The organism is Mesorhizobium sp. WSM4810 (assembly GCF_055811235.1).
The window spans coordinates 169,329-225,724 of the sequence record NZ_JBVVQV010000009.1; the positions used below are offsets into that span (position 1 = coordinate 169,329).

The 56,396-nt window shown below is 63.3% G+C and carries 52 protein-coding genes, 1 pseudogene and 1 riboswitch (2 of these 54 cut by a window edge); of the genes and pseudogenes, 27 read left to right on the plus strand and 26 right to left on the minus strand.

The genetic code is table 11. The features are described 5' to 3' along the window. The 6 genes from rnr to rpmG all read left to right on the plus strand — a co-directional run. A protein-coding gene (gene rnr / locus AC0L3O_RS15915) for a ribonuclease R (protein ID WP_473616020.1) crosses the window boundary here: on the plus strand, positions 1-477 show its 3' portion. The gene continues 1,830 nt to the left of window position 1, outside the view; the window shows 477 of its 2,307 coding nt (coding positions 1,831-2,307); its start codon lies off the left edge, out of view; the stop codon is at positions 475-477. Beyond that, complete coding sequence (locus tag AC0L3O_RS15920) at positions 477-929, plus strand: DUF983 domain-containing protein (protein ID WP_128244821.1); 453 nt, start codon at positions 477-479, stop codon at positions 927-929. The genes rnr and AC0L3O_RS15920 overlap by 1 nt, the downstream gene beginning before the upstream one ends. A 73-nt stretch (positions 930-1,002) precedes the next feature. Beyond that, positions 1,003-1,737, plus strand: a complete 735-nt coding sequence (locus AC0L3O_RS15925) for an NUDIX hydrolase (RefSeq protein WP_473535324.1) — start codon at positions 1,003-1,005, stop codon at positions 1,735-1,737. Between the two features lie 21 nt (positions 1,738-1,758). Further along, on the plus strand, positions 1,759-2,934 hold the full coding sequence (locus AC0L3O_RS15930; RefSeq protein WP_023801086.1) for an MFS transporter: 1,176 nt from the start codon (positions 1,759-1,761) through the stop codon (positions 2,932-2,934). Between the two features lie 105 nt (positions 2,935-3,039). Further along, positions 3,040-3,495, plus strand: a complete 456-nt coding sequence (locus AC0L3O_RS15935; RefSeq protein ID WP_128244819.1) for a hypothetical protein — start codon at positions 3,040-3,042, stop codon at positions 3,493-3,495. A gap of 254 nt (positions 3,496-3,749) precedes the next feature. Further along, positions 3,750-3,917 carry a 50S ribosomal protein L33 gene (gene rpmG / locus AC0L3O_RS15940; RefSeq protein WP_006201775.1) on the plus strand — a complete coding sequence of 56 codons (168 nt, stop codon included), beginning with the start codon at positions 3,750-3,752 and terminating at the stop codon, positions 3,915-3,917. A gap of 389 nt (positions 3,918-4,306) precedes the next feature. On the opposite strand, the gene AC0L3O_RS15945 is transcribed toward rpmG, so the two are convergent. Together AC0L3O_RS15945 and AC0L3O_RS15950 are read right to left on the minus strand one after the other, a co-directional pair. Then, positions 4,307-5,680: a PleD family two-component system response regulator gene (locus AC0L3O_RS15945; protein ID WP_023801084.1), complete on the minus strand. Its 1,374-nt coding sequence runs from the start codon at positions 5,678-5,680 to the stop codon at positions 4,307-4,309. A 33-nt stretch (positions 5,681-5,713) separates the two neighbouring features. After that, positions 5,714-6,070: a response regulator gene (locus AC0L3O_RS15950; protein WP_287247952.1), complete on the minus strand. Its 357-nt coding sequence runs from the start codon at positions 6,068-6,070 to the stop codon at positions 5,714-5,716. Between the two features lie 249 nt (positions 6,071-6,319). Between AC0L3O_RS15950 and AC0L3O_RS15955 the strand changes: the two genes are divergently transcribed. Next, on the plus strand, positions 6,320-6,619 hold the full coding sequence (locus AC0L3O_RS15955; protein ID WP_128168995.1) for a DUF3572 domain-containing protein: 300 nt from the start codon (positions 6,320-6,322) through the stop codon (positions 6,617-6,619). Between the two features lie 24 nt (positions 6,620-6,643). Here the strand turns inward: AC0L3O_RS15955 and AC0L3O_RS15960 are convergent, their stop codons facing one another. After that, positions 6,644-8,137: a hypothetical protein gene (locus AC0L3O_RS15960; RefSeq protein WP_473535326.1), complete on the minus strand. Its 1,494-nt coding sequence runs from the start codon at positions 8,135-8,137 to the stop codon at positions 6,644-6,646. Between the two features lie 150 nt (positions 8,138-8,287). Next, positions 8,288-9,712, minus strand: coding sequence for a S8 family serine peptidase (locus tag AC0L3O_RS15965; RefSeq protein WP_473616021.1), 1,425 nt, complete (start codon positions 9,710-9,712; stop codon positions 8,288-8,290). Positions 9,713-9,837: 125 nt separating this feature from the next. Here AC0L3O_RS15965 and AC0L3O_RS15970 point away from each other — a divergent pair, with 125 nt between their 5' ends. Then, complete coding sequence (locus AC0L3O_RS15970) at positions 9,838-10,380, plus strand: RNA polymerase sigma factor (protein WP_023801080.1); 543 nt, start codon at positions 9,838-9,840, stop codon at positions 10,378-10,380. Further along, complete coding sequence (locus tag AC0L3O_RS15975; RefSeq protein ID WP_128168992.1) at positions 10,377-11,168, plus strand: anti-sigma factor family protein; 792 nt, start codon at positions 10,377-10,379, stop codon at positions 11,166-11,168. Before AC0L3O_RS15970 ends, AC0L3O_RS15975 begins: the two co-directional genes overlap by 4 nt. On the opposite strand, the gene AC0L3O_RS15980 is transcribed toward AC0L3O_RS15975, so the two are convergent. Further along, on the minus strand, positions 11,150-11,725 hold the full coding sequence (locus AC0L3O_RS15980; protein WP_287378086.1) for a hypothetical protein: 576 nt from the start codon (positions 11,723-11,725) through the stop codon (positions 11,150-11,152). The genes AC0L3O_RS15975 and AC0L3O_RS15980 overlap by 19 nt on opposite strands. Positions 11,726-11,993: 268 nt before the next feature. Between AC0L3O_RS15980 and AC0L3O_RS15985 the strand changes: the two genes are divergently transcribed. Next, positions 11,994-12,155: a hypothetical protein gene (locus AC0L3O_RS15985; RefSeq protein WP_287174010.1), complete on the plus strand. Its 162-nt coding sequence runs from the start codon at positions 11,994-11,996 to the stop codon at positions 12,153-12,155. Between the two features lie 329 nt (positions 12,156-12,484). On the opposite strand, the gene AC0L3O_RS15990 is transcribed toward AC0L3O_RS15985, so the two are convergent. Beyond that, positions 12,485-13,207 carry a DUF6065 family protein gene (locus tag AC0L3O_RS15990; RefSeq protein ID WP_473616022.1) on the minus strand — a complete coding sequence of 241 codons (723 nt, stop codon included), beginning with the start codon at positions 13,205-13,207 and terminating at the stop codon, positions 12,485-12,487. A 123-nt stretch (positions 13,208-13,330) separates the two neighbouring features. After that, positions 13,331-13,906, minus strand: coding sequence for a GNAT family N-acetyltransferase (locus AC0L3O_RS15995; protein ID WP_128244814.1), 576 nt, complete (start codon positions 13,904-13,906; stop codon positions 13,331-13,333). 68 nt (positions 13,907-13,974) lie between these two features. Here AC0L3O_RS15995 and AC0L3O_RS16000 point away from each other — a divergent pair, with 68 nt between their 5' ends. Then, on the plus strand, positions 13,975-15,303 hold the full coding sequence (locus tag AC0L3O_RS16000; RefSeq protein ID WP_473535329.1) for a DNA polymerase IV: 1,329 nt from the start codon (positions 13,975-13,977) through the stop codon (positions 15,301-15,303). 96 nt (positions 15,304-15,399) lie between these two features. Here the strand turns inward: AC0L3O_RS16000 and AC0L3O_RS16005 are convergent, their stop codons facing one another. Further along, positions 15,400-15,906, minus strand: coding sequence for a hypothetical protein (locus AC0L3O_RS16005; protein ID WP_473476899.1), 507 nt, complete (start codon positions 15,904-15,906; stop codon positions 15,400-15,402). Positions 15,907-16,060: 154 nt separating this feature from the next. On the opposite strand from AC0L3O_RS16005, the gene AC0L3O_RS16010 reads away from it, so the two are divergent. Then, positions 16,061-16,942 carry a DMT family transporter gene (locus tag AC0L3O_RS16010; protein ID WP_473531049.1) on the plus strand — a complete coding sequence of 294 codons (882 nt, stop codon included), beginning with the start codon at positions 16,061-16,063 and terminating at the stop codon, positions 16,940-16,942. A 103-nt stretch (positions 16,943-17,045) separates the two neighbouring features. On the opposite strand, the gene AC0L3O_RS16015 is transcribed toward AC0L3O_RS16010, so the two are convergent. From AC0L3O_RS16015 to AC0L3O_RS16030, 4 genes are all read right to left on the minus strand, one after another. Continuing rightward, positions 17,046-17,849: a potassium channel family protein gene (locus AC0L3O_RS16015; protein WP_128168985.1), complete on the minus strand. Its 804-nt coding sequence runs from the start codon at positions 17,847-17,849 to the stop codon at positions 17,046-17,048. A gap of 103 nt (positions 17,850-17,952) precedes the next feature. Further along, positions 17,953-18,963, minus strand: coding sequence for a methyltransferase (locus AC0L3O_RS16020; RefSeq protein WP_473616024.1), 1,011 nt, complete (start codon positions 18,961-18,963; stop codon positions 17,953-17,955). Positions 18,964-19,063: 100 nt separating this feature from the next. After that, on the minus strand, positions 19,064-22,543 hold the full coding sequence (dnaE, locus tag AC0L3O_RS16025) for a DNA polymerase III subunit alpha (RefSeq protein ID WP_473616039.1): 3,480 nt from the start codon (positions 22,541-22,543) through the stop codon (positions 19,064-19,066). 360 nt (positions 22,544-22,903) lie between these two features. Continuing rightward, a complete protein-coding gene (locus AC0L3O_RS16030) occupies positions 22,904-24,916 on the minus strand; it encodes an acetyl-CoA carboxylase biotin carboxylase subunit (RefSeq protein WP_473616025.1) in 2,013 nt (670 codons plus the stop codon). Positions 24,917-25,116: 200 nt separating this feature from the next. Here AC0L3O_RS16030 and AC0L3O_RS16035 point away from each other — a divergent pair, with 200 nt between their 5' ends. The 8 genes and pseudogenes from AC0L3O_RS16035 (at position 25,117) to gcvP (ending at position 34,295) form a co-directional block, all read left to right on the plus strand. Then, positions 25,117-26,244 carry an S-(hydroxymethyl)glutathione dehydrogenase/class III alcohol dehydrogenase gene (locus AC0L3O_RS16035; RefSeq protein WP_027156281.1) on the plus strand — a complete coding sequence of 376 codons (1,128 nt, stop codon included), beginning with the start codon at positions 25,117-25,119 and terminating at the stop codon, positions 26,242-26,244. Between the two features lie 346 nt (positions 26,245-26,590). After that, complete coding sequence (locus AC0L3O_RS16040; protein ID WP_091597173.1) at positions 26,591-27,058, plus strand: YaiI/YqxD family protein; 468 nt, start codon at positions 26,591-26,593, stop codon at positions 27,056-27,058. A gap of 130 nt (positions 27,059-27,188) precedes the next feature. Continuing rightward, positions 27,189-27,871, plus strand: a pseudogene (locus tag AC0L3O_RS16045) (DUF1345 domain-containing protein). Between the two features lie 114 nt (positions 27,872-27,985). Beyond that, the gene (locus AC0L3O_RS16050) at positions 27,986-28,867 is read left to right on the plus strand and encodes a cytochrome b/b6 domain-containing protein (protein ID WP_473535331.1); all 882 of its coding nucleotides are present in this window, start codon (positions 27,986-27,988) and stop codon (positions 28,865-28,867) included. Position 28,868: 1 nt separating this feature from the next. Beyond that, positions 28,869-29,657: a molybdopterin-binding protein gene (locus AC0L3O_RS16055; protein ID WP_287257975.1), complete on the plus strand. Its 789-nt coding sequence runs from the start codon at positions 28,869-28,871 to the stop codon at positions 29,655-29,657. 78 nt (positions 29,658-29,735) lie between these two features. Beyond that, positions 29,736-29,823: riboswitch (glycine riboswitch) on the plus strand. Positions 29,824-29,975: 152 nt separating this feature from the next. After that, complete coding sequence (gene gcvT, locus AC0L3O_RS16060) at positions 29,976-31,091, plus strand: glycine cleavage system aminomethyltransferase GcvT (protein ID WP_473531055.1); 1,116 nt, start codon at positions 29,976-29,978, stop codon at positions 31,089-31,091. Positions 31,092-31,096: 5 nt separating this feature from the next. After that, positions 31,097-31,465, plus strand: coding sequence for a glycine cleavage system protein GcvH (gcvH, locus tag AC0L3O_RS16065; protein ID WP_027156276.1), 369 nt, complete (start codon positions 31,097-31,099; stop codon positions 31,463-31,465). A gap of 19 nt (positions 31,466-31,484) precedes the next feature. Further along, a complete protein-coding gene (gcvP, locus tag AC0L3O_RS16070; RefSeq protein WP_473535332.1) occupies positions 31,485-34,295 on the plus strand; it encodes an aminomethyl-transferring glycine dehydrogenase in 2,811 nt (936 codons plus the stop codon). 71 nt (positions 34,296-34,366) lie between these two features. Here gcvP and AC0L3O_RS16075 read toward each other — a convergent pair whose 3' ends face one another. Next, positions 34,367-35,536, minus strand: coding sequence for a GGDEF domain-containing protein (locus AC0L3O_RS16075; RefSeq protein WP_027156274.1), 1,170 nt, complete (start codon positions 35,534-35,536; stop codon positions 34,367-34,369). Positions 35,537-35,803: 267 nt separating this feature from the next. On the opposite strand from AC0L3O_RS16075, the gene parE reads away from it, so the two are divergent. Continuing rightward, positions 35,804-37,855, plus strand: a complete 2,052-nt coding sequence (parE, locus tag AC0L3O_RS16080) for a DNA topoisomerase IV subunit B (RefSeq protein WP_023801056.1) — start codon at positions 35,804-35,806, stop codon at positions 37,853-37,855. Between the two features lie 56 nt (positions 37,856-37,911). Here parE and AC0L3O_RS16085 read toward each other — a convergent pair whose 3' ends face one another. After that, on the minus strand, positions 37,912-39,033 hold the full coding sequence (locus AC0L3O_RS16085) for a DUF2336 domain-containing protein (RefSeq protein ID WP_128172307.1): 1,122 nt from the start codon (positions 39,031-39,033) through the stop codon (positions 37,912-37,914). 244 nt (positions 39,034-39,277) lie between these two features. Here AC0L3O_RS16085 and AC0L3O_RS16090 point away from each other — a divergent pair, with 244 nt between their 5' ends. After that, complete coding sequence (locus AC0L3O_RS16090) at positions 39,278-39,754, plus strand: MaoC family dehydratase (protein WP_473531058.1); 477 nt, start codon at positions 39,278-39,280, stop codon at positions 39,752-39,754. Between the two features lie 3 nt (positions 39,755-39,757). Further along, on the plus strand, positions 39,758-40,639 hold the full coding sequence (locus tag AC0L3O_RS16095; protein WP_128172305.1) for an HpcH/HpaI aldolase/citrate lyase family protein: 882 nt from the start codon (positions 39,758-39,760) through the stop codon (positions 40,637-40,639). A gap of 12 nt (positions 40,640-40,651) precedes the next feature. On the opposite strand, the gene AC0L3O_RS16100 is transcribed toward AC0L3O_RS16095, so the two are convergent. Beyond that, positions 40,652-41,260 (minus strand): flavin reductase family protein, encoded by a 609-nt coding sequence (locus tag AC0L3O_RS16100; RefSeq protein ID WP_128172304.1) that lies wholly within the window; start codon positions 41,258-41,260, stop codon positions 40,652-40,654. Beyond that, positions 41,261-41,845: a nitroreductase family protein gene (locus AC0L3O_RS16105; RefSeq protein WP_128172303.1), complete on the minus strand. Its 585-nt coding sequence runs from the start codon at positions 41,843-41,845 to the stop codon at positions 41,261-41,263. It lies immediately after the preceding gene. 156 nt (positions 41,846-42,001) lie between these two features. On the opposite strand from AC0L3O_RS16105, the gene AC0L3O_RS16110 reads away from it, so the two are divergent. After that, entirely contained in the window at positions 42,002-42,967 is a 966-nt protein-coding gene (locus AC0L3O_RS16110) for a hypothetical protein (protein ID WP_128172302.1), read from the plus strand. 48 nt (positions 42,968-43,015) lie between these two features. On the opposite strand, the gene AC0L3O_RS16115 is transcribed toward AC0L3O_RS16110, so the two are convergent. The 5 genes from AC0L3O_RS16115 to AC0L3O_RS16135 all read right to left on the minus strand — a co-directional run bounded on the left by AC0L3O_RS16115 (position 43,016) and on the right by AC0L3O_RS16135 (position 47,993). Then, positions 43,016-43,954, minus strand: coding sequence for a lysophospholipid acyltransferase family protein (locus tag AC0L3O_RS16115; protein WP_128172301.1), 939 nt, complete (start codon positions 43,952-43,954; stop codon positions 43,016-43,018). Positions 43,955-44,069: 115 nt separating this feature from the next. Beyond that, positions 44,070-46,046, minus strand: a complete 1,977-nt coding sequence (gene thrS / locus AC0L3O_RS16120) for a threonine--tRNA ligase (protein ID WP_473535334.1) — start codon at positions 46,044-46,046, stop codon at positions 44,070-44,072. 166 nt (positions 46,047-46,212) lie between these two features. Then, positions 46,213-47,037, minus strand: a complete 825-nt coding sequence (gene blaOXA, locus AC0L3O_RS16125) for a class D beta-lactamase (protein WP_473616026.1) — start codon at positions 47,035-47,037, stop codon at positions 46,213-46,215. A 124-nt stretch (positions 47,038-47,161) separates the two neighbouring features. Continuing rightward, positions 47,162-47,539, minus strand: a complete 378-nt coding sequence (gene yidD / locus AC0L3O_RS16130) for a membrane protein insertion efficiency factor YidD (protein ID WP_023801045.1) — start codon at positions 47,537-47,539, stop codon at positions 47,162-47,164. Positions 47,540-47,546: 7 nt separating this feature from the next. After that, positions 47,547-47,993, minus strand: a complete 447-nt coding sequence (locus AC0L3O_RS16135) for an iron-sulfur cluster assembly scaffold protein (protein ID WP_128172297.1) — start codon at positions 47,991-47,993, stop codon at positions 47,547-47,549. A 240-nt stretch (positions 47,994-48,233) separates the two neighbouring features. Between AC0L3O_RS16135 and folE the strand changes: the two genes are divergently transcribed. The 3 genes from folE to AC0L3O_RS16150 all read left to right on the plus strand — a co-directional run bounded on the left by folE (position 48,234) and on the right by AC0L3O_RS16150 (position 50,531). Beyond that, positions 48,234-48,869 carry a GTP cyclohydrolase I FolE gene (gene folE, locus AC0L3O_RS16140; RefSeq protein WP_473535336.1) on the plus strand — a complete coding sequence of 212 codons (636 nt, stop codon included), beginning with the start codon at positions 48,234-48,236 and terminating at the stop codon, positions 48,867-48,869. A gap of 138 nt (positions 48,870-49,007) precedes the next feature. Beyond that, positions 49,008-49,478 carry a phosphoribosyl-AMP cyclohydrolase gene (gene hisI / locus AC0L3O_RS16145; protein ID WP_023801042.1) on the plus strand — a complete coding sequence of 157 codons (471 nt, stop codon included), beginning with the start codon at positions 49,008-49,010 and terminating at the stop codon, positions 49,476-49,478. An 84-nt stretch (positions 49,479-49,562) separates the two neighbouring features. Continuing rightward, entirely contained in the window at positions 49,563-50,531 is a 969-nt protein-coding gene (locus AC0L3O_RS16150) for a patatin family protein (RefSeq protein WP_473535337.1), read from the plus strand. Between the two features lie 45 nt (positions 50,532-50,576). Here the strand turns inward: AC0L3O_RS16150 and recJ are convergent, their stop codons facing one another. The 5 genes from recJ to AC0L3O_RS16175 all read right to left on the minus strand — a co-directional run. Next, entirely contained in the window at positions 50,577-52,361 is a 1,785-nt protein-coding gene (gene recJ / locus AC0L3O_RS16155; RefSeq protein WP_473535338.1) for a single-stranded-DNA-specific exonuclease RecJ, read from the minus strand. 61 nt (positions 52,362-52,422) lie between these two features. Further along, a complete protein-coding gene (gene glpX / locus AC0L3O_RS16160) occupies positions 52,423-53,406 on the minus strand; it encodes a class II fructose-bisphosphatase (RefSeq protein WP_473616027.1) in 984 nt (327 codons plus the stop codon). A 142-nt stretch (positions 53,407-53,548) separates the two neighbouring features. Then, entirely contained in the window at positions 53,549-54,862 is a 1,314-nt protein-coding gene (locus AC0L3O_RS16165) for a homoserine dehydrogenase (RefSeq protein ID WP_473535340.1), read from the minus strand. 47 nt (positions 54,863-54,909) lie between these two features. Beyond that, positions 54,910-56,127 carry an LL-diaminopimelate aminotransferase gene (locus AC0L3O_RS16170; RefSeq protein WP_077383891.1) on the minus strand — a complete coding sequence of 406 codons (1,218 nt, stop codon included), beginning with the start codon at positions 56,125-56,127 and terminating at the stop codon, positions 54,910-54,912. A gap of 79 nt (positions 56,128-56,206) precedes the next feature. Beyond that, positions 56,207-56,396, minus strand: the 3' portion of a protein-coding gene (locus AC0L3O_RS16175; RefSeq protein WP_473535341.1) for a hypothetical protein. It continues 128 nt past the right edge of the window; 190 of the gene's 318 nt are visible here — the last part of the coding sequence; its start codon lies beyond the right edge, outside the window — the gene reads right to left on this strand; the stop codon is at positions 56,207-56,209.

A 56,396-nucleotide genomic window follows, 5' to 3' on the forward strand; every position in this document is an offset into this window, starting at 1 on the left:
ACGCAGGATGAAGCGGAGCGGCTGGAAGAAGTTTCTGCGCTGATCTCAGCCACCGAGCGCCGCGCCATGGCCGCCGAGCGCGACACGGTCGACCGGCTGATCGCCGCCTATCTGGCAGAGCGTGTCGACGATCGCTTCGATGCACGCATTTCGGGCGTCACCAAATCGGGACTATTTGTCCAATTGCCGCAGTATGGCGCAGATGGTTTCATTCCGGTGTCAAGTCTGGGCGGCGATTACTATATATACGACGAAACTGCCCGATCGCTTTTCGGAGAACGCACCGGCAAGGGCTATCAGCTTGCCGACCGCGTCGAGGTTCGCCTGATCGAGGTGGCGCCTATGGCCGGCGCGATGCGTTTCGAGATGCTGACCGACCCAAAGCCGCTGCCCGGCTCCAAACGGTCGTTTCACAAGGCCAAGGGCCGCGCCCGTGCGTCGCAATCGCGTCCAGGCTCGCGCGGCAGGAGACGGTAATGCCAAGCGATCTGAAAAAGAACGAACAGGTTTTCGGCGGCCAACAGCACTCGGGCCGGATCGCCCGCCCGCTGTGGACGGCGATGAAGCGTGGCGCGCTTGGCCGTTGCCCGCATTGCGGCGAGGGAAAGCTGTTTCGCGCCTTCGTCAAGACCGTCGACAAATGCGATCATTGCGGCGAGGCGCTTCATCACCACCGCGCCGACGACCTGCCGGCCTACCTGGTGGTGGCCATCGTCGGCCACATCGTGCTCGGCGCCTTCATGGGTGTCGAAGCGGCCTCCACTCTGTCCACATGGCAGCACGTCGCCATCTGGGTGCCGCTGACCATCCTCATGGCGATCGTCTTGCTGCAGCCGGTCAAGGGCGCCGTCATCGGCCTGCAATGGGCGTTCTATATGCACGGCTTCGGCGGGGAAGAAGATCTGATCGAGTCGCATCCCGAGGCTTGAAACCGAGGCTGGCGCAAATCGGCATGGCTGGACGCCACTTTCGCATCGAAGAAGATTCCGCTAGGTCGTGCGCATGGACGTTATGACCAAGGCGGAAGTCGACAAGGTTGAGCCGATCGCGCTCGACGCCAGGCCTATACGCCCGCGTGACGCCGCGACGCTGATCCTGCTCGACCGCAAGGGCGCCGAGTTCCTGGTGCTGATGGGCAGGCGCCACGCCGGTCACGCCTTCATGCCGGGGAAATTCGTCTTTCCCGGTGGCCGCACCGATCCGGCCGACGGTCGAATTCCCGTTGCCACAGCGCTGCACCCTGAGGAACAGGCGAGGCTGACCGCCGGCGTCGGCCGCACCAGCCCGGCCCGCGCCCGCGCCATCGCCCTGTCGGCCATTCGCGAGACCTATGAAGAAGCCGGCCTGCTGATCGGCCAGAAGGGCGCCTTCGCCACGACCAGGCGCGATTGGCAGGGTTTTGCCGAGCACGGCGTGAGACCGTCGCTGGAAGCGCTGCGCTTCATCGCGCGCGCCATCACCCCGCCGAACCAGGTGCGGCGCTTCGACACGCGCTTCTTCAGCGCCTGGCGCGAAGACGTCGTCGTGGAGTTGCCCGACGGCGGTCCGACCAACGAGTTGGAGGAACTGGTCTGGCTGCCGCTCGCCAAGGCCAGAGAAGCTGATGTGCCCGACATCACCAGGGCTATCCTGGGGGAGCTGGACAAGCGGCTCCTCGACGATCCGCTGCTGCGCCCCGGTGGTTTCGTGCCGTTCTACCGGCTTGTCGGCAATCGCTTCGTTCGCGAAATTCTTTAGAGCATAGAGCATTCACATCCCATGACAGTCGATACCCAGCAAGAGGTCGAAGAACGCGTCCATTGGCTGCCGATGATCGCGGCGATCTCGTCGATCAGCGTCGTCGGCATCGCCATCGGCCTCGGCATGCCGCTGCTCAGCGTCATTCTCGAAACGCGTGGCCATTCGGCGTCGATGATCGGCTTCAACACCGCTGTCGCCGGCCTCGCCTCGATCGCCGGCGCACCGCTCGCCACCCCGCTGGCGATGCGGTTCGGCGTCGCCAGGACGATGCTCGCCATGATCGCGACCGGAGTGCTGGCCTTTGTCGGCTTCCATTTCGCACCGGACTTCTGGATGTGGTTTCCGCTGCGCGTCCTGCTGCACATCGCGCTGACGGTGCTTTTCATCCTATCGGAATTCTGGATCAGCACATCGGCGCCGCCGCACCGGCGCGGTCTCGTCCTCGGCATCTACGCCACCGTGCTGTCGCTCGGCTTTGCCGCCGGGCCGTGGCTGTTCGCCCAACTCGGCAGCGCCGGCTTCCTGCCCTTCGGCGTCATCATGGCGCTGGTGACGCTGGCCGCCATTCCAGTTCTGGCGGCACGCAACGAGAGCCCGACGATCGTCTCCAACGGCGAAACCAGCAACTTCCTGCGCTACATCTGGCTGGTGCCGACGGCGACCGCTGCGGTGCTGGTGTTCGGCGCGGTCGAGACCGGTGGCTTTGCGCTGTTTCCCGTCTATGGCAACCGCATCGGCTACTCCGAGGCCGATGCCGCCCTGCTGCTCACCATGATCGGCCTCGGCAACGTGCTGTTGCAGATCCCGCTCGGCATGATCAGCGACCGTGTCAGCGACCGCCGCTATCTGCTTCTGGCCTGTGCAACCATCGGGCTTGCCGGCACCATCTTCATGCCGCACTTCGCGCAGAACTGGCATCTGATGGCGGCGCTTCTGTTCGTCTGGGGCGGCGTCGTCGCCGCCATGTACACGATCGGCCTGGCCCATCTCGGCTCGCAGCTTTCCGGCCACGACCTGGCCTCGGCCAACGCTGCCTTCGTGCTCTGCTACGGTGTCGGCATGGTGCTCGGCCCGCAGGCGATCGGCATCGGCATGGACCTTTTCGGCCCCTCCGGTTTCGGCTGGGCGCTCGGCTTGTTCTTCGCCTTCTATATCGCGCTGGTCGGCGCCAGGCTTATCCGAAAAATCCTGTAGAAAGACCCGATCGATGCCTCAGGTGGCGCAAGGCTGCTGACATAACCGTGTCAGCAGCACCTGGGTAGATTGTCAGCAACACGCCACGAATTTGAGGATGCCGCCATGATCGACTCCGGGTTTGAAACGAAATCGCTGCGGATGGAATTGCTGCTGCTTGTGACCTTCCAGGCGCCGGCTTCCGATGTCGACCGTATCATGGAAGCGGTAGTCGCGATCGCCCCGCTCACCACGGGCAAATACGACAGCAATGCCTACCAGTCGGCGCACGGCATCGAGCGCTACCGGGCGCTCGAAGGTGCTGCCGCCGGTGCCGAGACCGAATTGCTCAGACGGCATGGCACGGTGGAAGTGTCGTTCGAGCTGCCCGACGACCAGGCGTTGGCCGCCCGCATCGTCGAGGCGATCTTCCAGGTCCACACCTATCAGGAGCCGGTGATCCGCATCCAGCCGATCCTCGCCAGCCGCTCCAAGGGATTGGACGACCGCTCGAACCCGAACCGCTGGTGGAACACCACGGGAGACTGGAAGAAGGCCGCTCCAGTTAAAGAAGATGCGTAGAATCGGAACGCGGCCGGATGAGGGGTGCTCCGGCTTGGCACCGACAGCACTCCGTCCAACACCCCTCTTCCGTCTCGGCGCTACGCGCCGATCCACCTTCTCTCACAAGGGGAGAAGGAAGAGGCCGGCTCACAGGGTGTCTCACAGGGTTGACTTTCCGGGCGCGTTGTTTATGTGTCGCGCCAAGTTCCCGCGTCCGGGTGTTTTCCCGTGCTCCAGCGGCCAAGACTCCACGAACATAATGGACTGATACAATGGCCAAAGCCGCAAACATCAAGATCAAGCTTCTGTCGACCGCCGACACCGGTTTCTTCTACGTCACCAGCAAGAACAGCCGCACCAAGACCGACAAGCTGTCGTTCCGCAAATACGATCCGGTCGCCAAGAAGCACGTCGAGTTCAAGGAAACCAAGATCAAGTAATCTGCTTTCCTGCTTGAGACAAAAACGCCGCCCCGTGGGCGGCTTTTTTGTTTTCAACGCTCGAAAAGTCCAGCATTTCCAATGCTTGGCGCAGTGACTTGATGTCATTTTGAGGTTTGGGGGCCGGCCGGCGTTTGGCAGCGGTACGAGGAGGCCACTATGTGCCAGCGCCGGCCGGCCGACCCCACGGACCCAGGAGATGCGGCGGACCTGAATCATGGGGTATTCTTCGGATCGATCCGGCGATCTAGCCTCGCGCCGGTCCCGTCATCGGCCTGCACATTTGCGCAACAGCCTGCGAAAATCAACAATTTCTTAACCAAGCCCGGCGAATCGCTTGCGTTAAGGTAAATTCGTAACCCTGTCACATTGACAGGATAATCGGACTTTTACGCCGCCTTGGCGACGACCCGGTTGCGGCCGGCGCTCTTGGCTTCGTAGAGCGCGAGGTCGGCCCGCTTCATCAGCCCTGCAACCGAGTCGACACCCTTCAGCACCGACGACACGCCGACGCTGACGGTAACCTCGATCGTCTTGCCGTCCTGACCGACGGCAAACGGCATCTGGGCGATCTCGGCGCGAATACGCTCCGCGACCTTTTCGGCGACCGCGCCGTCCGTGTCCGGCATCACCACGACGAACTCCTCGCCACCGAAGCGGCAGGCGAGATCGATGCCGCGCACATTCTTGCGCAGCCGCCGCGCGAATTCGCGCAGCACCTCGTCGCCGCCGTCATGGCCATGCGTGTCGTTGACGGTCTTGAAGCGGTCGAGATCGGTGATCATCACCGACAGCGGCCGCCGGCGCGCCACGGCGCGGTCGAACAGTGTCTGCAGATGGCTGTCGAGGTAACGGCGATTGTGCAATCCCGTCAGCGGGTCGGTCACCGCCATCTCGATGGTCTGGGTGACGCTGGCGCGCAACTGGTCGTTGTAGCGCTTGCGGCGCACCTGCGTGCGCAGCCGCGCGGTCAATTCATGCTGGTCGATCGGACGCATCAGATAATCGTTGATGCCAAGCTCGAGGCCGCGGACGATGCGTCCCTCCTCACCCTGCTCCGCCAGAAGGATGATCGGCACGAAACGGGTGCGATCGAGCGAACGCAGTTGCGAGCAGAGCCTGAGCGGATCGAAATCGGCAAAACCCGTCGAGATCATCACGCATTCATAGGGCGTCTCGGCGGCCTGGAAGAAGCCCGCATGCGGATCGGTGGCGATGTCGAGGTCGGCGCTGCTGCGCAGCATCTTCTGGACGCGCTCAATGGAGGATTTGCGCTCGTCGATCAGCAGAACCTTCGGCGTGGTGTCCGCGGACGCGAAGTTGCGGCTCAACAGCTCCTCGATGCCGATATTGCGCGTGGTCGAGGCGCGCAGGCGCAGCTCATCGGTCAAAGTCTTCAGCCGGACCAGGCTTTTGACGCGGGTCATCAATTGCAGATCGTTGACCGGCTTGGTCAGAAAATCGTCCGCACCGGCCTCGAGGCCGCGCACCCGGTCCGAAACCTGGTCGAGCGCGGTGATCATGACGACCGGGATGTGCGACGTCGCCGGATCGCTCTTCAGCCGGCGGCAGACTTCGAACCCGTCCATGTCAGGCATCATCACGTCGAGCAATACGACATCGACCTTGCCGTTTTCACAGGTCTCGATTGCGTCCGGCCCGTTGGTGGCGGTCAGCACCTCGAAATATTCGGCAAGCAGCCGGACCTCGAGCAGCCTGACATTGGCAGGGATGTCGTCGACGACGAGGATCCGTGCAGTCATCTCATAAAGCTCCGGCTGGGCTGGAAGGGCGCATCAGGCGTCGCCCAGGTAGGATTTGATGGTTTCGATGAAACGCGGCACCGAGATCGGCTTGGAAATATAGGCTTCGCAGCCACCCTGGCGGATACGCTCCTCATCGCCTTTCATCGCGAATGCGGTGACGGCAATGACCGGGATAACATGGAGGTCGTCGTCCTCCTTCAGCCATTTGGTCACTTCCAGCCCCGACACTTCGGGCAGCTGGATGTCCATCAAAATGAGGTCCGGCTTGTGCAGTCGCGCCAGATCCAGCGCTTCCAGACCGTTGCGCGTGCGTACCGTCTCGTAACCGCTCGCTTCAATGAGGTCACGAAAGAGCTTCATGTTGAGCTCGTTGTCCTCGACGATCATGACCTTCTTAGGCATCAAATTCCCGTCCCGGCCTGCCTTCCGCTCGAAGGATGCCGCCATGCGCCCTCGCCGGTACGCACCAAACCCTGCTCAACTCTACCGCGAGATAATTGACGAAACGGAAACCGGCTGCCGGAAAAGCTTCGGATTTCACCGCGAACTCCGCATTGCAGAGACAGATGGCTTGCCGCAGGCGACGCTTGCGATTACTGCCAAAAACAGACTCATTCAACCCACAAGAAGGTAGTGATGGCAAACCCAGGGTCAATGCGCGAGGAAGCGGAAACCATTGCCGTGAAGGCATTGGGCTTCGTCGCCGCCGATCCGGAACTTCTGCCCCGCTTCCTGGCGATCACCGGCATCGAGGCGCATTCGATCCGCCAGGCCGCCGGCGAGCCGGGATTCCTGGCCGGCGTGCTGCAGTTCATCCTCGCCCACGAGCCGACGCTCATGCGGTTCGCGGCGGAAACCGGCACGCCGCCGGCTTCCGTCGGCAGGGCGCTGCGGGCGCTGCCGCTTGGCGACGACGATCATGAGCATTCGATATAAGCGACGACCGGATCGCGAAAACGCCTACGGCGTCGTTTCTTCTTCGCCGTCGTCGCCGTCATCATCCGCAACCGGATCGGCCGGTTTCACCATGACACCATTGACGGTGACCGACCCGTCCGGCTTGCCGTTGACGACCCATTCGATGCGGCCGTCCGGCAGCGTCTTGCCGAATCCCTTGATCGCAAGCGCCACCGGCACATATTGCGCGGCTTCCGGCTCCGACTTCGCTGCCGCCTGCAGGCTTTCCACGATCCTGTCATAGCCTGCGACATCGATGGTCACATTGGCCTCCGGCTTCATGCCGGCGAAGGTCATCTCGCCTTCCATCGCGATTTCCATATCGCCGTTTTTCACCGTGCTGTGGCCGATGACAAATTTCGGCATCCTGGCCATGAAATCAGCGGTCAAGGTATCGCCGAAGTCGGCCGGCAGCGGTGGATTCTTGTTCAGATCAAAGGCTTCGATCGCCTTCTTCGCCATGCTGTCGAGATCGATATTGGCGCCGCCGAAACTCAGATTGACATCGGTCGGCAGCAGCGCCGTGCTCCAGGCGGGCGCGAGATTGTCAGGGATCTTCAGTCCCGCGGCCCTGATCGAGTAGTTGATTGCTCCGTTCTGGGCGATGCCGTCGGTCCCGAAGCCTGTGTCCAGCTCAGTCGCCCCGAAAAGCCCGACCGGGCTTTCGACGGTGAGATCCTTGAACCCGTAGGTTCCGTCGAGCCGCTCCCACAGCGGCAGCGCGGCGAGCAGGAGCGATTTGAGCTGCGCCTGGTTGGCCTTCAGTCTGGCCTCGTCTTCATTGGCGACGGCAAATGCCAGCAGATCGAGAAGCGGCCTGGTCCGCACGCCTTTGCCGGTCGCGTTCACCGACAGGTCTGGCGATTTGATCGTGAGCGGGAATTTCAGCCCGCTCTTGGGATCGTCAAAGTCGAGCGCCTCGGCGAAATCGGCGAGCGTCTGCGTCGCGGTGAAATCGACGCCGCCATTCGCAGCTTTGCTTGCGTTCATGGTGGCCGTACCGGCGCCGGTGCTCACCTTGGCGCGCTGCACGGCGTCCCGGGAATTCATCGTCATCCCGGCAATCGACTGTGTGGCGCTGGTGAAAGCCGCCAGTTCGGGATCGTAGACGCCGGAAAACTTGCCGTCTGTAATCGAGAACTGCATGCTCTGCGGGCCCTCTGGCCCCTTGAACTCGAAGGACCCGCTTTGCGACACGTCCGCCGAGACGCTCCATGTCCCGTTGCTGCCTGGCTTGACGAGCAATGCGTAGGGGCTGAAGTCGAACTTGAAGGAATTCTGCGCCGCCAGCAGGTCGACGACAGGTTTGAAGTCGACGGCGAGTTTATAGGCGTCGCCTTCCACCGAAACCTTCAGGAAGCCGCTGTCGATCGCCTTGCTGCCGAAATAGCGGGACAGATTTTCGGAGAGCTGCTTGGCACCCTCGCCGTCGACGGTCTGGCCGAAGGCAGGCGCGCTGAGCGCGAGGACAAAGACGGCCGGCAGAACACGATTCACGCAGAATCTCCGTTGCTGTTTCTGTGGTAAAAACTCCAGCCGCAACCGTAATCGGAAACCGTCGGGGTGCAATCCCCTCGTTGGGGCTGGAAGCCGGTCTATAACCAGCCTTCGCCCTCCGCGCTATCCTCCGGCATCGACAGTGGAGCTTCAGGTCGCCTTCTTCGACGTGACGAGGCAAGCGGCGCTGGCATTGAGCAGGCCCCAGCCGAAGACGTCGTCCTTGCCCGGCGCGCCGAGATCTTCCGCCGACTTGCCGAGCGCGTCTTGAATATCGGCTGCGGTGGCGTTGCCGTTTGCAGATTTCATCAAGGCAGCGGCTGCGGTGACGAAGGGCGCCGCGAAGGAGGTGCCGGTCTTCGGCCGTGCGCCGCTGACCGACGCGGCCGTCCATACTTGGACGCCGGGAGCGGCCAGGTCGATATGCTCGCCGCGGCCGGCGCGCCTGTAGGGGCGTTTCATGCGGTCGACCGCCGTCACCGCGATCACTTCAGCATAGGCCGCCGGATAGGCAGGCCCGGCTTTTGGGCCGCCATTGCCGGCGGCGGCGACGATCACCATGCCGCGTTCGGAGAGTCTTCGGACAACCTGCTCGAGAAGCGCATTCGCAGGACCCGACAGGCTCATATTCGTCACCTGCACGCCGCGCGCCGAAAGAAGGTCGAGCGCGCGAAGCAGATCGTAGGCGTCCGAGCGGTCATCCTGGCGATCGCCCCGATGAAACGCATCGACCGCGATGAGCCTGGCGTGCGGCAGCAGGCCGGGAGTACGGCTGTCGGCGCCGCCGACAAGCAGGGCCGCGACGGCGGTGCCGTGCTGGCGGCCGGACTCGGGAACGCCGTCGTCCGACAGGCGAAGAACTTCGACCCGGCCTTTCGAGAAGGCGTCATGCGCAGGATTGATCGCGGTGTCGATAAGGCCGATCGTGACATTGCCACCGCAGCCGGCTGGCAGTCCGCTACCGGCCGGCCAGCCGATCAGGCCCGCGGCGGCGCAGTGCGGCCCGGCACATTCAGCTTCCTGTCCGGGCCGGTAGTAATGCACGAAATCTGCCGTCGACTGCGGAGCGGCATCGATGACAAGATCGCGCGCAACCTCCAGCGGCATGTTGGGTGGAATGCGCAGCCGAATCAGCTCCGATCCAAGAAGCTGAATGTCGGCACGATCCAGTACGGTGAAGCCGGTTGCCTGAAGCCGACCGATCTCAGCCGAATTCAGCCCGGTCGCCACGATCTGGTCCGGTACCCGAGACGGCAAAGGGGCGGCTGGCCGTTGCGCGCGCCTGCCGCTGCGCCTTGGCGGGCGCGGAAGAAACCGATCCGTCAGCGCGCGAAATAGGTTCGGGCCGGTCGATCGGCTGGACGTCGTTCGCGACCCACCGGGCGAAGCGCCGGACCGACCGCCGTCATCACCACCGCCATCGTCACCGCTACCGTCGTCATCGGCCAACGCCGATCTTGGTCCGAACTCGCCGAGCGCCAGCTGGCCGCCCGGCGCCTGAGGATCGACGAGCAATGCGACGGCGACCCAGAAAAGCAGCAGGGCTTTTGGTCTCAACCAGGAGGTGGTGCGCATGGTCTCCCTCACATTTCCGGCCGTCGCCGATTTTCAACGTCGCGAGGCTAGCGGAGCTGTCCGGCAATAAGCTAGCCTTGCGAGGAACGGGCGCGGGGCCGCTTTATTCCAGAACCTGGAGCAACATGCCGGAACAAGCCGACCGCGTCCAAGATCAGCTTGTCGCTTTTCTGCCGAATCTGCGCCGGTTCGCGATTGCGCTGTGCCGGTCCCGCGACATCGCGGACGATCTTGTCCAGCGCGCCTGCGAACGGGCGCTCGCCAACGAGCAGCGTTTCGAGCCAGGGACGCGCTTCGACGCGTGGATGTTCAAGATTCTGAGAAATCTGTGGATCGACGACATCCGCAAGCGCAAGGTCGCCGGCCCGCAGGACGATATCGACGAGCGCCATGACATCGCCGGCGTTTCCGGTGAGCGCGAGATGGAGGCGCGGCTGGCGCTGAACAGCGTGGCGCAAGCCATAGGCGAGCTCGCCGCCGACCAGCGCGACGTGCTGCTTCTGGTCTGCGTCGAAGAGCTTTCCTACAAAGAGGCCGCGGAAGTCCTTGCCGTGCCGATCGGGACGGTGATGAGCAGGCTGGCCCGAGCGAGGAGGAATCTGGCGGAGGCGACTGGAATATCTTCGGCGCCCACCCGTTCTCCGGTCACAAAAGGGGCTGCAAAATGACCGAAGAGACTTTTTCGGACGAAATCCTGATGCGGTTCGCCGACGGTGAGCTTGATCCAGACATGGTCGCCAGGATCGAGCAGGCGATGGAAACGGACGACCGTCTAGTTGCCAGGATTGCTGTGTTCATCGAAACCAGAGCGCAGGCGCAGGCCGCGCTGAAGCCGCTGCTCGACGAGCCGGTTCCCGAAAAACTTGTCGCGGCCGTCGAGCAGATGATCGAGGCCAGGCGTGCCGGCGAGAAAGCGGCGACGGCATCGATATTGCCCTTCGGCAGCAGGCGCTTGGCAGGGCCTGCTTCGAGGTCTCGATGGATGCTGCCAATTGCCGCCTCTCTCGCGGCGGCAATTGGCGGCGGGCTCGCCGGCTATTGGGCAGCAGGCACCAACGAACGCACGCAGGGCGGCTTGTGGGTTGCCGGCGTCATCAGGCCGGGCTTGGCCCAAGCCCTTGAAACGGTCGAGTCCGGCAAGGAAATCAAGCTCGCCGGGATCAGCGACCGGTTCCGGGCCATCGCTACGTTCCGTAACGATTCGCAGGATTTGTGCCGCGAATTCGAGGTCGACTCGCAGGACCGCTCCACGGTGATGTCGGTCGCCTGCCGTTCCGGCGACGAATGGCGCGTCAGCTTCGCGGTCGTGGCGCCCGGCGACGCCGGAGGCTATGCCCCGGCCTCGTCGACCGAAGCCCTCGACGCCTATCTTTCGGCGATCGAAGCAGGCGCTCCGATGTCAGCCGAGGAGGAAGTCAAAGCGCTGGACGAGATCCGTCAAAAGGACCGGAAGTGAAACTGCGACGGCCCGGCCCGCTCTGACCCGGCTTGCTCTGGCCCGGCTTGCTCTGAAATGGAATCCAACTTTCTTTGAATGGAATAAAGCCGGCGATCGCCCGTTACTCCGCCGGGCCGCAACTGCCGGTCCGGTCTGAAACAAGGAGTAACTACCATGACAAGACACTGGAAGCTCAAGTCGACACTGGTCGCAGGAATGGCAGCGCTCGCGAGCACCACGGCGCAGGCGAAGGAGTCTCCCACGGGGGCGCCGGAAACCGAGCGTCCGCCGGCCGCAATGTCCAGCCAAAGCGACGGTTCCTTCATCCTCGCTGGCAACAGCTCTTCAAATTCGAGCTCCAATTCGTCGTCCAACGGTTCGTCGAATTCCAGCTCTAATTCGTCGAGCAATTCGAATTCGAACTCGTCTTCGAACTCCAGCTCCAATTCCTCGAGCAACTCGAATTCGAACTCATCGTCGAACAGTTCCTCCAACTCGAACGGTTCGGATCGCGGGTGGTCGCGCAACTGGCGGCGTTGACGCGGGCCGGGCGATAGAGCGGCGGCGCGCTTCAACTTGTGTCCGCCGCTTCAAAACAATCCACAGACAAACGGGGGCCAGCCGGCCCCCGTTTCGCATTCGCTGTTGGCCTCGCTCTCGCGCACAGAGGATTTGGTGTCGACGGTCGCTGTCGGCCGGCCCGCAACCATGGATCTCCAACGTTGGCGAGTAGCCACACGCTACTACACCTTCGTCATCCTAGGGCAAGCAAGGAGCGAAGCGACGCGGCGCAGACCCTGGGATCCATGCCGTTACGCCAGTCGAAAAATGCAGCGGAGCAGGATGGCGCCTTGTATCCGCAACGGAGCCAGCTACCCTTCTACCATGACCGGCTATGCCTACATGACCGCGAGCCAGAAGCGCGGCGCGATCTATATCGATCTCGGCCATCCAGCGCGAAAAGTCGCTGAAGCGCTCGCCGCACCAAATGGAAGATCGACCTGATGAGAAGACCAATCCGGAATGGTTCGAGCTTTTTCGCGGAACGGGGTGGTAGGCGTTCGGTTCTGGTCCGCTGCATTCTTCGGCTTGGGTAACGGCATGGATCCTAGGGTCTGCGCCGCGTCGCTTCGCTCCTTGCTTCGCCCTAGGATGACGAAGTGGAGGGTGTTTTCGGCCAATCTCAAAAGTCTGCGATTCCGCTGAAAGGGACCGTGGCGACCGGCCCCGATGCGTCAAGATAGAGCGGCGGTGCGCTTCGACTAAAAGTCGGCCGCGCTCCACAAGGAAACGGGACCTAGCGGCCCCGTTTCGCATTGTTCTCCAGAAAAAGCCTAGCGGGCCGCGCGGGCCCATTTGCGATACCAGCCTTCGCTGGCAATCGTGTTGCGGTAGACCGTTTCGCGCTCGGTCGCCTCGGCTCCGGTCTCCGCCTGGATCTCGGCCTTGAGCGCCGCATCTTCGCGGCGAAACGGAATGACCTGGACCAGCCGCGTTCCCTTTTCGATGACGTAGAGGCCATCCGGCGCCGTCGCAAAGAACGGAAAATGGATGTGGGCTGCGTAGGTGTCGGTATCGACGATGCCGGCGACGCATTCGAAAGGCTGAGCCGGCCGATTGAGCGGCGGCAGGAACAGACAACTCCAGCCCGGCGGGGTACGGATCGACCAGTAATTGTGAAATTTGCATGGCGGTGCCGGTTCCCTCGGATTGCCGGCGACCTGATGCGCGCCATGATTGCTGACCATCACCCTGTCGAACTCCCAGCCGGCATCAACGGCGCTGCCGCCATCCTTGACCTCAAGGCGGACGGTCGCCGCGAGCGGCAGGATCCAGCCGGTTGTCATCGCGTCGAGAAAAGGCATGCAGCGCTTGACGGTCAGGCCATTGTTGGTGGCCGAGGCTTGCTGCGCATCGACCGGCGGCAGTTTGCGGAACCAATCCGGCAGGACCGTCCTGGCCGCCACTGGCGGCGCGATGACCCCATGATCTTCCGGCCGACAGGAAAACCGGATCGAGCGAGAGGTCTTCTGAGAAGTCTGGGAAAAATGAAACATCGATGGCCTCCTTGGAAAAATCCGAGGAGGAACGGGCCGCAGCCGGATTTATTCCCGGGTGGGCGTCTGATATGCAGGCCGACGACGATAGTTCGGTCGCCGCGGCGCGCACAGCAGCATTGTCTAAAGCACCAATCGCATCAGCGGCCGGCCTGCCTTGCGCTCGACCAGCCTCTCGAAGCCGGCTTTCTCGAAGACCCGCGACGAGCCGACGAACAGCCCGATCGAACGCGAATCTTTCGACAGGTCGATCGGACATGCCTCGACCAGCCGCGCGCCATTCTGGCGAGCAAATTCGATGCCGCCTTCGACCAGCCGGTGCGTCACGCCCCGGCCGCGCGCCTTGACGCGGATGAAGAAGCAGGAAATCGCCCAGACGCCCGGATCGGTGGCGTCGGCGGGATCGACCGGCGCCGACCCCCTGCCCTTGTTGTTCCATTCGGGCACGTCGGCGCGCGGGCCGATCTGCATCCAGCCGACCGCCTTGCCATCCTCGAACGCCAGCACGCCCGGTGGCGGCCCGGCCTCGATCCGCGCCTTGATGTGGTCCTTGTTGCGTTCCCGATTGCCGGCGCGCCGCGCTGCCGGCGACAGCCGGAAATGTGTGCACCAACAGCCGTAGCAGGCACCCTGCTTACCGAAAAGATCTTCAAAATCCGCCCAAAGCTCGGGCACCAGCGGCGCTATGGTCGTATTCACGAACTCTCTCCCGGCCCACCGCCTTGTCGTGGCGTCCGTCCTGACGTACCATTGCTTTTGTTCTCTTTATGTTCGCAGCGATGGCGGTTCCTGTCAACAATCCCGATCACGGTTTTTGCCGCGACTGCCTGACCTTTCAGCGCGGTGAGGCACGGCGCTGTGAGCGCTGCGGCAGTCCACGGCTGGCCCGCCATCCGGAGCTCTATCGGCTGCATCTCGCCCATATCGATTGCGACGCGTTTTATGCGGCGGTCGAAAAGCGCGACAACCCGGCGCTGAAGGACCGGCCGTTGATCATCGGCGGCGGCAAGCGCGGCGTCGTCTCCACCGCTTGCTACATCGCCCGCGTCCACGGGGTGCGCTCGGCGATGCCGATGTTCAAGGCGCTCGAAGCCTGTCCGGAAGCGGTCGTCATCCCGCCGGACATGGAAAAATATGGTCGCGTCGGCCGCGAGGTGCGCGCCATGATGCAGGCGCTGACGCCGCTGGTCGAGCCGATCTCCATCGACGAAGCGTTTCTGGACCTTGCCGGCACCGAGCGCCTGCATGGCGTGCCGCCGGCGGTGGTGCTGGCGCGCTTCGCGTTGGGTGTGGAGAAAGAGATCGGCATCACCGTTTCATCAGGCCTTTCCTACTGCAAGTTCCTGGCCAAGGTGGCGTCGGACTTTCGCAAGCCGCGCGGCTATTCGGTGGTCGGCGAGGCCGAGGTGACCGGCTTTCTGGCCGAGCAGCCGGTGACGCTGATCTGGGGGGTGGGAAAAGCCTTCGCCGCCACGCTTGAGCGCGACGGCATCCGCACCATCGGCCAGTTGCAGCGCATGGAGCGCGGCGACCTGATGCGCCGCTACGGCGTGATGGGCGACCGGCTCTACCATCTTTCACGCGGCGAGGACGACCGCCGCGTGCACCCCGACCAGGATGCGAAAAGCGTCTCGGCGGAGACCACTTTCGACACCGACATCGCCTCCCCCGAGGAACTGGTTTCGGTGCTGAGAGCGCTGTCGGAAAAAGTCTCGGGGCGGCTGAAGAAATCCGGCATTGCCGGGCGCACCGTCGTGCTGAAGCTGAAGACGCAGGATTTCAAGACCCGCACGCGCAACCGGCAGCTCGGCGACCCGACACGGCTAGCCGACCGCATTTTCTCGACCGGGCTCGAGCTGCTGCGCAAGGAGGCGGACGGCACCAGATACCGGCTGCTCGGCATCGGCGTCAGCGACCTCTCGAAGGACGAAAAGGCCGATCCGCCCGACCTCGTCGATATCCAGTCGCGCAAGCGTGCCATGGCCGAAGGCGCGATCGACACGCTGCGCGACAAGTTCGGCCGCAAGGCGGTGGAGACCGGCTACACCTTCGGCAAGGGCCGCAATGCCCACCCGCCCGAGCCGATCGAGGATTAGTTTAAGCATGACCCCGAAACTAAGGTCCGCGCAAGCGAAAAGCGGATCCAGTTTCCGAAGGATCACGCCCAAGCAAGATGGGTAAAGCGGGCCTCTTCAGATGCGTCGCAAATCGATCCGGCTGGTCGTCACGCGCTCGCCGGTTTTTGGGTCGACGTCGATAACGGTCAGCCGCATGCCGTCCTCGCCGTTTTTCTCGACGGTCATTTGCGCGGTACGATCGCCGTTGACCTTCTTCGCCCAGCGGATGCCGAGATTGATCGCATTGCCCGAGCGCTTGCCGCTGAGCTGCGCCGGCCCGGTGCGGGATCCGACATAGGTGCCGGTGTACTTCGTCCCGCTGGACTTCAGGTCGGCACTGATGGCGCGCGTCACCACGACGAGACCGCGGCAGGTGCCGTCCAGCGACAGTGAACTCGATGTCGCGTCGGAATTGAAGCGGCAGGAGACGTTCACCGTCGGCGCCTCGGTGGTTACCTTGACGGTGCCCTTGCCGGCAAAATTCCCCTCGAACGAGCGAAGAAAATCGGCCTCGTCGGCATGAGCCGCGCCGGCGGCAGCCGTCAGGCAGCCGGCCAGTGCAAATCGTGCACATGATTTCATTGGATCTCTCCCCTTGAACTGGCTGTTGGACCAACGTTCGCCGTGACGGCAAGTTCCGCCCTCAACATGACCGTTTTGCAACGCGCCGCTCTGGCCCAGCCGAATGCGTCGACTAGCGGTTGCGGTGAAAGTCCCGACTTGCGACATAGCGCGCATGGCACCCTCGCCCTCGATCCCCAAGGCTGCGTTCTGGATGGCGCTGTCGATCGCATCGTTTCTGACGATGTCGGTCGCCGGCCGCGCCACGACGGCCGAGCTCAATGTATTCCAGGTGCTGGAGCTGCGATCGGTGATCGGCCTGTTCATCCTCCTGCCGCTGGTGATGATGTCAGGCGGTTTTGCGGCGATGCGCAGCAAACGCCCCACCGCCCATATCGCCCGCAACGTCGTCCATTTTGTCGGCCAGGCGGCATGGCTCTACGCCTTGACATTGATCCCGCTGGCCGTGCTGATCTCCATCGAATTCACGACGCCGATCTGGACGGCCATTCTGGCGGTCGGCTTTCTTGGTGAAAGACTAAGCCGGCCCAGACTTGCAGCGATCGTGCTCGGGCTGATCGGTGTGCTGGTCATCGTCCGTCCGGGCGTCGGCTCCGTCGATCCGGGACATGTTGTCGTGCTGGGTGCCGCGGTCTGCTTCGGCATATCCGTGGTCCTGGTCAAATCGCTGACGCGGACGGACAGCGTCGTGTCCATCATCTTCTGGATGCTGGTCATCCAGTCCGTGCTCGGCCTTGTCCCGGCGCTCTACGAATGGCGCAACCCGCCGCTCGAACTGTGGCCGTGGATCCTGCTGATCGCCTTCACCGGCATGTCGTCGCATTTCTGCATGGCGCGTGCACTCGCCTATGCCGACGCCACCGTCATCTCGCCGATGGACTTTTTGCGCGTTCCGCTGTCGGCGCTGATCGGCTGGCTGCTGTATCAGGAGCAGATCGACGCCTTCACCGCCGGGGGCGCCTTGCTGATCCTGCTGGGCAATCTGCTTAATCTGCAGAAAAAGGCGACCAAACCAGCGGAAGTGGCAGCGTCTTAGCATTTTGCAGCCAAACGGCTTCGTTTGGCGTCCGACAAAATGCGTCAAAGCAAAGAGCTACCGCGCGGTTTTGTTTCCACAAAACCGCGCTTAGCCTCGCATTTCAGTCGCCTTCGTCGGGTATGTTGAGGAGATGCCCGCAGGCCTTGCAGTGGACGGCGTCGGCTTCATGCCGCTGAAGGCCACATTGCGGGCACGGGAAGAAGACCTTGTTGGGACGGAAGAGCGCCTGTGCCAGCCTGACGAACAGCGATATGCCGATGATCATGGTAACGATCGCGGTGAGCTTGCCGGCTATCCCCGGCAGGACGATGTCGCCGAAGCCGGTCGTGGTCACCGTGGCGACGGTGAAATACAGCGCATCGACATAGCCTTCGAGACCGGCCCCGGTGCGGAAGAAGAAGGTGTAGACGAAACCGGTGACGACAAACAGGAATGTCAGGAGATTGATGACTGCATGGCTTGCCTCGCGCCATTTTTTGAGGCCGCGCATCTCGAAAAACCGCCACAGCGCGCCGCTGCGCGACAGCGACCACAGCCGCAATATGCGCAGGAATCCCAAATTGGCCAGCGCCGAAGGCATCAGCAGCGTCAGCAGGATGAAGCCGTCGACCCACGACGTCGGCTGCTTCATCAGGCGCAGCATGTCGTTTGACGCCAGCAGCCGGGCAATCATGTCGGCGGCGACAAGCGCTGCCACTGAATAATCGAGCCAGAGGAACGAGGACGATTCCTGGATCACCGGTGTGGCGATGAAGAAGGCGATGATGGCAAGGTCGATGATAATAGCCGCCAGCTGAAACCGGAAAGCCGCAGGCGTGCGCCCGTGATAGAGTTTGCGCAGCGTGTCGCGCAGCCGCGTCAAGGCTGAAAAATCCTGCACTCCGTCCCTTTTCGGCGTCTTCATGACGACTGCGATAACGCTCGCTGCGACAGCCGTCCAGTGGGCAGAGCAGAGGCAAGCCGCTGTGGCTTGAGAACATCCGGAGCGTTCCACACCCGGAAAGCAATCAGACCGGTTCCGCCTCGATGATGCTGATGCGAGGTCCGGCTTCAACGATATTGGCGACCCGAAAATCCGACGCCGCAAGCAGCAACCTGAATTCTTCCGCCGTGCGCTCCTGCCCGCCCGGCATGACCAGCATGTTCAGATCGCCGAATTTTGCGACGGCGCCTTCATTGGGCGGCGCCAGAATGCTCTCGAGCACCAGCAGTTTGCCTTCTGGGCGAATCGCCCGGCGGCAGCTTTTCAGGATCCGGATGTTTGTGTCGTCGTCCCAGTCATGCAGGATCCATTTAAGCACAATAGCATCGGCTCCTTCGGGCACCGAGACGAAGAAATCGCCGGCGACGATGTCGCAGCGATCGGCCACAGCCGCGGCGTCGAAGACCGGGCCGGCCTTCGCCACGACCTGCGGCTGATCGAATAGAATGCCGCGCTGGCCGGGATTGCGGCGGAGGATTTCGGCAAGCAGCGCGCCCTGCCCGCCGCCTACATCCATAACGACGGAGAACTGCCGGAAGTCATAGGCCGCGAGCACCGCAGCGGCGACGCCACGCGACATGGCCGTCATCGCCCGGTCGAAAACGACGGACTCTTCCGGATGCTCCGCCCGGTATTCCCAAACGCCCTTGCCATAAGCGTGGCGAAAGGCGTTTTCGCCGGTGCTGACACTGTGCAGCAGATCGCTCCATGCCTGACGGAAATACGGCCGTCCGGCCAGAATTGCCCACGACGCGACCGAATGCTGAACGTCGGATCGCAACGCGCCGCCAACCGGGGTCAGCGAGAAGGACCGGTCTTTCGCTTCATGGAACACGCCGACGGACGCAAGGGCGCGCAGCAGCCGGTAGAGCGCCTGCGGATGGGTATTGGTCCGAACGGCCAGTTCGCCGCTGCTGCGTTTTCCGTTCTTGAGATGGTCTGCAATGCCCAGCGTGGCGGCGACGCATATCGCCTGAGATACCTGGAAGCCATTGACCATTTTCTGGAGTTCGGCAGCGGCATCCCGCTCATCCATGACGCACTCCCCCGGCCGCCAAAAGACCCAGGCCGCCGAGCCCACAATACCAGCGGCATCGTCACCGAGCAATGCGACCTGGCGGAATACGGTCGTTAGCTCACACCAACTCCACCTCCACCACGCCCGGCACCGCCCGCATGGCCGAGGCGATCTGTGGCGAGACGCGGTAACGGTTGGGCAGTTCGATCTCGACCTCGCCCTGCGCCTCGTCCTTGATGACGATAATGCTCACCAGGCTGTCGCCGCGCTGGGTAAGCTGCGATTGAATCGCCGACGCCGGCCGATCATCCCTGACAAAGATACGCAAGGCTTTTTGGATGCGGCTTGCCTCGTCCTCCAGCGACTGCACCGTCTGGATGCGCAGATTGACGCCTTCGGGCCTGTCCTCGGCCGAAACTGTGACCACCACCGAACGGCCGGGCTCGAGCAGGTCGCGATATTGCGCCAGACCTTCGGAAAACAGCACTGCTTCATACTGGCCCGACGTGTCGGAGAACTGCACGACGCCCATCCTGTTGCCGGTGCGCGTCTTGCGCTCCTGCTTGGTGGTGACGGTGCCGGCAAGCCGCCCGGCGGCAGCGCCGCGTTTGACGGCGCCCGAGAACTCGGCCCAGGTCTGCACCCGCATCTTCTGCAGCGCCGCCTTGTATTCGTCCAGCGGGTGCGCCGAGAGATAGAAGCCGACCACCTGGAATTCACGGTGCAGGCGGTCGGCGGCAAGCCACGGGTCGGTCGCCGGCAGGTTGAGCGCCTGCGACTGCGCGCCGAGCGAGGCGCCGAAAATGTCGTGCTGGCCCGACATTGCATTCTGCTGCGCAAGCGACGCCAGCCCCATCATCCGCTCGACGCCCGCCATCATCGCGGCGCGGTCGTGACCGAAGCAGTCAAGCGCGCCGGCCATGATCAGGCTTTCGAAGACGCGCTTGCCGACGATCTTCGGGTCGACCCTTTCGCAAAAATCGGCGAGGTTCTTGAACGGTTTTTCGCCGCGCATGGCGACGATATGCTCGACCGCCGCGTCGCCGACGCCCTTGAGCGCGGCCAGCGAATAGAAGATCCGGTTCTCGGCGACTTCGAAGGCGCGGAAGCTTGATATCACCGACGGCGCCACGACATCGATACCGAGGCGCAGCGCATCCTGGCGGAAATCAGCGAGTTTATCGGTGTTGCCCATGTCGAGCGTCATCGACGCGGCCAGGAATTCGACCGGGTAGTGCGCCTTCAGATAGGCCGTCTGGTAGGAGACGACCGCATAGGCGGCGGCATGCGACTTATTGAAACCATAGTCGGCGAACTTTGCCAGCAGGTCGAAGATGAAGTCGGCTTGCGGCTTGCCGACGCCGCGCTCGATCGCCCCCGAGACGAAGCGCTCGCGCTGCTTGTCCATCTCGGCGCGGATCTTCTTGCCCATGGCGCGGCGCAGCAGGTCGGCTTCGCCCAGCGAATAGCCGGCAAGCTCCTGCGCGATCTGCATCACCTGCTCCTGGTAGACGATGACGCCTTGCGTCTCCTTCACCAGATGGTCGATCTTCGGATGGATCGAAGCCATCTCCTCCTCGCCATGCTTTCTGGCGTTGTAGGTCGGGATGTTCTCCATCGGGCCCGGCCGGTAAAGCGCGACCAACGCAATGATGTCCTCGATGCAGTCGGGCCGCATGCCGATCAGCGCCTTGCGCATGCCGGCACTTTCCACCTGGAACACGCCGACCACTTCGCCGCGTGACAGCATGGCATAGGTGTCGGGGTCGTCGAGCGGAATATGGGCAAGATCGATCTCGATGCCGCGGCGGCGGATCAGCTTGACCGCGGTCTCCAGCACCGTCAGCGTCTTCAGGCCGAGGAAGTCGAACTTCACCAGGCCGGCCTGCTCGACATACTTCATGTTGAACTGGGTGACCGGCATGTCGGAGCGCGGGTCGCGGTACATCGGCACCAGCTCCCACAGCGGCCGGTCGCCGATGACGATGCCGGCGGCGTGCGTCGAGGCGTGGCGGTAGAGGCCTTCCAGCTTCTGCGCCATGTCGAGCAGCGTCTGCACGATCGGCTCGCGCTCCGCCTCCTCGGCAAAGCGCGGCTCGTTGGCGATGGCGTCGGCGAGCTTGACCGGATTGGCCGGGTTCGACGGCACCATTTTGCTGAGCTTGTCGACTTGGCCATAGGGCATCTGCAGCACGCGGCCGACATCGCGCAGCACCGCGCGGGCCTGCAGCGTGCCGAAGGTGATGATCTGGCCGACCTGGTCGCGTCCGTATTTATGCTGGACGTAGCGGATGACCTCCTCGCGCCGGTCCTGGCAGAAATCGATGTCGAAGTCGGGCATCGACACGCGGTCGGGATTGAGGAAGCGCTCGAACAGCAGCGAGAAGCGCAGCGGATCGATGTCGGTGATCGTCGTCGAATAGGCGACCAGCGAGCCGGCGCCCGAACCGCGCCCCGGCCCGACCGGGATGCCTTGCGCCTTCGCCCATTTGATGAAGTCGGCGACGATCAGGAAATAGCCGGGGAACTTCATTTTCTCGATGATGCCGAGCTCGAATTCCAGCCTTTCGCGGTATTGCTCGACCGCGTAGCCAGGGGCTAGGCCGTGCGCGGCGAGCCGCGCCTCCAGCCCTTCATGCGCCTGTCTGGCAAGCTCCTGCGCCTCCGCCTTCACCGCCGCATCGGCGTCGGCGACATCGCCGCCGGCAAAGCGCGGCAGGATCGGGTTGCGGGTCTTGGGATAGTAGGAGCAGCGCAGCGCGATCTCGACGGTGTTGTCGATCGCCTCCGGCAGATCGGCGAACAGCCTCGCCATGTCGGCCTGGCTTCTCAGAAAATTGTCGGGCGACAGCCGCCGGCGGTTGTCGACGGCGACGACCGACCCTTCGGCGATGGCGATCAGCGCATCATGCGCCTCATAGTCGTCGCGCGAGGAGAAAAACGCCTCGTTGGTGGCGACCAGCGGCAAGTCGTTGATATAGGCGAGGTCGACTGACGATTTCTCGATGGCCCGGTCATAACCGGAAACCCGTTCCAGCTCGACATAGAGCCGGTCGCCGAACAGCGCCTTGAGCGCCAGAAGCCGCGTCTCGGCGAGGTCGCGGCGGTCCTCTTTCAGCGCGTTGCCGATCGGGCCGCGCGGCCCGCCGCTGAGACAGATCAGGCCGTCGCAATGGCCTTGCAGCATCTCGGTCGTCAGATGCACGGCCTCGCCGGGCGGCGTTTCCAGATAGACCCGGCTGACCAGCCTGACCAGATTGCTGTAGCCAGCCTCGGTCGCCGCGATCAAAACCACGGGCCGCATTTCCGGGCCCTGCCGCCTGCGGTCGCGCTGGCTGTCGCCGGCTTCACCGGAAAAAGCGAGAGCGGTCTGGCAGCCGATGATCGGCTGAATACCCTCCTTCACCGCCTTTTGCGCAAATTCGAGTGCGCCGAACAGATTGTTGGTGTCGGTGACGGCAATCGCCGGTGCGTCATCTTTGACCGCATGGCCGACAACCGTGCCGAGTTGCAAAGCGCCTTCGAGCAGCGAATAGGCCGAATGAACGCGCAGATGAATGAACGGCCGCGCCGGCGCTTCCGGCCGCGATGCCTTCATAAAAGCCTCGCGCCGCAACGGATCGCGGGGAAGTGTCTCATTCGCCATTTTTTTATCGCCGTTTGAGAGGACTCAGTCGATGAGGATGTATTGTCCGGCACTGGACGATGCGAGTCCAGCGACAGGCCAATTGTCGATGCTGGCGCTGCCCCTCATCCGCCTGCCGGCACCTTCTCCCCGTATAGTGACGGGGCGAAGGGGCTGGCCGCAACCTCGGCTCGCTTTCTGCAACGCCGGAGATTGGCGAAATCCTGTGCGAAGGCGTCTTTCTCCCCGTCACTATACGGGGAGAAATGCCCGGCAGGGCAATGAGGGGCAGCGCCAACCAATGCGATTGCCTTGTGCCAAGTGACGGCATCCTCACGCAAATTCCATGATCACCGCGTCGACGGCGAGACTGTCGCCCGGTTTTGCCTTGAGTTTCGACACGGTGAGATCGCGCTCGGCGCGCAGCACGTTTTCCATCTTCATCGCCTCGACGACCGCCAGCGTCTCGCCGGCCTTGACCTCCTGCCCTTCGGCAACGGCGATCGACACGACAAGGCCGGGCATCGGGCAGAGCAGCATCTTCGACGTATCCGGCGCCACTTTTTCCGGCATCAGCCTTTCGAGTTCGGCGGTGCGCGGCAGCATGGCGCGTGCGCTCACCGACATGCCTTTCCAGGCGACGCGAAGCCCGTTCAGCACGGGCCTGACCTGCGCAGCGATCCTTCGGTCGCCGACCGTGCCGCGCCAGACGAGATCGCCCGGACGCCAGTCGGAGGCTACCGTCAGCGCCTTGCCGCCGTCGATCGACAGACCGAGTTCCATCGGAATGGAGATCATGCCTTCGAGCACCGAGGCTGAAAGATAGTCCTTGCCGATCTTGACCACCCAATCGCGTTTCAGGACACCCGAATGCGGCGCCAGCCGCCCGCCGAGCCGGTCGAGCCGGTCGCGGCGCAGCAGTTCGACCGCGGCGGCGATCGCTGCGAGAACGGCCTTTTCCTCGCTGTCAGGCACGATCGGCGCGAAGCCGTCGGGATATTCCTCTGATATGAAGGCGGTCGATATCCGCCCTTCCCGCCAGCGCGGATGCTGCATAAGTGCTGCCAGGAACGGCATGTTGTGCTCGATGCCGTCGACGACAAAACTGTCGAGCGCTTCCGACATGGCGTCTATTGCCGCGAGCCGAGTCGGCGCCCAGGTGCACAGCTTGGCGACCATCGGGTCATAGAACATCGAGATTTCCGAACCCTCGGTAACCCCGGTATCGTTGCGGACGACGACGTCGCCGAACTGTCCCTCTTGCGGTGGCCGGTATCTCGTCAGCCGGCCGATCGACGGCAGGAAATTGCGATACGGGTCCTCGGCGTAGAGCCGGCTTTCCACCGCCCAGCCGTTCAGCTTGACGTCGCTTTGCTTGATGGCGAGCTTTTCGCCGGCTGCTATGCGGATCATCTGCTCGACCAGGTCAATGCCGGTGACGAGCTCGGTCACCGGGTGCTCGACCTGCAATCGTGTATTCATTTCAAGGAAATAGAAGTTCTTTTCACTATCTACGATGAACTCGACCGTGCCGGCGCTCTGGTAGTCGACCGCGCTGGCCAGCGCCACCGCCTGCTCGCCCATGGCTTTCCGGGTCCTGGCGTCGAGGAAAGGGGAAGGCGCCTCTTCGACGACCTTCTGGTTGCGGCGCTGGATCGAGCATTCGCGCTCGCCGAGATAAAGCGCATTGCCATGCGCGTCGGCCAGCACCTGGATTTCGATGTGGCGCGGATCGACCACGAACTTTTCGATGAAGACGCGGTCGTCACCGAACGAGCTTTTGGCCTCCGACCGCGCCCGGTCGAACCCATCGCGCACCTCGGCCTTGCTCCAGGCGATGCGCATGCCCTTGCCGCCGCCGCCGGCCGAGGCCTTGATCATCACGGGATAGCCGATCTCGCCGGCTATTTTCTCGGCATGACCGGCATTCTCGATGACGCCGAGCCAGCCGGGCACCGTGCTGACCCTGGCTGCATTGGCGAATTTCTTCGATTCGATCTTGTCGCCCATCGCCCTGATCGCTCCGGGTTTCGGGCCGATGAAGACGATGCCTTCGTTCTCCAGCGCTTCACAGAAGGAGGCGCGTTCGGATAAAAACCCGTAGCCGGGATGCACGGCTTCAGCACCCGTCGCCTTGCAGGCGGCAATGATCTTCTCCGGCACCAGATAGCTCTCAGACGCCGGCGAAGGCCCGATATGGACAGCCTCGTCGGCCATCTCGACATGCACGGCGTCACGATCGGCGTCCGAATAGACCGCGACGGTGGCGATGCCCATCTTGCGCGCCGTCTTGATGACGCGGCAGGCGATCTCGCCACGATTGGCGATCAGGATTTTTGTGAACATACGGGTTTTGTTCCCTCGGCTGCCTTTCTTTTATGGGCTTGGCCCGGCCGGTCAAGGCACGTAAGCGCATATCCGGGGTGCCGAGTCGCCTGGTGACGACCAAACCCGGGCTCCGAACTGTCAATTCGTCCCATAGTCCAGAACCTGCAGATACGCTAAAGCTCGCCTCGATTGCCGATTTGGCTGAGAGGAGAGCCCCGATGAAAACCCGTGCCGCTGTCGCTGTCGCCGCCGGAAAACCGCTGGAGATCCTGGAGGTCGACCTCGACGGCCCGCGAGCCGGCGAGGTGCTGGTCGAGATCAAAGCGACCGGCATCTGCCACACCGACGAGTTCACGCTGTCGGGCGCCGATCCCGAAGGGATTTTTCCGGCGATCCTCGGCCATGAGGGCGCCGGCATCGTCGTCGATGTCGGCAAGGGCGTCACCTCGGTCAAGAAGGGTGACCACGTCATCCCGCTCTACACGCCGGAATGCCGGCAATGCCCGTCCTGCCTGTCCAGAAAGACCAATCTGTGCACCGCGATCCGCGCGACGCAGGGGCAAGGCCTGATGCCGGACGGCTCGTCGCGCTTCTCGATCGGCAAGGACAAGATCTTCCACTATATGGGCTGCTCGACCTTCTCCAACTTCACCGTGCTGCCCGAGATTGCGCTGGCCAAGGTCAATCCCGACGCGCCCTTCGACAAGATCTGCTACATCGGCTGCGGCGTCACCACCGGCATCGGCGCGGTGATCAACACAGCCAAGGTCGAGATCGGCGCCACGGCCGCCGTCTTCGGCCTCGGCGGCATCGGCCTCAACGTCATCCAGGGGCTGCGCCTTGCCGGCGCCGACATGATCATCGGCGTCGACCTGAACAACGACAAGAAGGAATGGGGCGAGAAATTCGGCATGACGCATTTCGTCAATCCGAAGGAGATCGACGGCGATATAGTGCCCTATCTCGTCAACATGACAAAACGCGGCGCCGACCAGATCGGCGGCGCCGACTATACGTTCGACTGCACCGGCAGCACCAAGGTGATGCGCCAGGCGCTGGAAGCATCGCACCGCGGCTGGGGCAAGTCGGTGGTCATCGGCGTTGCCGGCGCCGGCCAGGAGATCTCGACGCGGCCGTTCCAGTTGGTCACCGGCCGCACCTGGATGGGCACCGCGTTCGGCGGCGCGCGCGGTCGCACCGACGTGCCGAAGATCGTCGACTGGTACATGGACGGCAAGATCGAGATCGACCCGATGATCACCCACACGCTGAAGCTGGAGGACATCAACAAGGGTTTTGATCTGATGCATGAGGGCAAGAGCATCAGGAGCGTGGTGGTCTATTGAGAATTTGCGACGTGGCCGGGAGGAAGCAAGGCAATCGCTTCAGGTTTGGGCTGCCCCTCATCTGCCTGCCGGCATCTTCTCCCCGTATAGTGACGGGGAGAAGATGCTGATCGCAACGTCGGCACGCTTTCTGCCACGCTGAAGATTGGCGAAATCCTTTGCGAAGGCGTCTTTCTCCCCGTCACTATACGGGGAGAAATGCCCGGCAGGGCAATGAGGGGCAGCGCCGACCTTTGAAGCGATTGCGCTGCACCAACAGGTCCGGAGCGTTGCTGGGATGGCGACCGCTCGAATATCATCGACAGAGCCAGGCACAATCGCCAGCTCCATACGCGTTGGACGAACCATGCCCGCACCCGCCATTTACGTCGATGCCGATGCCTGTCCGGTGAAGGCCGAGGTCGAGAAGGTCGCCGAGCGCCATGGCGTCGTCGTCACCTTTGTCTCCAATGGCGGCCTGCGCCCGTCGCGCGATCCGATGATCCGCAACGTCGTCGTGTCCAAAGGCGCCGACGCGGCGGACGACTGGATCGTCGACAATGCCAAGCCCAACGACATCGTTGTGACATCAGACATCCCGCTTGCGGCCCGCACGGTGGCGCTCGGCGCCCATGTGCTTGGGCCGACCGGACGCCCGTTCACGCCGGAAACGATCGGCATGGCGGTGGCGATGCGCGACCTCAAGCAGCATCTGCGCGAGACCGGCGAAAGCAAGGGCTACAATGCCAGTTTCGCGCCGCAGGACCGCTCGCGGTTTCTTGGCGAGCTCGACCGCATCTTGCGGCGTGCGCTGAAATCCGCCGCGCTGGGCTAGCGCTTTCACCTCGGACCGGAGGTCAGCGCAGCAAACCAGAATAACATGTGCACAATCAAAAGTGCTATAATGTCCGAGTCTTAGAGGACGAGCGGCGGTGTAGAAGACGGACCGCATCAGAGGCCGGGCCATGACGACCGAGCTGCCCCTGAAGAAACCACTGCACCGCCACATCCAGTTCGCGGTGTCGGCCTGCATCGGCGTGGTGGCACTGGCGATCGCGCTGGCCTTGCGCACTCCGCTCGCCTTCTCCATCGGCGCCAATGCGTTTTTCGCCGCTACACCGCCATTGTCGTCGCCCAGATGCCGCTGCTCACCGGCCGCTATCTGAGCAAGCATGCCCGCGCCACCGACCAGCCGGTGCTGGTCATCTTTGCTGTGACTCTGATTGTCGTCGCCGTCGCCTTGATCTCGTTGTTCCAAGTGATCAATCGCGAGGGCAGCGCGCATCGTGTCGAACTCACCTTTGCGCTGCTGTCGATCCCGCTCGGCTGGTTCACCATCCACGCCATGACCGCGCTGCACTACGCACATGTTTACTGGGTCAACGACGAAGAGACCGATCCCGGCAGCAAATCGAAGCAGAAAAAGCCCGTCGGCGGCCTTTCGTTTCCCGGCAAGGAGGAGCCGGACGGCTGGGATTTTCTCTACGTCTCGGCCACCATCGGTATGACCTCACAGACCTCCGATACCGCGGTCTCGACCACGCAAATGCGTCGTATCGTGCTTTTGCATTCGATCGTGTCGTTCTTTATCAATACAGTGATCGTCGCTGCCGCGGTCAACCTCGCCGTCAGTTTCGGGAGCCGGTAGCACCGGGCAGGCTGTAATAATTCCGTGATCGGATGAAACATCGCTTTGGCCGGCGACGTATTGGGAGGAGAACGATCGGAAAGGCCGACTGAGCGGCCGGAAGGACGCGAAAAAATGCAATCGGTGGCCAGGAGCCAATCAACCGTCGGGCCAGATACTGCCGCGCCGAAGGATGCGACGCTGATCTACCGGCAGTCGCGCTGGACGCGGCTGACGCACTGGCTCTGGGCCATTTCGCTGTTCTTCATGCTGCTTTCCGGCCTGCAGATCTTCAACGCCCGCCCGCAGCTCTATATCGGCAAGGAATCGGGATTCGCCTATAACAACACCATCTTCGCCATCGGCGCCGAGAACACCGCAAACGGCCCGCGCGGCTACACCGAAATCTTCGGCAAGCGCTTCGACACAACCGGTGTGCTCGGCTGGTCGGGGCCGGCGGGTCGGGAGACGGCCCGCGCCTTCCCGTCCTGGGCGACGATCCCCTCCTACTACGACCTCGGCACGGCCCGCGTCGTCCATTTCTTCTTTGCCTGGATACTGACCACGACCCTGGTCGTGTGGCTGGTCGCCAGCCTGATCAACGGTCATCTGCGCCGCGATCTTGTCCCGCGCATCGCCGATCTCAGGCGCTTGCCGCGAGACATCGTCGATCATGCCAAATTCAAGTTTCACCAAACGCGCGAGTACAACACGCTGCAGAAGATGGCCTATGGCGGCGTGATGTTCGTGCTGCTGCCGTTGATGATCATCACCGGCCTTGCCATGTCGCCGAGCATGAACGCGGCGCTGCCGTTCCTCAACGATCTGCTTGGCGGCCGGCAGACGGCGCGGACCATTCATTTCATAGTAATGCTGCTGCTCGTCGCCTTCTTCATCATCCATATGCTGATGATCTTCGCCGCCGGCCCGATCAACGAGCTGCGTTCCATCATCACCGGTTGGTACCGAACCGATCCGCCGGAGCATGGCAGCAAGACGCCGCAGAGGAGTGCGTGAGATGGCAAAGTTTGTAATCAGCCGCAGAAAATTCCTGACCTCGGCAAGCCTCGGCGTCTCCGGCATCATGCTGTCGGGTTGCGATGCCTTCGACAGCCAGCTTCGTGTCGGCGAGGGCCTGCGCAGCTTCCTTGAAGGCGCCAACGGCCTGACCTGGCGCGCGCAACGCCTGCTCGCCGGCGATTCGCTTGCGCCGGAATTCACCGAAGCCGACATTCGCCAGCCGCAGCGGCCGAACGGCGTCACCGCGCCGGACGACGATGTCTACAAGGGCCTGCTCGCCAACAATTTCGCCGACTGGCGGCTCGAGGTTTCCGGCCTCGTCGAAAAGCCGCTGTCGCTGACCCGCGAGCAATTGATGAACATGCCGAGCCGCACCCAGATCACCCGCCACGACTGCGTCGAAGGCTGGAGTTGCATCGCCAAATGGACCGGCACGCCGCTGTCGCTGGTGCTGGACCAGGCGGTGGTCAAGCCGCAGGCACGCTATGTCATGTTCCATTGCCTCGACACGATCGACCGCAGCCTGTCCGGCGACATCAAATATTACGGCTCGATCGACCTGATCGATGCCCGTCACCCGCAGACGATCCTTGCCTATGGCCTGAACGGCAAGCCGCTGCCGGTCGAGAACGGTGCGCCGCTGCGCGTCCGCGTCGAGCGCCAGATCGGCTACAAGATGCCAAAGTATCTCCGCAAGATCGAACTGGTCGACAGTTTCGCCGCCATCGGCGGCGGCAGGGGCGGCTACTGGGAGGACAATGGCTACGACTGGTACGGCGGCATTTGATCGCAACGCTGTCGCTGGCAGGTGACAAGGTGTCGCCGACAGGCTATGGATGACGAGTCGAGGGCTCAAATTGAGTCCTACCTGTTTGCGGGAGAGAGCAGCGAGAGCTGCCGCCGAAGGGGAAATCGCCCGAAATCTCTCAGGCAAAAAGAACCGTAGACGGGAAAGACACTCTGGAAAGTCGGGGCTTTTTTCGCCCCGCGCCGAAGGTGTAAGCGCTGCCGACAGAGTTACGGGGCGCGAGTCTCTCAGGCTTCAGACAGAGGGGCACGGACTGGTCGCCATTCGCGGCCGATTGCGTGCGACTCTGGAGACGACATGACGGGCGACGACACCAAACACCTTCCCCTAGAAGACCTGCACGTGGCCGCCAGTGCGCGCTTTGGCGCGTTCGCCGGCTGGTCGATGCCGCTCACCTATCCGGCCGGCGTGATGAAGGAGCACCTTCATACCCGCGAACATGCCGGCCTGTTCGACATCTCACACATGAAGCTGTTCGAGATCAGTGGCTTGGGCGCTGAAGCACTGCTCAATCGTGCCTGCCCGTTCGACGCCGGCGCGCTTGAGATTTCCCAGTCCAAATACACGTTCTTTCTCAATGAAGCCGCCGGCATCATCGACGATCTGATCGTCACCAGGCTCGGCCGGCAACGCTTCATGGTCGTCGCCAATGCCGGCAATGCTGAGGCCGACGAAAAACACCTTCGTGAGCTTGCCGACTTTGATGCCAAGGCGGACTTTGACGCCAAGATTGAAGCACTCGACCGCGTCTTCCTGGCAATCCAGGGTCCCGAAGCCTGGGCCGCCCTGTCGCGCGCCGGCATCGAAACCGGATCGCTGCTGTTCATGCACGGCTTCGAGCCGCGCGAAAACTGGTTCATGAGCCGCTCGGGCTATACCGGCGAGGACGGCTTCGAGGTCGGCCTGCCGGAAGCGGATGCGCGAAATCTCGTCGCCAAACTGCTCGAGGACGAGCGAGTGATGTGGGTTGGGCTGGCCGCCCGCGACAGCCTGCGGCTCGAAGCAGGGCTGTGCCTGCACGGACTGGACATCACGCCTGAGATCGACCCGGCCAGCGCCGGGCTGATGTGGGCGATCCCGAAGGAGGTTCGCGCCTCCGGCGCTTTCATCGGCGCCGACGCATTGCGTGCAATCCTGGAGCGCGGCCCGGCGCAAAAACGCGTCGGCCTGAAGCCGGAGGGCCGCCAGCCGGTGCGCCCCGGTGCAACCCTTTTCGATGCCGACGGCAAACCCGCCGGCCACGTCACCTCCGGCGGCTTCGGCCCCTCGGCCGGCCATCCGGTCGCCATGGGCTACGTCCAGGCGTCGCTGGCCAAACCCGGCGCAAAACTCTTCGCCGACGTTCGCGGGACCAAAATCCCGATCGATATCAATCCCCTGCCCTTCACGCCGCATCGCTACCGCAAAGGATGAACTTCATGGCAAAGACCTATTTCACTGAAGATCACGAATGGCTCCGCGTCGAAGGCGGTATCGCCACCATCGGCATCACCGACTACGCGCAGGAACAGCTCGGCGATCTCGTCTTCGTCGAATTGCCGGAGCCTGGGAAAAAGCTGGCCAAGGGCGATACCGCCGTCGTGGTCGAATCGGTCAAGGCGGCATCGGACGTCTATGCGCCGGTCGACGGCGAGATCACCGAGGCCAACACCGCGCTTTCGTCTGATCCGTCCCTGGTCAATTCGGCGGCGGCCAGCGACGGCTGGCTGTGGAAGATGAAGCTGGCCGATGAAAGCCAACTCGAAGGTCTCCTGGATGAGGCCGCCTACAAAGCCCATATTGGTTGAGAGAGCAGGACCAGGAAAGATGACCGCAGCACCCTACTCCTTCTCGGCCCGCCATATCGGCCCCGGCCTCAATGATGTCAGAGCCATGCTGGCGACGATCGGCGTTCCGTCGGTCGAGACGCTGATCAGCCAGGCTGTGCCGAAATCGATCCGGCTCGACCGGCCGCTGGCCTTGCCGGCCCCGGCGAGCGAAGCCGAGGCGCTGGCCGAGCTGTCAGCGACAATGGCGAAAAATACAGTTTTGAAGAGCTTCATCGGCGCCGGCTATCACGGCGTCCACGTGCCGCCGGTCATCCAGCGCAACCTGTTCGAGAACCCGGCCTGGTATACGGCTTACACGCCCTACCAGGCCGAGATCAGCCAGGGCCGGCTCGAAATGCTGTTCAATTTCCAGACCTTGGTCACCGAACTGACCGGGCTGCCGGTCGCGTCGGCCTCGTTGCTCGACGAGGCGACGGCGGTGGCCGAAGCAGTCGGCATCGCGTTACGCCACCACCGCGATAAGCGGACCAAGGTGGCGCTGGCCGGCACGCCGCATCCGCAGACGCTTGACGTCGTGCGCACCCGCGCCGAGCCGCTCGGCATCGAGGTCGACGGTGACACGATCGACGACAACACAGCCGCTCTGCTGGTCTCCTGGCCCGATACGTTTGGCGTCTATGGCGACCACAGGGCGGCAATTGAGAAAGCTCGCGCCACCGGCGCGCTGGTCGTCTTCATTGCCGATCCGCTCGCCCTGACGCTGACCGACGCGCCGGCTGCGCTTGGCGCCGACATCGCCGTCGGCCCGATGCAGCGCTTCGGCGTGCCGATGGGCTTTGGCGGGCCGCATGCCGCTTATTGCGCCGTTTCCGACAGGCTGACGCGGCTGATGCCCGGCCGCCTGGTCGGCCAGTCCACCGACAGCAAGGGCCGGCCCGGCTATCGCCTCGCCTTGCAGACGCGTGAACAGCATATCCGCCGCGACAAGGCGACCTCCAACATCTGCACCGCGCAGGCGCTGCTCGCCAACATGGCGACCGCCTATGCGATCTGGCACGGCCCTGCCGGGCTGCAGGCGATTGCCGGCCGAATCCATGCATTGGCCAACCGGCTGGCTGACGGTCTCAAGGCAGCAGGAATCTCGGTGCTTGGCGCAAGCCGATTCGACACGGTGACGGTGGAAGTGAAAGGCAGAGCCGGGGCGATTGGCGCCGCAGCCGAAAAGACCGGCCGATTGCTGCGCGTCATCGACGCCGACCGCATCGGCATCAGCTTCGACGAGACCTCGACCGATGCCGATCTGGAGGCGATCGCGGCGCTGTTCGGCGCCAAGCCGGGCGCAGCCGTCGGCAGCACCATGCCCGGAAAACCGCGCGGCAAGGCGTTTCTCACGCAGCCTGTCTTCCGCGAAAACCACTCGGAAACCGACATGATGCGCTTCCTGCGCCGGCTGGCCGACAAGGACCTGGCGCTCGACCGCGCCATGATCCCGCTCGGCTCCTGCACGATGAAACTCAATGCCGCCGCCGAGATGATGCCGGTAAGCTGGCCTGATATCGCCAATTTGCATCCCTTCGCCCCGGCAAGCCATTCGGCCGGTTACCGCGCCATGATCGACGAACTGGAAGCCTGGCTGGCGGAGATCACCGGCTTCGACGCGGTGACCCTGCAGCCCAACGCCGGCAGCCAGGGCGAGTATGCCGGGCTGCTCGCCATTCGCGGCTATCACCGCTCACGCGGCGAAGCTCACCGCACGGTCTGCCTGATCCCGTCATCGGCGCATGGCACCAATCCGGCGAGTGCGGCGATGGCCGGCATGAACGTCGTCGTCGTGCGCTGCACCGAAGACGGCAACATCGACGTCGACGACCTGAAAGCCAAGGCGGACGAGCATGCGCAAGACCTTGCGGCGCTGATGTTCACCTATCCCTCGACGCACGGCGTTTTCGAGGAAGGCGCGCGCGACCTCTGCGCCCTTGTCCATGAGCATGGCGGCCAGGTCTATTTCGACGGCGCCAACCTCAACGCGCTGGTCGGTCTCGCCCGCCCCGGCGACATCGGCGCCGACGTCTGCCACATGAACCTGCACAAGACGTTCTGCATCCCGCATGGCGGCGGCGGTCCCGGCGTCGGCCCGATCGGCGTCAAGGCGCATTTGCAACCCTATCTGCCCGGCCACGTCGTCGAAGGCTCGGGCCATGCCGTGTCGGCTGCACCGTTCGGCAGCGCTTCGATCCTGCCGATCACCTGGATGTATATCCGGATGATGGGCGCTTCGGGCCTGAAGCAGGCGACCGAGACGGCGATCATTTCCGCCAATTATGTGGCGACGCGGCTCGGAGCGCATTTCCCGGTGCTCTACAAGGGCAGGCACGAGCGCGTCGCGCATGAATGCATCCTCGATACCCGCGTGCTCAAGGACAGTGCCGGCATCAGCGTCGACGACGTCGCCAAGCGGCTGATCGACTATGGTTTCCATGCGCCGACCATGTCGTTTCCGGTCGCCGGCACGCTGATGGTCGAGCCGACCGAGTCCGAGCCCAAGCGCGAGCTCGATCGCTTCTGCGAGGCGATGATCGCGATATCAGGCGAGGCAGCCAAGGTGGCGAAAGGCGAATGGCCCCTAGCCGACAATCCGCTGGTCAATGCGCCGCATACCGCCGCCGAGGCGCTGGCCGGCCAGTGGACCCATCCCTATTCGCGCCTGGAGGCGGCCTACCCCGCCGGCGATGCCGACACGTCAGCCAAATACTGGCCGCCGGTGTCGCGCATCGACAATGTCGCCGGCGACCGCAACCTCGTCTGCTCCTGCCCGCCGCTGTCGGAATATCTGGGGGCGGCGGAGTAGACCATGATCCCGAAAAGTGGAATCCGGTTTTCGGACAAGATCATGGTCTAACAAGAAGATAGAAGCCTCAATCAGGCAGAACGCAAGGCCGGCGCGTCGGCCTTGCTCGCCTTGTTCTGGGCGACGACGCGATTTCGCCCGGCGCGCTTTGCCGCATAGAGTGCGGCGTCGGCTTCGGCCAGCACATTGTCGAGACTGGTGCCATCCGTCCCGCCAAAGCCGATGCCGCCACTGACTGTGCTGCGCAACGGACCAAGCTGGGTGGCGACGACTTCCGTGCCGAAGGCGACGCTGATCTTGCTCGCAATGTCGTAAGCCTTCTCTTCAGTCATCCGCGACATGACGAGGACGAATTCCTCGCCGCCCAGCCGGAAGGCGTCGACGCCGGTCCTGGAGTATTTTCTGACGACAGCGGCGAAGCGGCGCAGAACCTGATCGCCAACCGGATGACCGAATACATCGTTCGTCTTCTTGAAATGGTCGAGGTCGAACATGGCGACGGACATGAACGGGCCGAAAATCCGCTCGCCGTAGAATGCCGTCAACGCCCGCCGGTTCATCAGCCCGGTCAATGGGTCGGTCATGGTCTCGGCCTTCAGTTCGATCTGCGCCTGCAAATGGTGCAGGGAGAGCGTCAATGCGCCGAGCCCCGTCATGCAGGCGACCGCCACGGCGGAATTCAACCGTTCGGCCCAGTTGTCGGGCGCAACGCCGAGCACCCATTGGCCCTTGACCAGCAGGACCGCGCCGCAAAGTCCGAAGGACAGCGCACAGACGCCGCTCAGGAACGAAACGACCAGCAATATCCGGCGATCATGACCACCTTTGATCCAGAACATCACCCCGATAAGCGAGAGCAGCGCCGTTACCGTCGCGTAGGTGACGATGAAGCCGACGCCGTCAAAGCCCAGCGACGTCGCGCCTGCGCAAACCGCCATCGCAGCCAGGGTCGGCAAGATGGCGCGCCTGTAGTCATGGACGCCGAGATACTGCATGGCCGACAGGCAGAGGGTCAGAAGGCCCAGGCTGAGAAGCGCAAGTACAATCTGGCAAAGCCAGGGGCTGGGATGCTTGGCATAGTGCCAGAACAAGACCACATGTGCGACGAGCACGAGAATGCCGCACGCCACCGTCAGCACAAAGCGTGCCTGTGGCGCGGTGCACCAGATCGCAAACAGGGTGATGCTGAGGCACGTGCCCGACAGCGCTGCCGCAAGCAGGAGCGAACTGTAATCCAACATGCGTAAGCGACAGCCTCTTCTCGGGTTCTGCCGCATTCTAGGTCAGCAGCAATCCGCGAATACCCTTTTTCGGCCAACCTTCCGGCGTAACCTCCGGACAAGGTTTACAAAGCGTCGATGCCCTCGGCCCATTTCCGCCGCTTGGTTGTCGAATGGTTTTGCAGTAAGAGGCTCTATCCTCGAACGTAACGGGAACCTCCGTCGCCTGCCCGCAAAAAGCGTGGCAGTATCGGGTGGTGATTCGCAGCATCGCAATCCAGGACCAGCATGAACGACAGCAACGATCTTTTCGGCAATTTGGACAAGCAGCCGCAACCGGTTCGCGCCACCGCGCGCCCGGCCGACCCGCTGGTGCAGGCGGCGAAGCGCCCGGCATCCCGCGACGGCAGCGAGAGCTACAGTGCCGCCGACATCGAGGTTCTGGAAGGGCTGGAGCCGGTGCGGCGGCGGCCCGGCATGTATATCGGCGGCACGGACGACAAGGCGATGCACCATCTGTTCGCCGAGGTCATCGACAATTCGATGGACGAGGCGGTCGCCGGCCACGCGACTTTCATCGATGTCGAGCTTTCGGCCGACGGATATCTGGCGGTGACCGACAATGGCCGCGGCATTCCGGTCGATCCGCATCCGAAATTCAAGAAGCCGGCGCTCGAAGTCATCATGACGACGCTGCATTCGGGCGGCAAGTTCGACAGCAAGGTCTACGAAACCTCGGGCGGCCTGCACGGCGTCGGCGTCTCCGTCGTCAACGCGCTGTCGGACCATCTCGAGGTCGAGGTCGCGCGCGGCCGCCAGCTCTATCGCCAGCGCTTTTCGCGCGGCGTTCCGGTGACCGGTCTGGAGCAGCTCGGCGAGGTGCATAACCGCCGCGGCACCAGGATACGCTTCCATCCCGACGAGCAGATCTTCGGCAAGGGTGCGGCGTTCGAGCCGGCGCGGCTCTACCGGATGACGCGCTCGAAAGCCTATCTGTTCGGTGGCGTCGAGATCCGCTGGACCTGCGACCCCTCGCTGATCAAGGAGAAGGACACGACGCCGGCCAAGGCCGAGTTCCATTTTCCCGGTGGCCTCAAGGATTATCTGAAAGCCTCGCTCGGCGACGAATTCCAGGTCACCCGCGAAATCTTTGCCGGCAAAAGCGACAGGCAAGGCGGCCACGGCTCGCTCGAATGGGCGGTGACCTGGTTCGGCGGCGACGGGTTCCTCAATTCCTACTGCAACACCATTCCGACCGGCGAAGGCGGCACCCACGAGGCCGGCTTCCGCAACGTCTTGACGCGCGGCCTGCGCGCCTATGCCGAGCTGGTCGGCAACAAGCGCGCTTCGATCGTCACCTCGGAAGACGTCATGATCTCGGCGGCGGGCATGCTGTCGGTGTTCATCCGCGAGCCGGAATTCGTCGGCCAGACCAAGGACCGGCTGGCGACGATCGAGGCGATCAGGATCGTCGAGGCCGCGATCCGCGACCCCTTCGACCACTGGCTGGCCGACAACCCGCAGGAAGCTTCGAAGCTGCTCGAATGGGTGATCGCGCGTGCTGACGAGCGGGTGCGCCGCCGCCAGGAGAAGGAAGTCTCGCGCAAGAGCGCGGTGCGCAAGCTGCGCCTGCCCGGCAAGCTCGCCGACTGCACGCAGAATGCCGCGGCCGGCGCCGAGCTCTTCATCGTCGAGGGCGATTCGGCCGGCGGCTCGGCGAAACAGGCGCGCGACCGCGCCAGCCAGGCAGTGCTGCCGCTGCGCGGCAAGATTCTCAACGTCGCCAGCGCCGGCAACGACAAGCTGGCTGGCAACCAGCAGATTTCCGACCTGATCCAGGCGCTTGGCTGTGGCACGCGGTCAAAATACCGCGATCAGGATCTGCGCTACGACCGGGTCATCATCATGACCGACGCCGACGTCGACGGCGCCCACATCGCTTCGCTGCTGATCACCTTCTTCTATCAGGAGATGCCGAGCCTGGTCCGCGACGGCCATCTCTACCTGGCGGTGCCGCCGCTCTACTCGATCCGCCAAGGCGGCAAGGTCGCCTATGCCCGCGACGATGCGCACAAGGACGAACTGCTGCGCACCGAGTTCACCGGGCGCGGCAAGGTCGAAATCGGCCGCTTCAAGGGGTTGGGCGAAATGATGGCCGCCCAGCTCAAGGAAACCACCATGGACCCGAGAAAGCGCACGCTGCTCAGGGTCGACGTGATCGATGCCGAGGCGGCGACCAAGGATGCGGTCGACGCGCTGATGGGCACCAAGCCGGAAGCCCGCTTCCGCTTCATCCAGGAACGCGCGGAATTCGCCGAGACGGAAGTGCTGGACATCTGAGCTAACCCGCTCGCGTCGAATGCGGAGTTCCCGGAGTTCTTCGTGAAGGATAAGGCCTAAGCCGCCGCGATCGCCAGCGCGTGACCGCGCGCGTTTTCGCGCAGCGCATCGAGGTGGATCGATTTGACCAATCCGGCGAGATCGCCTTCGGCGGACTGCCCGCCCAATTCCTTCAGCATCAGCCAGCTGACTTCCTGGACGCCGGCGAGGCGCTTGCCATTGGCGACCTCGCGCCAGATCTTCAGCGCGCGCAGGATGATGGCGTGCGTGGCCGCGGCCAGGCCGGCGCTGCGGAGCAGCGCCTGCAGCGCCACGTCGTGCCCGCCGGCCAGCAGCGCCCTCACCCGTTGTTCGGATTGCTGGCTGAGCGCGACCAGCGCCGAGCCGAAGAAATCGACCTTGCCGTGCGCAATGGTGCGAATGATGAAGCTTGCGGTCAGGTCGCCGCGCAGGCGCAGATGCTCGATGAGTGCCGCATGTTCTTCCTGGTGGGTGCCTTCGATCAGCGTCATCGACGCCTTGACGCAGGCGTCGCGCATGACGCGCTCGGTTCTGGCACGGCCCATCAGCGCCAGCACCAGCGGCGAACCTTTTAGCGTTTCACCAAGTTTTATCAGCAGCATATGCCGGCAGTCAGCGGGCAGACGCGCATCCGATATCAGCGCTTCGCGCAGCGAAGGCAGATGGCCATGGCGTTCGGCGATACGGCGGAAGCTGAGCGAAGCGATGTCGGCGCCGCTGTTGGCGAGAAGCGTGGCGCAGGCTTCCGGCTCGCCGATTTCGGCGATCGCGGCGGCGACCGCCATGGAGACGCGCGGACGATCGGCGATCAGTTTCTGGATCGCCTTCTGGCCGCCGGCAACCCGGTCGATCAGATCGGCATCGGTAAGCAGCGGCGAACGTGCCAGCACCAGGCTGGCGACTTCCGGCTGATCGGACGCCAGCGCGCTGATGATCTGCAGCGGCGCGTGATGGCTCATCGACAGCGCCTCTGCCATCGCCAGCCGCACTTTCGACGAGGCATCGTCGAGCAGCAGCGTCAGCGCCGCCTCCGCCGCGCAGCGATCCTCGAAAGGCAGCTCGGCATTGATGTAGGCGCGAGCCAATGCGCTTGCTGCCGCGGCGCGCTCAGAGACCCTTGCCGTATGAATCCATTTCAGGAAATGCGAAACAACCATGCCGTCCGCTATGCCCCTAGCCCGAGTCCGTTCCCGCCCAGTGAAGACCCTAGGTAGAAATGGTTTACGAACGGTTCACCATGTTTGTTAACTGGCCCATCTTTGTTAACTGGCCCCCTGTTTGTTAACTTTGCTTGCCAGCGCGGTATGCAGCGCCTGGCGACGTGCGCGGTTTCGGAAAGTACGCTAACACTTTGAATCTTCGCATCGTGCTTTCCAAAACTCGATTCCGATTTTCGGGGCGATGCGGCAGCGGAGGAGATCGACCATGACCGGGCTTTATCTGGAAGAGTTCGTCGTCGGCCATGTCTTCCGGCACACGCTGCGGAAAACCGTCACTGAAAGCGACAACATGCTGTTTTCGGTAATGACGCTGAACCCGCAGCCGCTGCACATCGATTTCGACTTCGCCGCCAAGAGCGAATGGGGCAAGCCGCTGGTCAATTCGCTGTTCACGCTGGGCCTGATGATCGGTATTTCGGTGAACGACATCACCGTCGGCACCACCGTCGCCAATCTCGGCATGAAGGAGACGGTGTTTCCGCATCCGGTCTTCCACGGCGACACCATCCGCGTCGAGACGACGGTGGTGTCGGTGCGCGACTCCAGGTCGAAGCCGGACCGCGGCATCGTCGAATTCGAGCACCGCGCCTACAACCAGGACGACGTGCTCGTCGCCAAATGCACGAGGCAGGCGATGATGATGAAGAAGGCGGCCTGACCGATGCGCTCGCTGCTGTTCGTTCCCGGCGATTCGGAAAAGAAGCTGGAAAAGGCGATTGGCGCCGACGCCGACGTGGTCATCGTCGATCTCGAGGATTCGGTCGCGCCACAAAACAAAACCTTGGCCCGCGATATCGCCGCACGCTTCATCACCGGACACAGGCATCAGACCAGATCCGCGATCTATGTCCGCATCAACGATCTCTCGACCGACCTGACCGACGAGGATCTGGCGGCACTCGTGCCAGTGAAACCCGACGGCATCATGCTGCCGAAGTCGAACAGCGGACAGGATGTCCAGCAGCTCTCGGCCAAGCTCAGGGTGCACGAGGCCGAAAGCGGGCTACCGGACGGTGCGATAAAAATCCTGCCGATCATCACCGAAACAGCTGCCGGCGTGCTGGCGGCTGCGACCTACGCCAACGCAAGTGCGCGACTTGTCGGCGTGACCTGGGGTGCGGAAGATCTCTCGGCAGCAATCGGTGCGCGCACGGCCCGCGACGAGAATGGCCGCTACACCGATGTGTTCCGCTTCGCCCGCACCATGACCATCCTCGCCGCCGGTGACGCGGAAGTCGCGGCGATCGACACGGTTTTCCCAGATTTTCGCGACATGACCGGCTTCGCGGCGGAATGCGCCGAGGCCGAGCGCGACGGCTTCACCGGCAAGATGGCGATCCATCCGGCGCAGGTGCCTGTCATCAACGCCGCCTTCACGCCGTCGACCGAGGCGGTGAAACACTCCCTAGCGATCGTCCAGGCATTCGAGGCGGCTGGAAATCCCGGCGTCGTCGGCATCGGCGGCAAGATGTACGACCGGCCGCATCTCAAGCTGGCAGAGCGGCTTCTGGCACGCGCCAGGGCGGCAGGGATTTCGGCCTAATATTTTCCCAGCCTAGTCTTTTCCCCAATGAGGCCGGCGCAGCGAGAAGATCTCGCTGACGCTGGCATAATCCATATAGCCGAGACGGCCGACATTGCCCGCCCTGACGATATCGAATATGCCGTCTTTCAGGAAGGCATCGTCGATATGCACACCGACGACTTCGCCGGCAACGACGATGGCGCCGGTCGGTGTCCCGTCCAGCGCCTTTGGACGCATGATCTCCGTCACCCGGCATTCAAGCGCCGCGGGCGCCGCCGCCACGCGGGGTGGCGCAACCAGCCGCGACGGCGCCATGGCGAGATCGGCATAGTCGAATTCGGTGACGCCGCGCGGCGCATCGACCGCGGTGCGGACCATTTTTTCAGCGAGATCGCGGCTGACGAGATTGGCGACGAACTCGCCCGTTTCTTCGGCGAATGTGGCGCTGTCCTTCTCGCCTTCGGATGAAAACCAGACGATGAAGGGCCGCGTCGAAAACGCATTGAAGAATGAATAGGGGGCGAGGTTGACCTCGCCGGCCTTGTTCACCGTCGAGATCCAGCCGATCGGCCGTGGCGCCACGATCGCCTTGGACGGGTCATGCGGCAGCCCGTGGCCTTTAGACGGCTCGTAGAACATTCAGCCCACCCATGGCCCTGCATAATCGCCATAGAGCTTTGCCGGATCCGGCCGCGGCCGCTCGGGCGCCGGCCCCTGATAGGAGCCGATATGGATGAAGCCGACCACCCGCTCATGCGGCGCCAGCCCCAGGATCGCCCTGCCCTCCGGCACGTCGGAATACCAGTTGCTGATCATGTTGGTGCCATAGCCCAGCGCATTGGCTGATAGCATCAGGTTCATCGCCGCCATGCCGCCGGACAGGAACATCTCCCATTGCGGGATTTTTGGGTTTTCCTTCGGGCTCGACACCACGCCGATCACCAAAGGCGCGCGCGAAAAGCGCGCCAGTTCCTGGTTATGGCGGCCTTCCGGCAGCGGCCCTTCGCGCTGTGCGGCAAGGGCCGCCAGCTTCTTGCCGATCTCGACGCGCGCCTCGCCCCGGTAGAGGATGAAGCGCCACGGCTCGAGCCGGCCGTGGTCCGGCACCCGCGAGGCGGCGGCAATCATCGTCGCGATGTCAGCGTCGCAGGGCGCCGGTTCCTTCAACTCCGGGATCGGCGCGGAATTTCGGGTCAGCAGAAAATCGATGATCGGCGACGCCATGGGCGCAAGTCTCCTTGGAATTTGAGCTGAAGCGCACCATCGGGGCATCGGGCGGCTCGGGCTTGGCGCGGCGCGCCGCACAAAGAGCCCTCTAGCAGGATCTGATCGGACTCTTAAGCCTTGAAATTGCCACCGCCTTGGGCTTCAAGGCAAGCCATGTTTGAGGGGACATCGCGACTTTTCCCGATCTGGCTCGCTGCCGCACTGTTGATGGTGCCGGTTTCGCTTGCCGTCGCGCAGGATGCGGACGGCCTCGGTGATCTGAAACTTCCCGGAATGTCGAACTATGCGCCTCCGAAAAGCGATGCACCGCTGGCAGCGGCGAGCAGCGGGGCGATCACGCTGTCGGCGCAATTGACCGACAAGGGCGCCGACATCACACGCGGCATCGTCTGGCGCGTCTTCAAGCCTGACGCCACCGGCGACGGCAAGCTGCCGATGGTCGCTTCCGCCCATGGCGGCAGCGCGGTGTTCCAGCTCGAGCCCGGCAGCTATCTGGTCCACGCCTCTTACGGCCGGGCCGGAGCCACCAAGCGCATCACCGTCGGCAAGGACGCCAAGCGCGAAAGCCTCGTGCTCGATGCCGGCGGACTCAAGCTCGACGCCGTCCTGTCAGGCGGGGTGCGCATACCGCCGAAGAAATTGCGCTTTTCGATCTATGAAGGCCAGGCCGAGGCCAATCACGATCGCGCCCTGATCATACCCGACGTCGAGCCGAACAGCGTCGTGCGGCTGAACGCGGGCGTCTATCACGTCGTCTCGACTTATGGCTCGGTGAATGCGGTCATCCGCTCAGACATCCGCGTCGAGGCCGGCAAGCTGACCGAAGCAGCCGTCGAGCATCGTGCGGCGGAGATGACCATGAAGCTGGTGCGCGAGGCGGGCGGAGAGGCGATCGCCGACACCTCCTGGTCGTTGCTCAACGAATCCGGCGATCCCATCCAGGAAACCGTCGGCGCCTTTGCTTCGATGGTGCTTGCCGAGGGCGACTACACAATCATCGCCAAGAACCGCGACCGCATCTACCAGAAAGATTTTACGGTCGTGGCCGGGCAGAACCAGGAAATCCAGGTTTTGGCCACGGAGGCCTCGGCGATCGATCCTCAGGAAGGCGCGGACTAGACGTCCGAACCCTGTGCGGGAACCGGTCCAGCAGCGTATGATTGCCGATCAAGCCGCGTTACGCATGCGTTGCGGCAGAAACTGGCCGCGGCCGCGCGGTTCCGCCGGAGCCAGATCGAAAACAGCCCGGTAAAGCCGCTCGAGCAAAGCCTTGCGGTCGCGCACCTGCTCCAGTTCGTCCCATCCCAGCACGTCGCCTACGTGCACGTCGATCGATTTGCCGGACAGCCGACCGAATTCGTGGATGAGCAGCGAAGTACGCAGCGTCAGCGAAGCCCTGCCGACGAACTTCGCGACGCGCCCGTCACGCTCGGCCAGGTTCATTGGTCCGCTGACCAGGTGGAACAGCCGCCCGTTCTGGCCGGAAAAGTGCATTGGGACAACCGACGCCTTGGCATCCCTAACGAGACGCGCCGGAAACATCTTCCACGGCAGGTCGCGCGCCCGGCCAAAACCTTTCGGCGCGGTGGCGACGCCGCCCGCGGGGAAGACGACGATGATTACGCCGTCTTTCAGCAGCCGCACCGCCTCATGGCGCACCGCCATGTTGTTCCGGAGCGCGTCCTTGGTCTCGGAAAAGTCGATCGGCAGCGAATAGGGCTCCATCTCCCGGATCTTGAGCAGATCCTTGTGGATCATGACACGGAACGGGGGCTGAAGCTGCTCGGCCAGCGACAGCACCGCAATGCCGTCGCCGATGCCGAACGGGTGGTTGGCGACGATCACCAGCGGCGTGTCGGGCAATTTTTCCGGCGGCCATTGGCCGGTGGTCCGCACCCTGACATCGATCAGCTCCAGCGTGCGGCTGAACACGCGCTCGCCGCTCGGCACCACATGACGGCGCCAAAAGTCATAGAGCGCCGCGAAGCGATCGCGGCCGGACAGGCCTTCGATGGAGTGGATGAACCAGCGCGTCAATGCCGGCTGATGCGGGCTGGCATAGGAAAGCTCGGGAAACGGTCTTTCGCGCATCTTCAGCTTGAGCATGAGGCTCGTTACAAGACCGGCGTGACAAGCGTGTGAAATGGCGGGCATGTGAGTGGCGTGCATGTGAATGGCGGTGGATCGCTCCACCGCCATTTCATCGACAATCCGGCTGAACTCAGGCCACTCGTTTGCGCCTGCGGTCGGGCGTCACCGCTTCTTCGGCAAGCATCGCCACCGCTTGGCCAAGGCCGAGCGACTCCTGGTCGCGCGAGCCGAGCCGGCGGATGTTGACCGTCTCTTCCTCCGCCTCGCGCTTGCCGCAGACGAGGATCACCGGAACCTTGGCCAGGCTGTGCTCGCGGACCTTGTAGTTGATTTTCTCGTTGCGAAGATCGGCTTCCGCCAACAGTCCGGCCGCCTTCAGTTGCGCGACGACCTTTTGCGCGTAATCGTCGGCATCGGAGGTGATCGTTGCCACCACCACTTGCAGCGGCGCGAACCACAGCGGGAAATGGCCGGAATAGTTCTCGATCAGGATGCCGAGGAAGCGCTCCATCGAGCCGCAGATGGCGCGATGCACCATCACCGGCTGCTTTTTTTCAGAATCCGAGCCGATGTAGAAGGCGCCGAACCGTTCCGGCAGGTTGAAATCGACCTGCGTGGTCCCACATTGCCAATCGCGGCCGATGGCGTCCTTCAGCACATATTCGAATTTTGGCCCGTAGAACGTGCCCTCGCCCGGATTGACGCCGGTCTTGATCCGGTTGCCCGACCGCGCTGCGATCTTGTCGAGCACGTCCTGCAGCACGCCCTCGGCATGATCCCACATCGCGTCGGTGCCGACCCGTTTTTCGGGGCGGGTCGCCAGCTTGACAGTGATTTCGTCGAAGCCGAAATCGGCATAGGTCGACAGGATCAGGTCGTTGATCTTGATGCATTCGTCGGCGAGCTGTTCCTCGGTGCAGAAGATGTGGGCATCGTCCTGGGTAAAGCCGCGCACGCGCATCAGCCCATGCAGCGCGCCGGACGGCTCATAGCGATGCACATTGCCGAATTCCGCAAGTTTTACCGGCAGATCGCGGTAGGACTTCAGGCCGTGCTTGAAGATCTGGACGTGGCCGGGGCAGTTCATCGGCTTCAGTGCAAACATCCGATCGTCGTCGGTGTCGTCGCCGGCAACCGTCACCTTGAACATATTGTCCCGGTACCAGCCCCAGTGACCTGACGTCTCCCACAGGCTCTTGTCGAGCACTTGCGGCGCGTTGACTTCCTGATAACCCTGCTCGTCGAGGCGGCGGCGCATGTAGTTGACCAGGTTCTGGAACAGCCTCCAGCCCTTGGCATGCCAAAAGACGACGCCCGGCCCCTCCTCCTGGAAATGGAACAGGTCCATCTCGCGGCCGAGCTTCCTGTGGTCGCGCTTTTCGGCTTCCTCCAGCATGGTCTGATAGGCATCGAGCTGCGCCTGATCGGCCCAGGCCGTGCCATAGATGCGGGTCAGCATCGGGTTGTTCGAATCGCCGCGCCAATAGGCGCCGGCCACCTTCATCAGCTTGAAGGCGCTGCCGATCTGTCCGGTCGAGACCATATGCGGGCCGCGGCAGAGGTCGAACCAATCGCCTTGCGCATAGATCTTGAGGTCCTGATCTTCGGGAATGGCGTCGATCAGTTCCAGCTTGTAGCGCTCGCCCTTGTCGGCAAAGATCTTTTTCGCCTTCTCACGCGACCACACCTCTTTGGTGAACGGCTTGTTGCGCGCGATGATCTCGCGCATCTTCTTCTCGATCACCGGGAAATCGTCGGGCGTGAACGGCTCGTTGCGGGCAAAATCATAGTAGAAGCCGTTGTCGATCACCGGGCCGATGGTCACCTGCGTACCCGGCCACAATTCCTGCACGGCTTCGGCCAGCACGTGCGCTGCGTCATGACGGATGAGCTCCAGCGCGCGCGGGTCTTCGCGGGTGATGATCTCGACCTTGCCGGACTTGCCGAGCGGGTCGGAAAGATCGCGCACCACGCCATCGATCGAGTAGGCGACCGCCTTCCTGGCCAGCGACTTCGAGATCGATTCCGCCAGGCCAGCGCCGGTCATCGCCGCCTCGTAGTCGCGGACGGAGCCATCGGGAAATGTCAGGGAAACGGAATTCAGCATAAAATTCTCCTATCCAGTCCCGCAAACGAGCGCGGGTGGTGAAATGCATGTCGCCCAAAAGTGTGCAGCGGTTTTTGGCCGACGACATGCATAAAGTAAAAAGCCGGATGCGTCCGGCGGCAGTCTTTTATGGGCAGATTTTCGTGCCGTAAAGGCGAATGGCCAATCACTTGCTCCTGTCGACGAGATTCGGCAGCTCTTTCAGGAACATCATCCGCGCCTGAGGCCCCTTCGGCGTATCGGAACGTTTCGTATCGATTACCAGGCGGGCAAAGACGATGCTGCGCGCATCCTTGTTCGCCCAGCCGACAAACCAGCCGAGCGAGCGCTTCTCGGCGCTTTCGCCAAGCCTGGTGGTCCCGGTCTTGCCCTGGACCGTCCAGCCACCTGACCGGAAGGTCGGCAAGATCGCCCTGGTCATCGCGTGGGCCTTGTCCGAAACCGGCAGTTCGCCGGCAAGCAGCCGGCGCATGAAATTCACCTGTTCGACCGGCGATATCTCAAGGGAAGAATTCACCCAGGACCGGGTGAGGCCATCATTCCTGCCGGGAGTGCCGGCAACATCGGTGTTGCCGTAGTCGAATTTCGAGACGTAGCCGGCAAACCGCTCGCTGCCGAGCCGGCGGGTGATTTCCTGCGAAAACCACAGCACCGAGTCCTTTTCCCAGATCGTCGGGTCGACGGTTTTCTGGTCCCGCTCGACCGCCTTGAACTCGGGCTTGTAGCCCCAGGCCGGCGTGTGCTCGTCGCTCAGGATTCCCGCGTCATAGCCGATCAGGGCCAAGGGGACCTTGAAAGTCGAGGCGGGACTGAAGCGCTGGTCGCAGACCCCGTCCCGATACAGCGTTTCACCGCTTGCAGCATCCAGGATCAGCGTGCATTCGACCTCCCCCAGCGGCGCCGATTGTGCGCGGATCGGAAAACCAAAAAGCCAGGCCAGAAGGTAGATAACCAAGGCGAAAACGAATGGACGGCGGTCTATCTGGCGCATTGGCAATCTCTCCTGATGGCTATCAGGAGCGGCTTAGCGAGGCGTCTTGTCTCGATTTTGTCTTAAATGCGCAACGTGCGGTTAACCCTAGCAAATCGTAAAGATCCTGCTCTGGTTGCAGAGCTTACGCCCCACCGGCATCAGTTTCCGGATCACTGCGCTTTTTCCCGATCCGCCAGTACCGCCAGGGTGTGAACCAGACATAGCGCTCGGCCAGCACCTCCGGCACCCGGTCGATGCCATGCGTTCCGCCCGGCCCGCAGCGCAGCACGCGGAAAAAACCCAGCCAGCCGCCGGCCCATAGCCCATGGCGGGCAATCGCTTCGTGCGCGTATTCGGAGCAGGTCGGCAAATGCCGGCAGGAATTGCCGACAAAGCCGGACAGCGTCAGCTGATAAAAACGCACGAGCGAGGTGCCCAAAATTCGGCCGGGCGTCTTGCGCCAGGGACCTGGCCAGTTGCGTGTGTATCGCGGCCTCTGATGGGTGTGATCCGTGGCCATTTGACGGCTACGCCGCTTGTTCGGCGCGCTTCTTCTCGATCTGGCCGATCGCGTCGACCACCGCATCGAAGGTCAGCATGGTCGAGGCATGGCGCGCCTTGTAGTCGCGCACCGGCTCGAGATATCTGAGGTCGGCGAAGCGGCCTTGCGGCGGCGCGCCGTTTTCCTTCAGCATCTTCAGCATCGTCTCGCGAAGGCTGCGCAATTCATCCGCGCTGGCGCCGACGACATGCTGCGCCATGATCGAGGACGACGCCTGGCCAAGCGCGCAGGCTTTGACGTCATGGGCGAAATCGGTGACGATGCCGTCATCCATCTTCAGATCGACGGTCACCGTCGAGCCGCACAGCTTGGAATGCGCACGCGCGGTTGCATCGGGATGGTCGAGCCGGCCGATCCGCGCGATATTCCCGGCAAATCCCAGAATTTTCGCATTGTAGACGTCGTCGATCATATTTTTCCAATCCGTCGCCGCGGAGCGAACAGCGATTGCCGCAGACGGCCTTCCTTTCGCTCGCAACGATCATATATAATGCTGGTACTCGGGTATGGACAAGGCGACCAACGACCGCGTCCCTGCTCAATTCACTTCACGCCGCTTACGGGCTGGAAACAGGGCACGTTTCTAACACCCGAAAGGTCGTGGTCCGTTCAACTCGTTCCTCCTGAGAGGGGAACTACGGGAGACGCCTTTATGGATGCCGTCATCAAGAAATTCATGCCCCCTTCCGCCTATATGGAAAAGCTGGTCACCGATCGGCCGACCGAAGCCGAAGCCGAGGCCGCGGTTCGCACGCTGTTGCGCTGGACCGGCGACAATCCGGACCGGGAGGGCCTGGTCGATACGCCAAAGCGTGTGGTGAAGGCCTATCGCGAAATGTTCGGCGGTTACGACAAATGCCCGGCCGAAGAACTCGGCCGCACCTTCGAGGAGGTCGCCGGCTATGACGATCTTGTTCTCGTCAAGGATATAACGTTCCATTCGCATTGCGAGCACCACATGGTGCCGATCATCGGCAAGGCGCATGTCGGCTATCTGCCGGACGGCAAGGTCGTCGGCCTGTCCAAGATCGCCCGCGTCGTCGATATCTTTGCCCAGCGCCTGCAGACCCAGGAAGCGATGACCGCACAGATCGCCGGCGTCATCCAGGATGTGCTCAATCCGCGCGGCGTCGCCGTCATGCTCGAAGCCGAGCATATGTGCATGGCCATGCGCGGCATCCGCAAGGAAGGCTCCACGACGCTGACCTCGACCTTCACCGGCGTCTTCAAGGACACGCCCGAGGAACAGGTCCGTTTCGTCACCATGGTGCGCGGCGGCAGGGGCTGAACGAGCCTCGCCGGCCGCCAGCCATGGTCGCGAGAAATGAGAACCGGTTCTCGGATCAGATCATGGCCAAACAACAAGACAGAGCCTCGCCCGTTCCGATCCGATCGTGCTCGGCGAGGCTCTGAACAAGGACCGGCGATGTCGGCAGTGGAATTTCCGAAAGCTCCATCAGACAAGAAAGCACTGGAAGAAAGCACGGTCTTTTCGCCGCGCTTCGATGCCGGCGGCCTGGTCACCGTCGTCGTCACCGATGCCGAAGACGGCATGCTGCTGATGGTCGCGCATATGAACGCCGAGGCGCTGGCGCTGACGCTGGAAACCGGCATTGCCCACTACTGGTCGCGCTCGCGCAGCGCTCTGTGGAAGAAGGGCGAAACGTCCGGGAATGTCCAGAAAATCGTCGAGATGCTCACGGATTGTGACCAGGACGCAATATGGTTGCGCGTCAAAGTGATGGGCCATGACGCAACCTGCCACACCGGCCGGCGTTCCTGCTTTTATCGGACGGTGGGACTGATCGACGGCAAGGGGACGCTTGCCAACGATGGCAGCAAGCCGCTGTTCGATACGCAAGAAACGTATCGAAAGCCTCATGAACCATCTATTTGAACCATTCGCCGAACTGCAATCACGTATATTCATGATTTCGATACGGCCTGCCGATAATTTAGCCGCGGGACAAGGGAGATTGTGATGCTCGAATGGGCGTCATTGCATAACAGACCAGACGTTCGGGAGGCGAATGGCCTGTCATCGTCCGCCGGTGCATCCGAAAAGAGCCCCGCCAGGAAAACAGGCATTTCGCTGGCGCTGGGCGGCGGCTGCGCGCGTGGCTGGGCCCATATCGGCGTGCTGCGCGCGCTCGACGAAGCCGGCATCGAAGTGTCGATGATCGCCGGCACCTCGATCGGCGCGCTGGTCGGCGGCTGCTATCTTGCCGGCAAGCTGGATGAGCTGGAAGAATTCGCCAGAAGCCTGACCAAGCGGCGCATTTTTGGTCTTCTCGATCTCAACCTGCGCGGCAGCGGACTGTTCGGCGGCATGAAGCTCGATGCACGGCTGCGCGAGCACATGGCCGGCATCCGTTTCGAGGATCTGCCAAAACCTTTCGTCTGCGTCACCACGGAGATCCGCACCGGCCATGAAATCTGGCTGTCGGGCGGCTCGCTGATCACCGCCATGCGCGCCTCCTACGCCCTGCCCGGCGTATTCGAACCGGTCAGTTGCAACGGTCGCGTGCTGGTCGACGGTGCGCTGGTCAATCCGGTCCCGGTCTCGGTCTGCCGCGCCTACGAGCAGCCGCTCGTGGTCGCGGTGAACCTTCACTACGATCTGTTCGGCCGCGCCGCCGTCATCAAGCACAGCGCCGGCGAACTGGTCGTCGAGAAGGACGCGCCAAGGCCCGGCCTGATCGACACAGGGCACCAGTACCAGACACGGCTCGGCATCACCGGAGTTATGGTCGAAGCCTTCAACATCATCCAGGATCGCATTTCGCGGGCGCGTCTTGCCGGCGACCCGCCTGATATGTCGCTGCAGCCAAAACTCAGCCATATCGGCCTGACCGAATTCCATCGCGCCGACGAGGCGATCCGCATCGGCTATCTGGTGACGATGGCGCAGATCGACGAGTTGGCCCGCCTGCAGGCGGTTCTCGCCTGAAGCGCGACCCGAACTGAAGGTCCGCGCAGAAAACGGAAGCTATCCTCAGGCGCGCGCGGCATCGACGATGCGGAACTGCACCGTGCGGTTGCCGTTCCAGTGATTGCCCGACAGCGAACCGGCGACATGCACCGGCTTGCCCCTGTTCTTGAACAGGAATTCGCCGAGCGCCGTATCGACGGCGCGAAACGCGATCGCCTGGATGCGTCCACCGCTCTCCGACTGCAACTCGGCGCGGATGTGATTGGTGCCGACCGGCCTCGCATCGGCAAGGCGATGGCGCGGCAGCGCGAAGACCGGTGCGACATGCCCGGCGCCGAACGGGCCGGCTTTCTCCAGTGCATCGAGCAGGCCAAGCGTCGCGCCTTCGGCGGCCAGCGCGCCGTCGATCGCCAGGCTTTCCTCGCCTTGCAGCCGGAACACCTCGGCCGCCGCTCGTTCCTCGAAGAAGGCCCTGAGCGCGCCAAGTTTCGCCCGCTCCACCGTGATGCCGGCCGCCATGCCATGGCCGCCGCCCTTGACGATCAGCCCGGCAATGGCCGCCTCGCGCACCAGCCGGCCAAGATCGAAGCCCGACACCGAACGGCCGGACCCGGTGCCGACACCATTGGCGTTGAAGGCGATGGCGAAAGCCGGCCGGCGCGCATGGTCCTTGAGCCGCGAGGCCAGCAGGCCGACGATGCCCGGATGCCAGTTGGAGCTGGCGGTGACGACGATGGCCGGGCCATTGCCGCCGGCAAGCTCGGCATCGGCCTCGACGCGGGCCGCGGCCAGCATTTCCAGTTCCATCTGCTGCCGCTCCTGATTGAGCCGGTCCAGCGTCTCGGCGATGGTGCGGGCCTCGACGGGATCGTCGGTGGCGAGCAGGCGGCTGCCGAGTGCTGCGTCGCCGATGCGCCCACCGGCGTTGATGCGCGGGCCGATCAGATAGGCCAGATGAAAGGTGCTAACCGGCTCGCCGATGCGCGAGACCCGCGCCAACGCCGCCAATCCTTCGTTCCTCTGCTGGCGTGCGATCTGCAGTCCCTTGACCACGAAGGCGCGGTTGACGCCGGTCAGCGGCAGCACGTCGCAAACGGTGGCCAGCGCAACGAGGTCGAGCAAGCCGAGCAGGTCCGGCGGTGCGGCATCGGGCAACCGGCCGCGCAGGATCCTCGCCGTCTGCACCAGCGCCAGGAAGACGACGCCGGCGGCACAAAGATGGCCCTGCCCCGAAAGGTCGTCCTCGCGATTGGGATTGACGACCGCAACCGCTGCCGGCAACGGACCGCCGAGTTGGTGGTGGTCGAGCACCACGACATCGGCGCCGGCAGCGTTCGCCGCGTCGATGGATACGGCGCTGTTGGTACCGCAATCGACGGTGACGATCAGCGTCGCGCCGCGCGAGACGAGTTCGCGCATCGCTTCCGGATTGGGGCCGTACCCTTCGAAGATACGGTCCGGTATGTAGATCTCCGCAGGCACCGAGAAATGCGTGAGGAACCGCTTGAGCAGCGCCGACGAGGCGGCGCCGTCGACATCGTAGTCGCCGAAGATCGCCACCTTTTCCCTGGCAACGACTGCCCCGGCGATGCGGGCGGCGGCCTTGTCCATGTCGGTCAGCGACGCCGGGTCCGGCAAAAGATCGCGGATGGTCGGATCCAGGAACCGCTCGGTCTGCTCGGCGGTCACGCCGCGCCCGGCAAGCACGCGCGCAACGATGTCCGGCACGCCATAGCCTTGCGCTATGGCAAGCGCAGTCATGTCCTGCCGCTCGGTCAACCGGTGCTCCCAGGAAACACCTGATGCCGACTGCCTGACATCGAGGAAGATACGGTTTTCGCCCGTCATGCGACGCGCCGTCTGCGGATTGTCATTTCTCACAATATGCGACGGCCAGCCGAGTCGGGAATCAAAACTTTTCCAGATCCTGGTGCCTGGCCTTGATCTCGCGCACGGTGCGCGACGACGAGCGCAGCACGATCGTATGCGTGGTGATAAAATTGCGGCCGAACTTGACGCCGGCCAGCATGTTGCCGTCGGTCACGCCGGTTGCCGCGAACAGCACGTCGCCGCGCGCCATGTCTTGCGCGCGGTAGACCCGCTTCGGATCGAGGATGCCCATCTTCGCCGCGCGCGCCAGCTTTTGCGGCGTGTCGAGGATCAGCCTTCCCTGCACCTGGCCGCCGGTGCAACGCAACGCTGCCGCCGCCAGCACACCCTCCGGCGCGCCGCCGGTGCCGAGATAGATGTCGATGCCGGTTTCGTCCGGATCGGTGGTATGGATGACGCCGGCGACGTCACCATCGCCGATCAGCCGGATCGCAGCGCCCGTGGCGCGCACCGCCTCGATCAGCGCGCCATGGCGCGGCCGGTCGAGGATGCAGGCGGTGATCTCCGACACCGCCACGCCCTTGGCCCTGGCCAGGCTGGCGATGTTTTCGGCCGGCGCGGCATCGATGTCGATGACGCCGTCCGCATAACCCGGGCCAATGGCGATCTTGTCCATGTAGACGTCGGGCGCGAACAGAAGGCTGCCCTTTTCCGCAATGGCGATGACCGCCAGTGCATTGGGCAGGTTCTTGGCGCAGATCGTCGTGCCTTCGAGCGGATCGAGCGCAATATCGACCGCCGGGCCTTTGCCGGAGCCGACCTCTTCGCCGATATAGAGCATCGGCGCCTCGTCGCGCTCGCCTTCGCCGATCACCACCGTGCCGTTGATGGCGAGGCGGTTGAGCTCTTCGCGCATCGCGTCGACCGCGACCTGGTCGGCGGCCTTTTCGTCGCCGCGTCCGCGCAATCTGGCTGCCGCAACGGCGGCGCGTTCGGTGACACGCACCAGTTCCATTGTGAGTATCCGGTCAAGGCCGGCGACGATGTTCTGGGCAACGTTCATCGGTGGACAATCCTCGTTGGCACATTGCCTCCCGCCAGAGGCGCGCCGGTTGTGTCAAAGCTCCATGACAACAGCAAGACCTCTGCGGGTCTTTTTTGAAAACACAACGATATCAATCGATTGAAGGAGAAAAGCGATATGCCTATTCCGCCCGCTCGATGCGGATGACCTGCGGCTTGTCGGTCAGATGATCGTCCCTGGTGATGCCGTCGACGGCCTTGCGGACCGCCGCTTCCGTCGTCTCGTGGGTGACGAGAATCACTGTCTTCTGCAAGGCGGTATCCGGCCCGGCGGCGTGCTGCACGATCGATTCCAGCGAAATCTCGTTGTCGGCCATGCGCTTGGCGATGGCGGCAAAGACCCCGATGCGGTCATGCACGGTCAGCCGGATGAAATAGCCGCCCGCATGGCTGCGCATCTGCGCCTTCTTGTACGGCCGCAATTCCTTCGTCGGCAGGCCGAACACCGGACCGTGCTGGAAGCCGGGCCGGCTCTTGGCGATGTCGGCAATGTCGCCGACCACCGCCGATGCAGTGGCGTTGCCGCCGGCACCCGGACCGGAGAGCAAAAGCTCGCCAAGGATATCGGTTTCGATGGCCACCGCATTGGTGACGCCGTGCACCTGCGCGATGACCGAGGCCGTCGGCACCATGGTCGGGTGCACGCGCTGTTCGATACCGCTTTCCGTGCGCTGGGCGACGCCGAGCAGCTTTATCCGGTAGCCGAGATCGCCGGCCGCGCGGATGTCGGCCTGGCTGATGTTGGAAATGCCTTCCATGTAGATGTCGTTGGCGGCAATCCTCGTGCCGAAGGCAAGGCTGGTCAGGATCGACAGCTTGTGCGCGGTATCGTGGCCCTCGATGTCGAAGGTCGGGTCGGCCTCGGCATAGCCCAGCCGCTGCGCATCTTTCAGGCAGTCGTCGAACGACAGGCCCTCGGCTTCCATGCGGGTCAGGATATAGTTGCAGGTGCCGTTGAGAATGCCGAAGACGCGGGTCACCGAATTGCCGGCCATCGCCTCGCGCATCGTCTTGATGACCGGAATGCCGCCCGCCACCGCCGCCTCGTAATTGAGCAGAACACCCTTTTTCTCGGCGGTCTCGGCCAGCGCCACGCCATGCTTGGCGAGCAGCGCCTTGTTGGCGGTGACGACGTGGCGGCCGGCTTCAAGCGCCGCTTTCACCGATGAATGCGACGGCCCTTCGTCGCCGCCGATCAGTTCGACGAAGACATCGATCTCGGCGGTCTGCGCCATGGCTACCGGATCGTCGAACCACTTGGCCGCGCCGAGATCGACGCCGCGGTCGCGTTTGGGATCGCGGGCCGAAACGGCCGACACGACGACCTCGCGGCCGCATTGCCGAGTCAGTTCCGCCGCCTTGTCGCGCAGCACGCGCGCCACCGAAGCGCCGACAGTGCCGAGACCGGCGATTCCAACACGCAACGCTTCAGCCATGTCCGGCGACGCCCCTCAAGAATTTGGTCGATGTGATCTGTGGCAACTCAACGATGCGCGGCGAGCGGCACCACATTGTTGGGCTGTTTGGCGCTGGACGCCAGGAAGCGCTTGATGTTGCGCGCCGCCTGCCGGATCCGGTGCTCGTTCTCGACCAGCGCGATGCGCACATGATCGTCGCCATGCTCGCCGAAGCCGACGCCCGGCGCCACCGCCACGTCGGCGTGCTCGATCAGAAGCTTGGAGAATTCGAGCGAGCCGAGATGCTTGAACGGCTCCGGGATCGGCGCCCAGGCGAACATCGACGCCGCCGGCGCCGGGACGACCCAGCCGGCGCGGCTGAAGGCGTCGACCATGACGTCGCGGCGCTTGTGGTAGATGTCGCGCACTTCCGCGATATCGGCGCCGTCGCCGTTGAGCGCGTGCGCGGCAGCCACCTGGATCGGCGTGAAGGCGCCGTAGTCGAGATAGGATTTCACCCGCGTCAGCGCCGAGATCAGCCGCTCGTTGCCGACGGCAAAACCCATGCGCCAGCCGGGCATCGAAAAGGTCTTCGACATCGAGGTGAACTCGACCGCCACGTCGATCGCGCCCGGCACCTGCAGCACCGAGGGCGGCGGATTGCCGTCGAAATAGATTTCCGAATAGGCAAGGTCAGACAGGATGATGATGTCGTTCTTCTTGGCGAAGGCCACCACCTCCTTGTAGAAATCGAGCGAGGCGACCTGCGCCGTCGGGTTCGACGGATAATTGAGGATCAACGCCAGCGGCTTCGGGATCGAATGGCGGATGCCGCGCTCCAGCGCCGGAATGAAGCCGTCGTCCGGTTCCACCTGCAACGAGCGGATGACGCCGCCAGACATGATGAAGCCGAAAGCGTGGATCGGATAGGTCGGATTTGGGCACAGGATCACGTCGCCGGGCGCGGTGATCGCCTGCGCCATATTGGCGAAGCCCTCCTTCGAGCCCAGCGTCGCCACCACTTGCGTGTCCGGGTCGAGTTTCACGCCGAAACGGCGGGCATAGTAATTGGCCTGGGCGCGGCGCAGGCCCGGAATGCCGCGCGACGATGAATAGCGGTGCGTGCGCGGGTCGCGCACGACCTCGCACAATTTGTCGACGATGGCCTTGGGCGTCGGCAGGTCCGGATTGCCCATGCCAAGGTCGATGATGTCGGCGCCGCGCGATCGGGCACTGGCCTTCAGCCGGTTGACCTGCTCGAAGACGTAGGGCGGAAGCCGGCGGACCTTGTGAAATTCTTCCATGTCGTTTCCAGTGGTGGGTTCAATTCCAGACGGTCAAAGTGGTTTTGGCAAAGGTGGTTGTCGGTCGCGCGATATAATCCTATTTGCAGGTAGGGTCGAGGGCGGGATCGCATTTGGCTTCGATCTGCTTCAGCGCATCGGCGCCGTGCAGCTTCGCCAATGTGTTCAGCGCCGCCGGGTTCGCGACCTTGACCGCGCCGCCCTTTGAGCCCTGCGCCTGTGCCTCCGCCTTCAACTGGGCGAGCTTGGCGTTCTTTTCCGCCTCGGTG

What these genes read in the sequence shown, in the direction of transcription:
- AC0L3O_RS15920 (WP_128244821.1), top strand. Translation starts at nt 477, where the DNA reads ATGCCAAGCGATCTGAAAAAGAACGAACAGGTTTTCGGCGGCCAACAG.
- AC0L3O_RS15925 (WP_473535324.1), top strand. Translation starts at nt 1,003, where the DNA reads ATGGACGTTATGACCAAGGCGGAAGTCGACAAGGTTGAGCCGATCGCG.
- AC0L3O_RS15930 (WP_023801086.1), top strand. Translation starts at nt 1,759, where the DNA reads ATGACAGTCGATACCCAGCAAGAGGTCGAAGAACGCGTCCATTGGCTG.
- AC0L3O_RS15935 (WP_128244819.1), top strand. Translation starts at nt 3,040, where the DNA reads ATGATCGACTCCGGGTTTGAAACGAAATCGCTGCGGATGGAATTGCTG.
- rpmG (WP_006201775.1), top strand. Translation starts at nt 3,750, where the DNA reads ATGGCCAAAGCCGCAAACATCAAGATCAAGCTTCTGTCGACCGCCGAC.
- AC0L3O_RS15945 (WP_023801084.1), bottom strand. Translation starts at nt 5,680, where the DNA reads ATGACTGCACGGATCCTCGTCGTCGACGACATCCCTGCCAATGTCAGG.
- AC0L3O_RS15950 (WP_287247952.1), bottom strand. Translation starts at nt 6,070, where the DNA reads ATGATCGTCGAGGACAACGAGCTCAACATGAAGCTCTTTCGTGACCTC.
- AC0L3O_RS15955 (WP_128168995.1), top strand. Translation starts at nt 6,320, where the DNA reads ATGGCAAACCCAGGGTCAATGCGCGAGGAAGCGGAAACCATTGCCGTG.
- AC0L3O_RS15965 (WP_473616021.1), bottom strand. Translation starts at nt 9,712, where the DNA reads ATGCGCACCACCTCCTGGTTGAGACCAAAAGCCCTGCTGCTTTTCTGG.
- AC0L3O_RS15970 (WP_023801080.1), top strand. Translation starts at nt 9,838, where the DNA reads ATGCCGGAACAAGCCGACCGCGTCCAAGATCAGCTTGTCGCTTTTCTG.
- AC0L3O_RS15975 (WP_128168992.1), top strand. Translation starts at nt 10,377, where the DNA reads ATGACCGAAGAGACTTTTTCGGACGAAATCCTGATGCGGTTCGCCGAC.
- AC0L3O_RS15985 (WP_287174010.1), top strand. Translation starts at nt 11,994, where the DNA reads ATGGCGCCTTGTATCCGCAACGGAGCCAGCTACCCTTCTACCATGACC.
- AC0L3O_RS15990 (WP_473616022.1), bottom strand. Translation starts at nt 13,207, where the DNA reads ATGTTTCATTTTTCCCAGACTTCTCAGAAGACCTCTCGCTCGATCCGG.
- AC0L3O_RS16000 (WP_473535329.1), top strand. Translation starts at nt 13,975, where the DNA reads ATGTTCGCAGCGATGGCGGTTCCTGTCAACAATCCCGATCACGGTTTT.
- AC0L3O_RS16005 (WP_473476899.1), bottom strand. Translation starts at nt 15,906, where the DNA reads ATGAAATCATGTGCACGATTTGCACTGGCCGGCTGCCTGACGGCTGCC.
- AC0L3O_RS16010 (WP_473531049.1), top strand. Translation starts at nt 16,061, where the DNA reads ATGGCACCCTCGCCCTCGATCCCCAAGGCTGCGTTCTGGATGGCGCTG.
- AC0L3O_RS16015 (WP_128168985.1), bottom strand. Translation starts at nt 17,849, where the DNA reads ATGAAGACGCCGAAAAGGGACGGAGTGCAGGATTTTTCAGCCTTGACG.
- AC0L3O_RS16020 (WP_473616024.1), bottom strand. Translation starts at nt 18,963, where the DNA reads ATGGATGAGCGGGATGCCGCTGCCGAACTCCAGAAAATGGTCAATGGC.
- dnaE (WP_473616039.1), bottom strand. Translation starts at nt 22,543, where the DNA reads ATGAAGGCATCGCGGCCGGAAGCGCCGGCGCGGCCGTTCATTCATCTG.
- AC0L3O_RS16030 (WP_473616025.1), bottom strand. Translation starts at nt 24,916, where the DNA reads ATGTTCACAAAAATCCTGATCGCCAATCGTGGCGAGATCGCCTGCCGC.
- AC0L3O_RS16035 (WP_027156281.1), top strand. Translation starts at nt 25,117, where the DNA reads ATGAAAACCCGTGCCGCTGTCGCTGTCGCCGCCGGAAAACCGCTGGAG.
- AC0L3O_RS16040 (WP_091597173.1), top strand. Translation starts at nt 26,591, where the DNA reads ATGCCCGCACCCGCCATTTACGTCGATGCCGATGCCTGTCCGGTGAAG.
- AC0L3O_RS16050 (WP_473535331.1), top strand. Translation starts at nt 27,986, where the DNA reads ATGCAATCGGTGGCCAGGAGCCAATCAACCGTCGGGCCAGATACTGCC.
- AC0L3O_RS16055 (WP_287257975.1), top strand. Translation starts at nt 28,869, where the DNA reads ATGGCAAAGTTTGTAATCAGCCGCAGAAAATTCCTGACCTCGGCAAGC.
- gcvT (WP_473531055.1), top strand. Translation starts at nt 29,976, where the DNA reads ATGACGGGCGACGACACCAAACACCTTCCCCTAGAAGACCTGCACGTG.
- gcvH (WP_027156276.1), top strand. Translation starts at nt 31,097, where the DNA reads ATGGCAAAGACCTATTTCACTGAAGATCACGAATGGCTCCGCGTCGAA.
- gcvP (WP_473535332.1), top strand. Translation starts at nt 31,485, where the DNA reads ATGACCGCAGCACCCTACTCCTTCTCGGCCCGCCATATCGGCCCCGGC.
- AC0L3O_RS16075 (WP_027156274.1), bottom strand. Translation starts at nt 35,536, where the DNA reads ATGTTGGATTACAGTTCGCTCCTGCTTGCGGCAGCGCTGTCGGGCACG.
- parE (WP_023801056.1), top strand. Translation starts at nt 35,804, where the DNA reads ATGAACGACAGCAACGATCTTTTCGGCAATTTGGACAAGCAGCCGCAA.
- AC0L3O_RS16085 (WP_128172307.1), bottom strand. Translation starts at nt 39,033, where the DNA reads ATGGTTGTTTCGCATTTCCTGAAATGGATTCATACGGCAAGGGTCTCT.
- AC0L3O_RS16090 (WP_473531058.1), top strand. Translation starts at nt 39,278, where the DNA reads ATGCGGCAGCGGAGGAGATCGACCATGACCGGGCTTTATCTGGAAGAG.
- AC0L3O_RS16095 (WP_128172305.1), top strand. Translation starts at nt 39,758, where the DNA reads ATGCGCTCGCTGCTGTTCGTTCCCGGCGATTCGGAAAAGAAGCTGGAA.
- AC0L3O_RS16100 (WP_128172304.1), bottom strand. Translation starts at nt 41,260, where the DNA reads ATGTTCTACGAGCCGTCTAAAGGCCACGGGCTGCCGCATGACCCGTCC.
- AC0L3O_RS16105 (WP_128172303.1), bottom strand. Translation starts at nt 41,845, where the DNA reads ATGGCGTCGCCGATCATCGATTTTCTGCTGACCCGAAATTCCGCGCCG.
- AC0L3O_RS16110 (WP_128172302.1), top strand. Translation starts at nt 42,002, where the DNA reads ATGTTTGAGGGGACATCGCGACTTTTCCCGATCTGGCTCGCTGCCGCA.
- AC0L3O_RS16115 (WP_128172301.1), bottom strand. Translation starts at nt 43,954, where the DNA reads ATGCTCAAGCTGAAGATGCGCGAAAGACCGTTTCCCGAGCTTTCCTAT.
- thrS (WP_473535334.1), bottom strand. Translation starts at nt 46,046, where the DNA reads ATGCTGAATTCCGTTTCCCTGACATTTCCCGATGGCTCCGTCCGCGAC.
- blaOXA (WP_473616026.1), bottom strand. Translation starts at nt 47,037, where the DNA reads ATGCGCCAGATAGACCGCCGTCCATTCGTTTTCGCCTTGGTTATCTAC.
- yidD (WP_023801045.1), bottom strand. Translation starts at nt 47,539, where the DNA reads ATGGCCACGGATCACACCCATCAGAGGCCGCGATACACACGCAACTGG.
- AC0L3O_RS16135 (WP_128172297.1), bottom strand. Translation starts at nt 47,993, where the DNA reads ATGATCGACGACGTCTACAATGCGAAAATTCTGGGATTTGCCGGGAAT.
- folE (WP_473535336.1), top strand. Translation starts at nt 48,234, where the DNA reads ATGGATGCCGTCATCAAGAAATTCATGCCCCCTTCCGCCTATATGGAA.
- hisI (WP_023801042.1), top strand. Translation starts at nt 49,008, where the DNA reads ATGTCGGCAGTGGAATTTCCGAAAGCTCCATCAGACAAGAAAGCACTG.
- AC0L3O_RS16150 (WP_473535337.1), top strand. Translation starts at nt 49,563, where the DNA reads ATGCTCGAATGGGCGTCATTGCATAACAGACCAGACGTTCGGGAGGCG.
- recJ (WP_473535338.1), bottom strand. Translation starts at nt 52,361, where the DNA reads ATGACGGGCGAAAACCGTATCTTCCTCGATGTCAGGCAGTCGGCATCA.
- glpX (WP_473616027.1), bottom strand. Translation starts at nt 53,406, where the DNA reads ATGAACGTTGCCCAGAACATCGTCGCCGGCCTTGACCGGATACTCACA.
- AC0L3O_RS16165 (WP_473535340.1), bottom strand. Translation starts at nt 54,862, where the DNA reads ATGGCTGAAGCGTTGCGTGTTGGAATCGCCGGTCTCGGCACTGTCGGC.
- AC0L3O_RS16170 (WP_077383891.1), bottom strand. Translation starts at nt 56,127, where the DNA reads ATGGAAGAATTTCACAAGGTCCGCCGGCTTCCGCCCTACGTCTTCGAG.